We start from the raw sequence: 57,671 nt of genomic DNA, 5'->3' as shown, positions 1-57,671 counted from the left end.
TGCGACTACGTAAGTTCATACTAAGAGCATGAAAGGTGGTGTTCGCACTTTGAACATCGTTCTCAAGCTCTTGTTTAACGGAATCATTGCCATTCCAGGGCTTTGGTGGTCGGGTACGTCCCTTATGTTTGCAGTGCTCGCAAGCGTGATTGTCAGTTTACTGGGTTATGTACTGGATTTGACAATCCTCCCACGTACGAACAATACGTTTGCGAGCTCCGCTGATTTCTTGTTCGTGTATGCCTCCTTGTGGCTTGGCTGTTATTTGTTTGGTCAGACCATATCCTTATCTGGTTTGTTGTTGACGGCATTTGCCATTACGGTGGTCGAATACTTTTTCCATGGTTACCTGCAACGGCACGGTGTCCATCATTCTAAACATCCAGGCTGAAGCATCATTTCTATTTTGGAAGGAGGATCAGGATGAACGTCATTGGTATCATCCAGACCGATCTTAACGAATTCAACGTGCTGTTTGAACAGCAAGGCGGAAAGGAACAAGGGCAGCAATCACAAGACAGCGGACAAAACAACCAACAAGACCAAGACAGTGACTCGATGTTTCTCAGCTTTCTTGATGAGCAACCGAGTTCAAATGAACACAGCGGGCAAGGGAACAGCCAAGGTGGGCAACAGCAAAATGGCGGCGGCCCGCAAGAGCTGACCGTTCGCATTAAAGGAATTCCCGAGGGACAAAAAGCAAACTTCCTGCAAATGTATCAAATTCTTCAAGACGCCCAAGACTCCCAAACACTTGAAAAAGACCTGACTATTGTCGATCACGGAGATCAAGACCAAGGCTCCCAAAAACAAGGGCAGGGTCACAGCTCGGGCAAACAAAACAAAACCACTCATTAATTGAGGCACAAAAACAAAAACCACCTGGAAGCAGATTCCAAGTGGTTTTTGTTTTTGTGCTATCGGCAATTCATTGCATTCATAAACGGCCAAGTCCCCGCTCTGCCGTTGACCTCATGTTTCTATAACCTGCGCTCACACAGGTGGGCGACCCTTCTGCACTTCAGCCTTCCCATGCATCCAAAAAGGAGGTGGGCCTGACATCCATCACAGTTTCCGTCTCCCAAAAAACACGTATAAGGTTAGAAACATTTACGGCCTATCGTACATCGCAGGATCTTGATATCCCTACTTTATCACAGAATGGTCCATTGCTCAACGGATAAAGTTCCCTTTGGACTTTTTCGAACGCAAAATCACCTGTACATGAACGAAGCATTCCACTTCCAAAATAAATCGCTACGTCCGCTTTACCTTCGCTTGTACAAGTGTCTGAAATTCAGGACGTGCGATCAGGGACGGCTGCTGTTGCTTTTCCCAGGTGAGAGCGTATTCTAGACCGTTTGCCTGGCAGCGTCCCAATCCTTCTTTGGTTACAGCATATGCTTGTTTCGGCAGGCAACGTACCGCAGCAACCAATTTTTCAACCTCACTTTCGACTTGACTGGCTTCTACCGCTCGATAAATCAAGCCGATTTCCTCCGCCTTTTTCCCTGTAATCCTTTCTCCCAGCAGTGCGAGCCGCTTCGCCCACGCTGTACCAACAAGTCTCGGCAAAAGGTATGTCCCGCCAAAATCCGTTGTCAGACCGATCTGAACAAAAGGCTCCTGCAACAGCGCATCTTCCGTCGCAATGACAAAATCAGCATGCAACGCCAGATTGAGTCCCGCTCCGACGGCTACTCCCTGGATAACGGCAATCACAGGTTTTGGCATTTGATGCAAATTGGTGATGAAATCATTAATGATCGTCAATGATTGATCAGCGTCACTCTTATCCGTCAGCGCAGTTAACACGCCCAAATCAGCACCGGAGCAAAAGTTCCCTCCTGCTCCTCGCAAAATTAGCACATCGACTTCCTCATCTGTTGATGCTTTTGCAATCGCGTCCTGCAAAAGCGAAAACATTTCTACCGTCATCGCATTGAGGACATGTGGTCTGTTTAGCGTAATCGTGCAGATTCCACCGGCTTTTGTTACGATCACTTGCGTATGATAATCCTGTTCCATCATTTTTCTCTCCTTTCCTATGAAGAAGCGGCAGGAATAATTCCCTGCCTATACAGCCTGCTCAAATCTTCCTCTGTGAGGTTCAGCTTGCGTTTGAGCAGCTCGTGCGTGTAATCGGTGTGCCATGGGGGTGACAACCTCTCTGTCTTGTAACGATGCGCGAAGCCCTCCTCTTGATCGAGCGACTTCTTTTCCAAATAAGGAAGCGTATACGCTATCTCCCTGTTCGCAACATACGGGTTGTCTGCCCATTTTTCCCAATCTTCAACAGCGGTCAGACAGCAATCCACTTCACTTCCCAGCTCACTCCACTCAGCTTGGGTTCTGGACAGAAACAGTGCTTTCATGTCGTCAAACACATCTGGATGCTCTGCAACGCTCGCCAGGTGGTATAGCTCCCAGTCTGCTCTTCCTACCGCGCGGCAAAAATTGAGCCAGAACTTCTCTTCCAGCGCAGCAAGTGCGACATACTGACCGTCTGCTGTCTCAAAAACCTGGTACGCCAACAAATTCCCTTTTCTGGTCTCCCGTCCAATCGAGGAGCTGTATGACATAAACAGTGCATGCAGCCCTGTCCAAGAACTAAACAAGTCAGCCGACGATACATCCAAATATGCTCCTCGTCCTGTCCGCGCACGTTGAACAAGCGCCGCGCATATTTGTTCACTGGCATACAGACCGAGCGCGTAATCAGAAAGCGGAATATCAGCAACGACAGGCTTTCCTTCCAGATCGCGAACCAGCGAGAGAAATCCGCTTACTGCCTGGACATTCAAATCATGCCCCCCTATTTGGTATAGCTCCCCGCTTTGACCATAGCCCGTCACAGAGCAATAAATGACCGCAGGGTGCATCTCCCACAGGCGATCGTAATCAAGTCCCAAATGCCGCATCACACCTGGTCGGTAGCTTTCCACCACGACATCAGCTTGTCTGGCCAGAGCAAACGCGAGCGCTTTTCCCTCATTTGTCCGCAAATTCAAGGAAATGCTTTTATGATTGCGATGTGAACGCAGGTAAAACGCTCCCGTCTCTCTAACTTCAGGTTGAGTAGGCCTGGTTAACATTGAGTGAGCTTTGTCGTGAAACGGTTCCACCTCGATGACCTCTGCCCCTAAATCAGCAAGGCGCATCGTACAAATCGGACCTGGAAGATGGCGAGAAAAATCAACGATCGTCACTCCCGTCAACATGATTTGACTCCCCCTTCACCGACTACACTCTCTTGTAATTCGAGATGAACGAGTGTTCACCCTCTTTTTTAATAGAAAATTCAAACAAATACAAAAAGCCGCCCCAGGCGGAACGACTTTTTCAAGAGCAGTTATTTGATAAACCGGAGAGTGAGCGGGTAACGGAATTCTTTTCCCTCATTCGCTTTCACCGCAGCCATGATAACGAAGATCGCCCAAAAAATAAAAAGGGCTCCCAATAATAGTGCGCCGATAAAAATGATAATCAACAAACTTGAAATTGCCGCATAAATCGTCACCGAGATGCTAAAATTCAGGGCCTCTTTTCCATGCTGATAAAAAAAGGCTCCCTCTTCACGCTTGATCAACCAAACGATTAAAGGTCCTAGTACATTGCCGAACGGAACGACAAAACCAAGGAAGGCAGATAGATGTACAATCATCGCCCACATTCGTTCCTCTTTCCCATTCAGGAATTGCATATCCATACCTCCATTAATCCTTTTCCTTTATTGTACGACAAATTGCGCAAAACTTGCGAAAAAACGAAAAAAGCGCCGTCACGGCGCCTTTCTCTATTAATATTTGCCATCGTGACTTCCACCGTACCCGCCACTAGAGGAACCGTAACCATCATAGCCTCCATAGTGGCCACAATGTCCGTGTCCATAGCTACGACCGTATGGTTTACAATACGTTTTGTAGTGTGGCTTGTAGTAGCAATGCTTTTTGTACACTTTCTTTTCGCAGCATTTATAGCATCTGCGACGAGATCTTCTGCATCCGCAACTCATTAACCTCACCCCCTCCTGTTCGTTACATCTACAAGGTATGTAGGTGAAGACATATCGGCATGGTCATAAGTCTATACACGAGTCAAAATCAGCGGATGTCTCGTAGGCTATTTAAGTAGTAGGAGTGTTCAATCGCTGATTAGATCGCGCTTTTTCCGACTTTCGAACACGATGCGCAAGTATTCAAAACCTATCGTCAATAGAAGGGAGGGCATGAAGCCTGTATACCGGGTCATACTAATTCAGATGACAATTCCTTAGGAAGAAGGTGCCTTCGTGGGAGAACACAGCCGTTTTCGTGAAGGAGAAAAGTCTCCGAAAAATGCCGTATACATGGAGATTGGTGAGTCCGGTGCAAGCGTGCAGAACCCGATGATCATCGAGCTTTCCAGAGGGGAAAAGTTCCCCGCTACACGAAATAAAAATCGCGTATGGACGCAAAAGTAAAGATTGCAAAAACCAACCTGGCACCATGCACAAGGTTGGTTCTCTTTTTTCCTAATTGTCGTCGTCTTCGTCGTCGTTTTCTTCCTCTTCGTCTTCTTCATCGCCGCTCAAGTAAATAATGGTGACACCCAAGCTCTCCAATAACGAAAGGACTTCTTTGTTCAACTCCTGATCCATGAGCAACCCCAAGCTTTCCACGAGCTCGAGCTCTTCCAGTTCGCCCTGTTCAGCATCCTCGATCAGTTCTATGATTTCGGTCATTCGCTTTTTTTCCAATACGGCTACGAGTTCATCTCTTGTCATAAATGGTTTTACACCTCATTTTCTACTCTCTATGCTTTATAATAGTACATAAACGAACCATTGAAAACCAAGCAGTGAGGTGAAGATCACCATGTATCCGCAACCGTATCTGGATTATTTGATCCAGTTTCATGTAGAACGCGATTATTTTGAGTGTCATGAGATTCTTGAAGAGTATTGGAAAAGCGCTCCTCCACATGAACGTCAGCCAGTGTGGGTCGGTTTGATTCAAATCTCCGTCGCTCTTTATCACCAGAGACGCGGGAATCAGTCAGGTGCCATCAAAATGCTTACGAGCGCCATTTCCCTTGTCAAAAAGCATCATCTAGACATCCAAAAGCTTGGGTTGGATAGTGACAGTTTGGCAAGCCTGCTTGAAGAGCGCCTGATGGAAATGCAAAATGGTCAGCCCTATCGAAGCCTTTCCTTGCCCATGTCCGATGCTTTGAAACAGGCGTATCAAGAGGCTTGTACGATGCAAAACTACCCTGAACATCGGGATAGCGATATGCAAGACGCCTATTTGCTGAATAAGCATACCTTAAGGGACCGAAGCGACGTTTTGGCAGAACGCCAGCACCAGCTAAAGATGCGCGAAGCACGTCGAAACAACGAGTCAAACTAATCCGCGTACAACTGCAAATAACTGGCTGGGACAGCATCGCTCAAGCAATAGTGCTCACCCACTCGGTAAAAGCAAATGCCGGCTTCATGGGCTTTCTTTGCATTCACAGTGACGAGGCGCAATGTGTCTGTCGACTCTCCAATATGCTCCGGCCTATCCGCAAGCTGCACATACTCACTGGCAATCGGCAACAGGCCGCCAGTGAGTACTTGTTTTAATAACTTTCGATGTGTCCCGTAATAGAGAACGTCAGGTGGTACGATCTCCATGAGCCTGCTTTTTGCAATCGAGGGCAAAAAGCCGTAGGTAACACGAATGAGTGCTCCTCCGTCCCATTCGATACTCCGCTCCGGATCGAATTCCACGACTTGATGAAGATCTTGCCTGGTTATGTATGCGCACCCTTTTAGCGTATGAAGATATTCCAGCAACGGCTCAACTGGGGTATACCCATACGTGTCATAGTAGAGTTGAAATGCTTCACTGTTTTGCCGAAGTATACTAAGCAATCGCTTGCGAAGTCTCGTTTCTTCATGAATCGCCAGCATCATTTTCGCCCTCCTATCCGGTCAATAAATCCAGAGAACCACAGCTAGTGCGAGACCCAAATCCGCGAACAGATGACTAAACCAGTTTGGATATATCGAAGGAAACATTCCTTTCATCCATCCCCAAATCAGCCCTGCGCCAAAAACCATCGATGTAATGAGCAAGCCGTTTCGAAAACCAAATAGGATCGTAGAGATAATCAGGTGATACAAGGAATAAAAAAAGCTGGAAAGAAAAATGGACATCAATCGGGATAAGGATGCACGCAATCGCTGCAATACGAAGCCTCGCCAGAACAACTCTTCCAGCAACGAGTTAATGAAAACGAGGTAGAAGGAAAAAAGCCAAATCCAGCGGCGCTCAATCCCCCATGCCTCCATGCCTGCTCGAACGGCTTCAGGTCTTCCCGGTTCCTGCAGGAGCAACCATAGTCCAGCCAGCACTCCCGTCAACATCAGAATGCCAAGCGCCAGTCCGTATAAAGTACCCTGCCATTCAAAACTTCCCCACGCGAAACGCCAGTGCCTTCGCAAATCTCCCTCCCACCATCCGTGAATGACGGGGATACAGATGCAAACGAGAACATGAAAAGAAAAGAACGTGATAATGACGCTATGCTTTTCCACCAGTCCGTAAAAGATCGTGAGTGTGGCAGCAAATCCATACACGATCAACAGTAGTAACGTTCGTTTTCGCGCCATTTACGAATAGCTCCTTTTGTGCGTAATGGCCGCAGTATTGGGTTAGTTTGTCCGTTATGAACACGAAGAATACCCACAAAGACAATAAATATACAAGCGGTTGCATGAATGCTATACTAGAGAAATGGCTTTTTATCAAATGAATCGATCGGTTCGAATTTTTACCTATCTAACGAATGTTTGGAGTGGCTCTCATGTTATGGCGTAATCGTACCTTTCTGCTTTTAATGAGCGGAGAGATCGTCGCGGGAGCGGGCATGTGGATTTCGATTATTGCCAATCTTGCGTTTATGCAGAAACTCGTTCCTTCTGACACGGTGAAGGGCTTGATTCTGATGTGTGGATTGGTGGTCAGCATTCTCCTCGCCCCAAAAGCGGGTGTGGTGATTGACATGTACGACAAAGGCAAAATCATGCTGTTTGCCAGTGTGGTCCGAACACTCAGCCCAGTCTTTATGTTCCCAGCTCTTGCAAGCGATTCTCTTCTGTGGATGATCGTATCTTTGATCGTGATGCAATGCTCCGCTGCTTTTTATTTTCCGACCGTGCAGGCTTCCTTGCCAGCCATCCTTTCCCAGGACGAGTTACTCAAGGCGAACAGCGCATATTTGAATATCTCTACCCTCTCGCGCATTGGAGGAACAGCCATCGGTGGTATACTCGTTGCATCCATGGACCTGTCCATGCTGTATGTGTGCTCTATCATCGCGTATGCAGTACTCGCTGTGGTCACTCTCTTTCTCCGTATTCCGCCAGTCACTTCTCGGAAGATTCAGGAAAAAGTGGAGTTTCGCGAAGTACTGACGATCTCGCGACAGGACCCGGCTCTGTTTGTCGGATTGATTAATAATGGATTGATCACCTTGTTCCTTGGCGGTGTGAACCTGATGATCCTGAACTTTAGCGAGCTGCAACAGGAACCTCAGCTCATGGGATGGATCTATGCAGCAGAAGGAATCAGCATTTTGATTGGGGGACTCTTGGCAAAACGTTGGATAGGCCGCAGAAACCTCGTGGCAGCGTCCACCATCATGCTCTTTTTCTTCGCGCTTTCCCAGTTTGGCATGTCATTCGCCGATAACAAATTCATGGTGCTTGCTTCCTTCTCCGTGTTCGGCTTTGTCGTTGCTTTCTTCTTCCCGGTCATCGCAACAATTTTTCAGAAGCGCCTACCTCCACACCAGCAAGGGCGATTCTTTTCTTTCAAAAGCATGCTAGATCGTGGATTTTTCTTGTTGGCTCTCGCGATTACAGGAGTTGGGCTAGACCTTCTCGGTATTAGCGGCTATCTCCTCTTCATCGGCTCGGTGACATTGCTCTTTGGCTTGTTGACTTTCATTTACAGTAAAAAGCATAAGCTGGATGTTCGCTCCCACGATGAAGCAGCTGCCTAGAATCGGTATGGAACGTACCATGACAAACGCTTTCCCCAGGCCATGCTTTGGTGTACACTAGTGAAAGTATGTTGAACACTTATGGAGGCGTTTTTCCATGCAGATACTGTCCTCTCCCGTTTTGGGAATCCTGCTGCCTCTTGTGATGGCTATTGCAGTGATCTTTTTGAGAATGCGTCGGCAAAAAAAGCCGGCTTCTGCAAAAAGCATTATTTTGCCACCATTCTTTATGGCGACAGGGTTTGCGATGTTCTTGTTCCCGGAGGCGCAATTACCGCCCAAGTTTGATATTGCAGCCTTCGTGGTTGGGCTTATCTTTTCTATTCCGTTGATTATGACTTCACGCTTCGAAATTATCGGGGAAGATGTTTATTTGAAACGGTCCCGTGCGTTTTTCTTCATTTTGTCCGGTCTGTTGGTCATCCGGCTGATTATTAAACTGGTGATCAATGATAGCTTTACACCGTTTCAAACAGGTGGACTGTTCTTCTTGCTCGCATTCGGTATGCTCGTGCCTTGGCGTATCGCGATGCTGGTGATGTACCGGAATTTAACCAAAAAGACGTTTGGCACCTAATAGAAAACCACCTCCAATGTGAGGTGGTTTCTTTCATTACTCAGTCATCAAAAAAGAAATCTGCATTCGCTTCACATCTGTTTGATACTCCAGAGCCACTCGGTAATTCGTAAGGCTTCTCTTTCCCGCAAAGATGAATGGAATACCCATCTATCGGAAGTTGATCCCTGGTAATGGTTTTGATTTCTTTCCCCAGGATCACATATTTTTGCCGATACTCGTCAGCATCCTTTATCCGTTCTCCATCGAATCGAAGGGTATATCCTACATATGGCTGTTCCAGAGACAGGTTTCGGACCTGAACCTCATCCAAAACTTCAAAAAATCTCGAAGCCTCAACAAATTCCACATATTCTAACCCTTCCACACCAATTTTCTCAGCGCGGATTGTATAGCGATTTGTGTCAGCAGAAAAATGGATATCATAATAAATAGAGTCCTTTTCTGAAACGCTGACTACATTATAGTACAAGCGATCTAATTGACCATTTTTTTGATAATTCGCCTTAAAATATACCAGCCGTGCATGCTCGTCGATTTTGAGTTGATCCCGTATCGTCATCCAATCGTTCGCGAAATTAATTTGAAACATATTGTCACTGGCCGCAACTACATCTCTTGGACGTTCAAACAGATCCCTCTCCACTGCTGGCAAAATCAAATTCAGGATGAGGAAACATGCTAAACCGAGATAAGCGGAACGTTTTTTTGTTTTCACATTCGTCATTGGACGGAATATCAAAAGAAATAGCAAAAAGCCTAAAGGTAACGGAGTCTCGTTTACCTTAAAAGTAAATGCCCCTAACCAAAAATATCCGACAACTTTCCATCCCAAGTTTGACTCGGTTTCTTCACGTTTTTGGTAAATAAAGACTAACAGACCAATTAGGATTATGGTTAATAAGATACTCATTATGAGCATCCTCTATCACCTCTACTTTCTCTTCTGTCTTGTATTTTATCTTCACTTTAACGTTTTTTCACCCAAATTTCACCATCTCAGGAATTGGTATCTAGCGATCGGAGAACGTAGGACATAAAAAAACAAAAACCCTCTCCGATTGCGAGATGGTTTTTGTTTGAATGCTTCGCCATCACTTTTCATTTTTTAAAATCAACATAAAACGGATGCTCCTCTTCTCGCAAACACAACTCAATCCATTGCCGGAAGTTTTTCCAGATGACCATCTCCAGCGCTTTCTCCTACTCTAAACACTATTCCAGCGCTCTTAGAAAGTAAGAGCCTCCACCAATCTTATACTCGCTATTCTTGCTTGCTCCTGCCAGCCTCGCAAAAAACGGTCTTTGCCCGCGATTTTTCCATGCAGTCTGCGCCAATCCCTCCCCAGTCGGCTGGCAAAGCACTACATTTCCTCCCGGAAGTTCAAATGCTTGGCAGATGGCCCCCAGTTCTTTATCGTGAAATTTTTCGCCCTTCTCCCACCCAAACCAGCTTTGCCAACGTGCTGTTGCTTCTTCCAAATCCGTCACGGCATACCCTACAGACTTGAGATGGGCTGCACCGTTCGGATGTGCGGAAATGATGCCACGATTCGTCAAATCTTCTCTTCTCTCTTCATCCGTTTGCGACCATTCAATGAGAAATGGCGGGAGAAGAGCACTATCTGCATCTTCAAGGAACAACATCCGCCACCGAAGCGTCGTGCCATCATCACGCGTACGACTTCCTGGAACAGGTCCAGTAACCTGCAAGCCTTGGCCTCGCAGGCGCTCTGCCCACGCATCCATCTCGTCGGTCCGAAGCGCAATCTGACCAAAGCCTTCTCCTTTTGCTTCATCCTCGATGCATTGACGTACGAGCGGATTCTCTGACTGTCGGGCAAGCTCCTCGTGTTCAACCGCCAAAAATTCAACATAAGAAAGCCCGAAATAACTAAGGCTATTCCATGTCCCCCAAGACGAATGACGCCCTCCAGCTACTGCATGAAAACCCGCTTGGCAAAATTGTTCCGCTGCTTCCTGAGGAGTCCGATGTACAAAATGAACCAAATGATCAAAAGTTAATCGCACCTTTTTTCGCCCCTTTTTCGTATTACTTATAGGATATCAAACTTCATTTATGTAAGGATAGAAAGACAAGGGGGAAAAATGAACGAGAACAGATCAAGCCGGATACATGCTCGGCGCAAGCGCTCACGCAGAAAATGGGCACGTGTGGGAAAGAGCACGCTCCTATTTAGCGTGTTGGCCATCTTCATCGTCGGAACCTACTACCTATTCCAAACTGCCATAGATGGAAAACATGCCAGCCCGAATACGCAGCCTACTCCTGACAATACCGCGAACCAGAAGACTTCTGTGCAGCTCACCTTTGTCGGTGACATCATGATGTCAGGAAATGTTGAGAAAACCTTACTCGCAAACAGCTTTGACTACCCATACAAACATGTAAGCTCGCTCTTTTTGCAAGATGATATCACCATTGCCAATTTGGAGACGCCGATCACGGCCACAGGTGTTGCCGCTCAAAACAAGGAGTATGTCTACAAATCATCGCCACTTGCTGTTCCTGCCATGAAAACCGCCGGGATTGATGTGGTGAATCTCGCTAATAATCACTCGATGGATCAAGGAGTTCCGGGATTGCTGGATACCTTTGACGCTTTGGACGAAAACCGGATTGAATACGTCGGCGCCGGTAAAGATGCCAGCCGTGCCTATTCACCTGTATTCATAGAAAAAAACGGCATCAAAATCGCGATTCTCGGCTTCAGCAGGGTCATTCCCGAAACGAGCTGGTTTGCAGGAGATTCCCAGCCTGGTATGGCCGCTTCCTATGATCCTACACTGGCAGTGAAAGCGATCCAAGATGCGAACAGCCAAGCGGATCTCGTGGTGGTGATTGCACACTGGGGCAAGGAACGCTCCGATTATCCCGTCGATCATCAAAAAGAGCTGTCCCGTGCCTACATCGATGCTGGTGCAGATTTGATTGTCGGCGGTCATCCCCACGTACTTCAAGGCTTTGAACGATACAACGACAAATGGATTGCGTACAGTCTTGGCAATTTCATTTTCACACGATCAAACGAACCCAAGACTTGGGAAACGATGGTCCTGCAAGCAAACTGCACCAAAAGCGGTGATTGTGAGCTGACGATGCTGCCGTTTCACGCAGAATTGGGACAAGCCGTACCCATGAATGAAAGCAACGGTGCCGCCCTGCTAGAACGAATTGAATCCATTTCTGAGAGTGTTGACATACGAAGTGACGGGCGTGTGCAGCCACGTGCAAAAGCGGCGGAGACTGCCCCCTGACAAAAGAAGCCATACTTACGCAGATTCAAGAATCGGGAAGCAGCGCACTTCTAAGCCAAAATCCTTTTTCAATAAGGACTCGTGCTCTTCACTGATTCCTGTCACGATCAAACCTGCGCGCAAGACGCCACCCAAGTCGAATTGGACCTTTAATTTATGCACGCTCACTCCTGCCTGCTGAAGGAAATGCAAGACACGATCTGGCGTCGCAGTATGACATGAGCCCTCAAGATAACATAGGACGTGTTCTTCCGAGTCCACCGAGACTCCAGCTTTGTCAGCCGTCTTCTCTTTCCAGGTAGGATGCGGCGTGAATGGCTGTGTCAATAAATAGGCCAAATCCTCCACGACTGCACTTGCTGTAGGCAGCTCTCCTGCCCCTCTTCCTGTAAACAACAAGTCTCCCACGATGTTGCCGGATAGCTGGACAGCATTAAACGCGTCGTGGATTTGCGCCAACGGATGGCTCAGCGGAAGCATGGTTGGTTCAACAGATAGGCGAATTCCTTTTTCAGCTTGATTCGCCTGCGCGATCAGCTTGATCCGGTACCCCAGCTCGCTCGCAATCCGAATGTGACCTGCTGACAAATCTGCAATTCCTTTGCGAACAACATCCGCTAAAGGCAGCGATTCTCCGTAAACAAGCTGTGTCAAGATATACAATTTGTACATAGCATCAAAGCCTTCTACATCCGAACGAGGGTCTGCTTCCGCATAGCCCAGCTCCTGCGCTTGCTTGAGCACTTCCTGGTAAGAGAGCTGCTCTGCTTCCATTTTCGTCAAAATGAAGTTCGTTGTTCCGTTGAGAATACCGCGAACGCCTTGGATATCGTTCGTTCGTAGGAACTGCCTCAGCACGCTCAAGATCGGGATGCCCCCTGCCACACTGGCTTCATAGGCAAGATGCACTTGATGCTGATTTGCCAAATCAACTAGCTCTGTTCCTTTTTTCGCCAGGAGTTCTTTATTGGCAGTTACCACATGGCAGCCTTTTTCGATCAAAGCACGGACGTAGTCATAGGTAGGTTCTACACCGCCCATGACCTCCACCACGATATCCACATCGCTCCTTAATACATCTTCAAAGTCTGTTGTCAGTAAAGCTGGGTCGACATGAACCGCCCGCTCTTTTTCCGAGTCACGCACCAATGCCTTGACGATCTCTATTCGTTTTCCCAGACGAGAAGCCAGCTTCTCCTGTTGTGAACGGATTGTCTTGATTACACCTCCACCCACTGTCCCCAATCCCAATAATCCCACGCGTACCACTTCTGCACTCATCCTGACCACCCCATACCCCGAATTTTAGATAAAAAGAAAAGCCATCTTCGATAAGAAGAAGGCTTGTTAGCAGTCATGCTCCCCCTCCTTATCTCCCAGGACGTATATGTCCTGCAGGAATTGGCACCTTGTCACAAAATATGCGTGACGGTTGCCGGGCTTCATCGGGCCAGTCCCTCCACCTCTCTGGATAAAGAAAATATGAAATTAAAAAAACCTTCTTCAATAAGAAGAAGGTTCATCTACTAATGGAGTAACCCGCTTCTTATCTTTCGAGACGAAACGTCTCGCAGGAATTGGCACCTTGTCGCAATATGCAACGGTTGCCGGGCTTCATCGGGCCAGACCCTCCACCTCTCTGGATAAGAACCTTTTATGCTGTTGAGCTTTATTCTAAGAAATTCCAAGGCAAGCGTCAACAAAATTCTTTCTTTTCTGATTGCAAGCTGATTGGGCAAGGCTTTCGGTGAGCTTTCCTATAATCCTTGTGGCGAAGTGGTTGCGCCCTCAGATTTTACCATCCCCCAAATACCGCTCTTTTAAAATGGTAGTGTGGTGAGCTTCATGTCCAGCAATCAAATAGGCCAACGTCCTAGCAGATAGCTTGTTCCCGTTGGCAATTCCTGTACGCACCCATGCTTCTGGAGAGATTCCTCGCACCTGCGCGATGGTGGAAGCACGAACAGCCTTATATTCTTCCAGTAAATCAGACAGGTCTCTTAGCTGAAAACACCCTTGTTCGACAAAAGCATTCTCATCAAAACCGACGAGGGGTGTCTGATCTCCTCTCGCGATTCTCAGCAAGCGATAGCTCATGATGCGTTCTGTATCCATGAGATGACCCAAAACCTCTTTAACCGTCCACTTGCCTGGTGCATACCGATAATCCATTTTCTCGGGCGCAAGTGACGAAAATAACCCGACTTGCCTCTCTCCTTGCTGCGTGAGGATTGTTTGTAGCTCCCCCTCCGGTACAAGACCAATATAATAGTCAAAGTAAGCAGAGTATTCATCGCGCTCTGGTCGTCTGAGCATGTGTTCTCACTCCTCAGCATTCAGTTTCAATAGACAAATTGCTATGTAAGCCTTCAAACAACAGGACCCTTGCCGGGGCTGCATCCGTGCCGATCAGCTTGAGTGGTGCAGCTACCAGAAAGTACTCGCCTGGCGGGACCTCTGCTAGCCGCAAGCCTTCCACGACAATGACTCCTGCTGCAAACAGCTTTTTGTGTGTGGGGTGTCCTTCCTGGCTGCGTTCAATCCCAAGAGCATCGGTGCCAATGCCCCGCACCCCCAGCTCACTTAAATATTCCGCACCTTCCTCTGACAGAAAGATGAATTCAAAAGAGAACGCCTCTTCAAAGGAGTTTTTCGTTTTAAACAGAACAAAATCTCCTCGCACAAGATCGAAGCTCTCCAAGTCGGCGCGAGTGATCCTGTCTTCTACCGCTGTGAGATCGAGAACTTTGCAATTGCCCACTAGCTTCTCCAAGGAGATACTCTCAAATGTATCGCCAGCATTCACCATGTGCAGAGGAGCATCTACATGGGTACCCGTGTGAAGGTCCATGTCGATTCTCGATTCTGTTACATAACCATTGGTAGCCGTACGTATTATCGGTTGCTTTTCCGGCTTGTTTTTATACACCGTCATTCCTTCGTACACCGCGGCGGTAACATCATACATTTTCATCTCAAACGCCTCCCCTTTTCCTACTATTCTTTTCGATCCGCTGGAAAAACAATCCCCATCTGTCTTCTCGCTTCATCCATGACCTGCATGGCCATTTTGGAGATTTCATGCGAATTCGTTGCAGATTGTCTGGCCCCGCTCCTCGCCAAGTGTAGGAACTCTCTTATTTCATAATGCATGGTCTTCGGTGTTTGAGGTCTTGTCACTTGCTCGATTCGCCCGTCCCTGTAACGAATGTCCACTTCTTTAAGATGGTTGATTCGATCGATCACCATCGTAGCGTCCTCCCCTTGAATTTCTGCTGGCTGATAGGAGGTCGTAATTTTCGAGAAGCTAACGATTGCATCCATCTCTCGATACTTCAACAGCATACTGCCTTCTCCGTCCACTCCAGAATCAAGCACAATTCCTTCTGCTTTGATGCCGTCTGGTCTGCCAAAAAGGATGAGTAACGGATAAAGACAATAGATACCGATGTCCATCAAGGCTCCGTTTGAAAAAGCAGGATCAAAAGCACGTAAAACCTTCCCTTCGCGATACGCGTCATAGCGCGAAGAATACTGGCAGTTGCTAGCAATAAAGCGTCGTACTTTTCCCAGCTTGTGCAGGTTGTCTTGTATCGCAAAAAAATTAGGCAACAGCGTTGATTTGACAGCCTCCATGAGCAGCACGTCATTTCTTTTCGCAGCTTCGATCATTTCTTCTACCTCAAACGCATTAGAAGCCAGTGGCTTTTCACACAATACGTGCAGCCCCGCGTCCATGCACTGGATCGCTTGCTCCGCGTGGCAGGAGTTGGGGCTCGCAATATAGACTGCGTCAATATTTTTGCTTGCAGCCATTTCTTCTAGGCTGCTATAGGCGAATGGAGCATGATACTTTTCAGCGATTTCCTTGGCGCGTTCGATGGTACGTGAATAAACAGCCTGAAGAGAAAATCCTTCTACTTCTTGACCAGCCTGGATAAATTCCTCGGTGATCCAGTTCGTTCCGATTACGCCAAATCGCATCTCATCCGCTCCCTTTTCTTTTTTCTACCTTGTTGCAGTGACTGGCACTCGTTCCTCGACCTTATCCAGCCACCACACGAATCCGTCCACAGCAAGCAATTGCTCTGCGGCCGTCGGTCCGAATGAGCCAGCCTCGTACGTAAAGAGCGGCACCAGATTCTCAGCGAAGGCTTCCAAAATCGGTGTCACCCACTCCCACGACAGCCGGACCTCATCCCAATGCGCAAAGTAAGTGGAATCCCCTCGGAGTGCATCGAACAAGAGCAGCTCGTACGCCTCTGGCACGTCTTTTGTCCCTGCACTAAAATCTACCGTCACCGGCTCAATCTTACCGCTATTTGTCGGATTCTTACTATTTACTTGCAGGGCAATACCTTCGGTCGGATTCACGCTGATGATCAATAAATTTGGCGATGTCGTTTCATTTTGCTCCTCATACAGCTTTTCGTGCGGATTTTTGAACTCAATGACGATCCTGGTTGATTTCTCTTGCAGTCTTTTTCCCGTGCGAATATAAAAAGGTACTCCTTGCCAAAACGGGTCATCAATCCACACACGAGTGGCAATATACGTTTCTGTCATGGAAACTGGATCGACACCAGGCTCGTCCCTGTAGCCAGCTACAGGCGTTCCTTGAATATGTCCTGCGCTATACTGACCGCGAATAACGTGGGTGCCGACTTCTTCTTTCTTCATCGGACGCACGGCTGCCATCACCTTGCGCTTTTCTTCGCGGATATGAGCGGATGTGATTCGCTTCGGAAGCTGCATGGCGATAATCATGAGCATTTGCAGCATGTGGTTTTGGAGCATGTCGCGCAGTGCTCCGGCAGGTTCGTAATATCCAGCCCGATCCTCGACGCCGACCGTTTCATTCGCCGTAATTTGCACATTAGCGATGTACTGATTGTTCCAGAGGGCCTGAAAGACTGGGTTCGCGAATTCGAGAGCCTCGAGGTTTTGCACCATCGGTTTTCCCAAGTAATGGTCAATGCGATATATCTCTTCTTCCGAAAATGCTTTCCCCAGCTTTTCATTCAATTCTTCGGCGGATTGCAAATCATGTCCAAATGGCTTTTCAATGATCAGACGCTTCCAGCCTGTCGTTGAACCTAGTCCGCTGGCCTTGACATTCGTTGCAATTCCCTCGAAATATTGCGGAGCCACTGACAAGTAAAACATCCGGTTTTGCGGGATTTGCAGCTCTTGCTCTCTTTGCAGGACCAGATCATGTAACGCTACATAGGCACGCGGTTCCGTGACATCTACTTCCGCATAGCGACAAGCAGACAAGAAAGCGTCTAGCTCGTGGGAATCAATCTGGGCACGACGGGAAAACGCATGAACAGACTGGCGAACAGATTCCTGAAATTCGTCATCAGACCACGCCCTTCTCCCCACGCCAATAATCGAAAAGGCAGCAGGCAACTTTTGATCTACATATAAATTAAAGAGCGCAGGGAAAATTTTGCGTTTGGCTAAATCTCCTGTCGCGCCAAAAAGGACAAAGGTCATCGCTTCCATCTATTTTTTCATTCCCTTCATACGTCCGACGTGATGATGTTTTTTTGTCGTTACACTGTTATTATTCGAGAAAATCACTGCTTTATCAATATGCAGTGTTACGAACGACGCAAGATTGCACGTACCGGACTTCCATCTGCTTCTACCAAAGGCAGGGGCAGTGCGATCAGTTCATAATCACCCGGTTCCACATGATCGAGCAGAAGCCCCTCCAAAATATGAATATCATGCTGGTGAAGCCCATGATGAGCAGCCAGTTCCTTGCTGTCCAGCGGATCGACAGATGGGACATCCACTCCGATCAGCCGAATGCCTTTTTGGGCGAGGAACGCTGGCAAGTCCGCTCGAAGATGACAGATGGTTGGCGGAAACTGCTTGGGGTCGCTCCATGATAATGTTTTGAGCAGCAAGCGCTCCACCCCCTCCAGATCAACCTGGGCAAAATCTTCTGGGCCAATGCTGGGACATCCAGTAAGCTCTACTACTCTTGCCTCTCCAATATACAAGTCTAGAGGCAATTCAGCTATTTTTCGGCCAGCGTCATCGAAATGAAACGGAGCATCCACATGGGTCCCTGTGTGAACACTCATGGTTACTTTACCGACATTGACTGAGCCACTCTCCGCCTTGGGCCAGTTTACGACATAGTGAAAAGGAGTGTCCCCTGGCCAGGTCGGCATACCTGCCATGAACGGACGGGATATATCTATTATTTTCATCATGTATCCTCCACCTCCTAGCAACAGTGCATACCTATACTCAGCGTACAAAAAAGTCTGTATTGAGTCAATATTCTAACATTTTCACCAAAAAAGACCGCAGCTTGACAGCGTGCCGACAGTCTTTTCGTTGATTTCAGATTCTACTGTGAAGAGACAGGTAGTCCCACACTTCATCATAAATTCCGTTGTCATCCACATGCTTCAAATGTTCTTTCAAAGTCCGCAACCACTCAACAGTTGTTGGATACGTAGCTGCAATGGCCTCCCGTAAATCGCTCATTTGAATGGGGCGATCGACCCCTTTTGTTGCGATATCATGCCAGACCTGCTCCGTCGCGAGCTCCACTACATACTCAATGTCTGCCCCCGAATAAAACTCTGTCCATCCTGCTAAATGCTCATAATCGAGCATCTCAGAAGGACGCCCCTCCAGTTTTAAGCGAAAAATATCCTCCCGTGCTTGCCGATCTGGAGGTCCGACAAAAATCCAGTGATCAAAGCCAGCCGCTCGGAGCATGGAAGGCTCCAATTCCCATGGAACGTTGGTTGCCCCCATCAGGACAAATCGTTCGTCGTACTCGCCTACCTCCGCTATCTGCTGAAGCCATTTGGAATCGATTCCCTGTCTATGATAGGAGTTCGCGTGCTCTTCGTAATGGTTGGAAGCGTCCAGTTCATCTAATAAGAACAGAAACGGTTTATTGGCAGGGGCAGTTGCCAGTAAGTCATGGATGTTGAGCTGCCTGTTCGACGGCGTATACATACTTCGACCGCCTGTGATTGCCATGGAGAAAAAATGAGCCTGGCATTCTTCTGCGGTTGCTTTGGCCAGCAAAGATTTTCCGCACCCCGATGGTCCGTAAAGTAAAATCGTACTTTTCTTTTGAGACAACCGTTGCGAAATAGGATGTAGGAGTCTTTGAAAGATTGCCTCTTTTACTCGTCCAAGCCCGCCAACCATTCCAAAGCCGGCTGTTTTCTCAACGAGTTGAACCGGTTTCGCGGTGGTCTTCCCTTTGCCCCCTTCTATGACGCGTATCTTAGGTGAAAACATCGTAGTGTATGTAGAGGAATCCTTCTGATTGATCCCTTTTAACGTCCGCGAATAGGGGGATTCTTTTTGTAGCTTGTTGAGCTCGATCACAATTTTTTCCTTCATCGCTTCATTACCGTAGGCAAGGGCCTGCGTAAACGCCTGTAAAGCCTCCTTACGATCCCCCTGCTCAGCATGCTCTAAGCCTAGCAACAGCCATACTGGTGCATTGCGTTGATCGCTCGTCAGCATGCTTTTCAGTATTTCTATCTTCGTCATCTGCTTCATCCTCTGCGATCGTTCTGCTTCAAGCGATCGTTTAGTATCACGGACATATCCATTATAATGCATACGTCTCGCAAGAAGAATACGAAAAGTAGGAAAAGATGGAAGAAGGGCTGTGACAATCACTCGAAAAAGACGCCTCCTGCTGCACAGCATCGGGCGTCCAAGATACAGTTTCTATCCTCTCGACGGAAAAGCTCCGCCTTCCACACAAATGATGAACGAGAGTCCGAGATAAGGTTGCATATTATTATGAGGCTGAGTCCCGCCTGTGGTTCCAATTGCTTGCGGGCTAAGCTGGGTCCCATCACTCGTGTTGGAGTAAGGAATGATACCTCCCCGGCCACCAGTGGATGACCATTTCGCCCCTGTTGGCGTATCCCCTGTTGGAGTTGAGCACGCATTTGGAACATGAGTATGCGCCGGAATTTCGTTTTGCAGCAGTGTTATAGCGGCAGCGCCACCTGTCTGACCTGCCGTACGCGGTGTCAAGCCAGGTCCTGCCCCCTGGTTCATCGGGGCTGTGCCTCTTAAATTAGGAAGCGCAAATGTGGTCTTGCCATCTCCGCCATACTTTGTTCCCAATATCGAATACAACGCAGGATTGGAAGAGATCGCAATCAATTGTCCATCACAAAAAGCCCAGTCCCTCGGCGGGAAGCTGCCAGCGAAAATACGAATTTCTCCAATATACGGATCCATATGATAGTGCCTCCTCTAGTTTCTTGACGGGTAAACCCCTTGAATCGCGATGCAAAAATTCCCGACCAAATACGGCTGCATATTCGTATGAGGTGCACTGTTTCCTACTGTTTGCAACGCACTCTCACTCATCGTCGTATCAGGGGTTGTCCCATAGGTTGTAGTAGATGCTTGTGCCCAGTAGTTCCCAGCGCTAATTTTTTCACTGGCAGCTGCATTCGAGCCGGTTGCCGTATGGGTATGGGCGGGTAACTCGCTTGTTGTAAGTACATGACTTTCTTCGCCGGCTGACAGACCGCGCGTAATGATGGGGCGATCCTGTTGATTGTTTACATGAACGGGGACACGCCCTCTTAAATCTGGCAAAGCAAACGTGGTTTTCCCATCCCCACCATAAGCAGTTCCTAACAAGGAATACAGTGCCTGGTTTGTATTGATAGGCAACACCGCTCCATTACACAAAGCCCAACCCTTTGGCGCAAATGGAAAGGGAAAAAATCGAATTTCTCCAAGAAATGGTTCCATGTAAAATCCTCCTGTTCGATTGGAATATTAATTTTGTTGAGGATAGGTCCCATACAGGGCAATGATGAAATTAATAACCGTAAACGGCATCAGGTTACTGTGTGGTTGGTTTCCACCTACACTGCTCAAGCTGGACGCGTTCATCAATCCATCAGATGCATTGGTTGAATATAGCTGTGTATTCTTTGCCCATACAGCATTGGCAGGGCTATTTTGCGTTCCTGGCTGCGATGATGCATGGACCGTATGTGTATGCGCGGGCAATTGTGGGACGGTTAAGGTGACTGATTCTACACCATTTTTTTCACCTATCACGTAGGTAGTTCCCGTATTCGGATTTTTGCCTTGATGGAGCGGGATACGTCCCCGTAAATCAGGTAACGCAAAAGTCATTTGTCCATCCCCGCCATATGTGGTTCCAATCAAACTAAACAACGTGTCGTATTCAGAAATGGATAATAGCCGTCCATCGCAGAAAGCCCATCCTACCGGTTCATAATCTCCTCCAAACATCCTGATTTCTCCAAGAAATGGTTCTGCCATGTTGCTTCCTCCTTATGTAAAGTGGTTATTTCCTTTGTCAAACGAACTGTTTGGTCATTTTTGCAGAAGTGGCTGCCATTCCATTTGGATATACAGCCCCGTTGAGTCTGTCACGATAAAATGAAATCGTTCATATAATCGAAAGGCAGGATTCCCTTGTAAAACACGTAAACGGATCGGTAATTGGAAAGCTTCAGCCTCTTTTTGCAGCGCTCCCATAATGCCAGAACCAACACCCTGTCCCCGATAAGCAGGCAGCAAAGAAATATCGACAAGATGCAGTGCATCTCCGCTCGCATCCGTGATCAAACGACCGATAGTCTGCCCGGATCGGAGAATGATTTGATGATTTTGAGCGGGAAACTGCATTTGGTAAGATTTCTGCTGCATGATAAACTGTGACTGTAAAAAAACAAGCTTGTCCGACTCACTCCACCCCCAAATAGCCATTTCTTCGGTTCTCGTAGCACAGTACAATTCCCAAATAAATGCTTCGTCTTGCTCATATTCAAAAGGTCTGGTATGTACCATAATCCTCCTTGCAGCAATCGTTGTACTTTTCTGATATCCTGCCTGATTAAATAATCATATCATTAGCCAAATGCCTTCTAACACTAACTAAAGTTAGCTCTTTTACATGAAAAACGCTTCGTCTTCGAAAAAGAGAAGAAGCGTTTTTATCAGTTACAAAAATAAGGAAGAACCCATATACTTTGGTTCAAATGATTAAGTTTATTAACGGAGTGTGCCATGACGAATCCAACCTGCAATGAAAAAGCGACGCAAATATTTATGGAGTTAAGTCCATACTTCCAAGGCTTGGGTGATCCGATTCGGCAGCAAATCGTAGCTCTTCTCATCGACAAGGAAAGCATGAATGTAACACAAATTGCCGAACATATTCCCATGTCTAGACCTACCGTGTCTCATCACTTGAAAATATTAAGACAAGCGGGCCTGGTAAACGTTCAGAAGAAGGGAACGGAGATGTTTTATCGGCTTGAAATTACAGAAGCGATCCGACTTTTTAAACAGTTGGTCACTTTCGTCGAAGAAGAGTGCAACTGAATAGGACCTCACGATAAGGGACAGTGTGTCCCTGTTTTTCACACCTATCCGTTAATAAACTTAAACGAATAAACATTTAATCAAAGGAGAAAACTTCATGACTCTAACCAAAATTCTAATTGTCGGCGGCTACGGAACAGTTGGGAGCCAAATTGCCAAGATCTTGCACGATCGCCACCCTACTCTTGAATTATTGCTGGGAGGAAGGTCCACCGGAAAGCCTTTGCCTTTTTCGTTCACTAGGCTAAAGCCTTTCCTTCTGGACATTTCCAAATCCGATCCTCTCGCCCATGCTCCAGATGATTTAACCTTGATTATTAGCGCAGTAAATGATCCAGATGACAAACTACTGGGTTGCTGCGGTTCGCCGACAGATCCCTTTGATTGACGTCACGCGTTGGACAGAACGATTTACACGGTCCATCGACCGATTGAAGAATGAGAACATGGGCTCTCCAGTCATTCTCGCTTCAGGGTGGATGGGGGGAACTGTAGCCCTTCTTGCAAGCATACATACCTCTTCCCTGCAAGATGTCCAGATTCATCTTCACGCTCTTTATTCTCTTCAAGACAAAGCAGGTCCAGATTCCACCGACTATATGGATCGTATGACGATCCCTTTTACTGTCACCACTCCCACTGGCGTAAAAGAAGTTACACCCATGTCAGATCCGGTACCGGTGACCTTTCCGAATGGATACCATACGAAATGCTACCGTCTGGACACACCGGATCACATGACGCTCGTGAAAGCACAAAACGTAACTTCTGCTGATTTTCGCATCGCCTTCGACAATAAACTGTCTACTTTTGCCCTCGTTTAATTGGTAAAAAGCCGGATATGGAACCTGCTGGGCAAAAGCACACGTCAAAAAATACTGTACAATCCAGGCGCAGGGTCACCTCACCATATTGTCATCCAAATAAATGGGCGCAATCAGCATGGCATGAACGTGAAACGCCAAGTCGAGATCACTGATCCGAAAGGGCAGACACACCTGACCGCTTTGGGAGCTGCCATCTTTGCACAACCAATCCTTCGGCAAAGCGAGAACGCAACTGTTGCACCACGTATTCTATTTCCAGAGGATATCGGCCATTCCGAAATGACTGCCGACGATATACTCGAGTTCTATCGATCCGAAGGGGTCCAAATTATGGTCCATGACGAAACAAAAAAGAGTAGGACGGTATGAACGCCGCCCTACTCTTTACCATGTATCAGTTCTTATTCAAAAAAAGTACGCGGGGATTTCCGCCATTCACCCAAAACTTTTTCCTGTTCGCTAGTAATAACCCCTTGCTCTGAAGCGACTTCCAAAAGTGCGGTGTAATTCGATATGGTGGAGCAAGGAATGCCTGCTTCCTCAAACAGGGCTTGGGCATCCGGGAATTGGTAGCTGAAAATGGCTACGACCCCCAGTACCTCTCCACCCTCTGCCTGCACAGCTTGCGCTGCTTTCAAGGAGCTGCCGCCTGTGGAAATCAGATCTTCAATCACAACGACCTTTTGACCAGCCGCCAATGCGCCTTCAATCTGATTTTGGCGACCGTGGCCTTTTGCCTTGTCCCGTACATAAATCATCGGCAAATCAAGCAGCTCTGCAACCCATGCAGCGTGTGGAATACCAGCAGTCGCTGTTCCCGCCACGACTTGCGCATCTGGGTACTGCTCTTTGATCAAATCAGCAAATGCTTTCGCAATGGCACGGCGCACATGCGGATAAGACATCGTGATCCGGTTGTCGCAGTAGATCGGGGATTTGATCCCGGACGTCCATGTAAAAGGTTGCTCCGGACGAAGATGAACTGCCCCGATTTCGAGAAGATTCGCTGCAATTTGTTTAGCGGTTGTCATTGTCGTCATTTCTATTAGTCCCTCCAGCTGGCTACTTTACGAACGATCTTTTTCCACTGCTGCGACGATACTTTCCCAAACTCCTACCGGATCTTTTGCACCCGTAATGGCGCGTCCAATCACAATGAAATCACTGCCCAAGCGGAATGCCTGTTCCGGCGTCGTGATACGCGTCTGATCGCCTTGATCTGCTCCCAGTGGACGAATTCCTGGCGTTACGGTTACAAATGCGTCTCCAGCAGCTTTTTTGATCATCGGTACTTCTAGGGGAGAAGCAACGACCCCATCCAAACCAGCTTGCTTGGTCATCATCGCATAGTGCACGACGACATCCTCTACCGCACCTGGAATCGCCAATTCTTCATTCATCGTTTGCAAACCAGTGGATGTCAGCATCGTCACACCGATCAGGAGGGGACGAGCAGCACCTGCCGCTGTCCCTTGCTCCAAACCTTCTCTCGCTGCCGCCATCATGGCCACGCCGCCTGCCGCATGAACGTTTACCATGTCTGCTCCCAGACGGGCCAGGCTTCTCATTGCGCCTTTAGCTGTATTAGGAATATCATGAACCTTCAAGTCGAGGAACACGTTGAGTCCTTTTTCTTTCAGAAAGGAAACGATCGCTGGCCCTTCTGCGTAAGCGAGCTCCATCCCCACTTTTACATAGCGGATATGCCCTTGTAGGGGATCGATGCACTTTTTGACTTCATCCAGTGTGGAAAAGTCGAGCGCTACAATCATGCGTTCGCGAATATCGATTAGTTGTTGTTGCACGCTGCTCTCCCCTTTTTATACGGTTACTGCCACTTTTGCACCAGCACGCTGAGCTGGCATTGCTTCTGTAGAGAATGTGATCGTCTCCAGTACGTGCAGGAGAGCGGAAGCTGTATCCAGAGATGTCAGACATACTGCTCCGTTCTCTACTGCTTCCCGACGGATGCGGAAGCCGTCGCGTTGTGGTGTTTTGCCTTTTGTCAATGTATTGAGTACGATGTTCGCTTCGCCTGTATGGATCACATCCAGCAGGTTTGGCGTGCCTTCGGACAATTTGCTCACGCGTGTGACTTGCAGTCCCGCTTGCTCCAAATAATCGGCTGTTCCTGCGGTCGCCATTAGCTTGAAGCCGAGGTGGCGGAAGCGTTTCACGATATCCAGCGCTTCTTCCTTGTCTTTATCAGCAACAGTCACGAGCAAGGTGCCTTGTGTCGGGATGTTCATGCCTGCTGCGACCAAGCCTTTGTACAACGCTTTTGCCAGCGTGCTCTCGCGTCCCATGACTTCTCCGGTCGACTTCATTTCAGGGCCAAGCGTAATATCGACGCGGCGCAGCTTTGCGAAGGAGAAGACTGGTACTTTGACAGAAACCATCGATTCCTCTGGATGGTAGCCCGGTGTAAAGCCTTGTTCGATGATCGAGTGACCAAGAATCGCTTTCGTCGCGATGTTCGCCATTGGAATCCCCGTTACTTTGGAGAGGAATGGCACCGTACGGGACGAGCGCGGATTGACCTCGATTACGTATGGGCGGTCTTTATAGATGACAAACTGGATGTTGAGCAAGCCTTTGATTTGCAGGGCACGCGCCAGCTTTGTCGTCATGTCGATCAGTTCATCCTTGATCGCTTGGGACAAGGATTGCGGAGGGTATACGGCGATGGAGTCACCGGAGTGCACCCCTGCGCGTTCGATATGCTCCATGATGCCTGGGATTAGGACGTTTTCGCCGTCGCAGATCGCATCGACTTCCGCTTCGACTCCGACCATGTAACGGTCTACCAGTACAGGGTGATCAGGATTTACCTTCACCGCTTTTTCCATGTACTCCAACAGTTCGGACTGGTTGTAGACGATTTCCATCGCACGTCCGCCAAGTACGTAGGATGGGCGAACCAGGACTGGGAAGCCAAGGCCTTCTGCTGCCACTACTGCCTGCTCGACTGACGTAACCGTTTTGCCTGGTGGTTGGGCGATTTCCAGCTCGCGCAGCAGCGCTTCGAACTTCTCGCGGTTTTCCGCTGCGTCGATGTTTTCCAGACTCGTACCCAAGATTTTGATTCCGCGTGCAGCCAGCTTGTCAGCCAGGTTGATCGCGGTTTGTCCGCCGAATTGTACGATGACACCCTCTGGTTTTTCCACATCGAGAATGTTCATGACGTCTTCGATGTACAGCGGCTCGAAGTACAGGCGATCAGAAGTGTTGAAGTCTGTAGAGACGGTCTCCGGGTTGTTGTTGATGATCACTGCCTCATAGCCCGCTTCTCTCAGCGCCCAGACAGCGTGGACAGTCGCATAGTCAAACTCGATTCCTTGACCGATGCGGATTGGTCCGGAGCCCAGCACGACTACGCGCTTCTTGCCAGTCTCGATGCGCTCGTCTTCTACTTCATACGCGGAGTAGTAGTACGGTGTTTGCGCTTCGAATTCTGCCGCGCACGTATCTACCATTTTATATACAGGTACAAAGCCTTTTTCTTTGCGCATTGCGTGTACCGCTTCTTCTGTCTCACCGCACAGCTCGGCAATTTTGCGGTCCGTGAAGCCCATGCGTTTTGCTTCGTACAGCTTCTCGCTCGTCAAGCCTTTTGCCAGTTCCGCTTCAAAGGCAATCATTTTATGGAACTTGTGCAGGAAGAACAGATCGATCTTGGTCAGGTTGTGCAGTTGCTCGATTGTCCAGCCACGGCGCAGTGCTTCTGCCAGCAGGAAGAGGCGTTCGTCATCTGCGTGCACCAGTCGTGCTTTCAAATCTTCCTCGCTGATTTCGCCTGCTCCCTTGATCTCGATGTGATAGCTGCCGATTTCCAAGGAACGGATGGCTTTCATGATCGATTCTTCAAAACTCCGACCGATCGCCATCACTTCTCCGGTCGCTTTCATTTGCGTGCCGAGCTTGCGGTTGGCGGATTGGAACTTGTCGAATGGCCAGCGTGGGATTTTGCTGACAATGTAGTCCAGTGTTGGCTCGAAGCATGCGTATGTTTGGCCTGTCACCGGGTTTTTCAGTTCATCCAACGTGTAGCCGATTGCGATTTTGGCTGCCATCTTTGCGATTGGGTAGCCTGTTGCCTTGGAAGCCAGTGCAGAAGAGCGGCTCACACGCGGGTTCACTTCGATCACGTAGTACTGGAAGCTGTGCGGGTCGAGTGCGTATTGTACGTTGCAGCCACCCTCGATACCGAGAGCCCGGATGATGTTCAGTGCCGATGTGCGCAGCATTTGATACTCGCGGTCAGCCAGTGTTTGGCTCGGTGCCACTACGATAGAGTCACCTGTATGCACGCCGACTGGGTCGATGTTTTCCATGTTGCAGACTACGATGCAGTTGTCATTGGCATCGCGCATCACTTCGTACTCGATTTCTTTCATGCCGGCAATGCTTTTCTCGATCAAGCATTGCGTAATCGGGGAGTATTTCAATCCGCTTGCGACGATCTCGCGGAGTGTTTCTTCATCTTCACAAATTCCGCCGCCTGTACCACCCAAGGTGTAGGCAGGACGAACGATGATGGGATAACCGATTTCGTTTGCAAAATCGACAGCTTCTTCTACCGTGCTCACGATCACTGATTCAGGTACTGGCTCGCCCAGTTCATTCATGAGGGAACGGAACAGGTCGCGGTCTTCTGCTTGCTTGATCGATTCCAGCTTGGTTCCGAGCAGCTTTACATTCTCTTGCTCGAGAACGCCTGCTTCTGATAGGGCAACAGCCATGTTCAAGCCTGTTTGACCCCCAAGTGTAGGCAGGAGTCCATCCGGCTTCTCTTGGCGAATGACACGCGCTACGAATTCAGGTGTGATTGGCTCGATATATACTTTGTCCGCCATGTTTGTATCGGTCATGATGGTCGCAGGGTTGGAGTTGATCAGAACTACCTCCATCCCCTCTTCTTTTAACGCTTCGCATGCTTGCGTGCCTGCATAGTCAAATTCAGCAGCCTGCCCGATGACGATAGGTCCAGAGCCGATTACGAGGATTTTTTTCAGATTATCTTGTTTTGGCATGAGTTTTTTCCTCCTTAGCGGTTTCCATCATGGCAAGAAACTGGTCAAACAGGTAGCCGGAATCATACGGTCCTGGAGCTGCTTCTGGATGGTACTGTACTGAGAATGCATTCTTCGCTGCATGTCGTACGCCTTCGATGGTTCCATCATTGAGTGCGATATGTGTAACTTCCAATTCCGTGCCTGCCAGTGAGTCTTCTTTGACTGCATAGCTGTGGTTCTGGGATGTGATATAGGTGCGTCCGGTTGGCAGCTCTTTTACCGGATGGTTGCCGCCACGGTGTCCGAATTTCATTTTCGTTGTGTCAGCGCCAGATGCCAGCGCAAACAACTGGTGACCGAGGCAAATTCCGAACAGAGGATATTCACCCAAGATTTCGCGAATCATCTCTACGGCTTGCGGTACGTCCTTCGGGTCCCCAGGGCCATTGGACAAGAGTATCCCGTCCGGCTGAATGCGGCGAATCTCTTCTGCTGTCACATTGTAAGGCACGACGACTACGTCGCAGTTGCGCTTGGTCAACTCGCGCAAAATCCCGTGCTTGGCTCCGAAGTCTACCAGCACTACCCGATGACCTGTACCTGGGCAGCTGAAGACGCTTTTCGTAGAAACGCGTGATACTTGGTCTGTCATTAATGTCGTGCCGTTCAGGGAAGCAACCAATTCAGCCAACGGGGCTTCACTGGTTGTAATCATGCCCTTCATCGTGCCGTGGTAACGAATTTTTCTCGTCAGCATCCGGGTGTCGATTCCAGCAATGCCCGGAATGTCATATGTTTTCAGCAGTTCATCGAGTGTGTTCGTATTGCGCCAGTTGCTCGGCGCCTCGCAATGCTCGCGAACAACGAAGCCGTGAATGTATGGACGAACAGCTTCAAAGTCGTCTCGATTGATCCCGTAATTTCCGATCAGTGGGTATGTCATGGTGACAATCTGTCCGCAGTAGGATGGGTCAGACAAAACCTCCTGATAGCCAGTCAGCCCTGTATTGAAAACCACTTCCCCGTAGGACTCCTTTGTCGCTCCAAATGCCGTCCCGATAAATTCTGTTCCGTCTTCCAAGATCAATCTTGCACGCATTTATGCTCCTCCTCCATTGTTGTGTAAAAACTTTTGTCTTGTCTGTCAGTCGTTTTTACACGTTTTGATATACGATCTTCCCATCTACCAGCGTCAGGGTCGGCCAGCCTTTGCATGCCCAACCAGCAAATGGTGTGTTGATTCCTTTACTTGCGAATGTGCTTGGATCAATTGATTTTTCCGTCTCCAGATCAATCACAGTCAGGTCTGCTGGTGCGCCTACTTCCAGACGTCCGTATGGCAGTTTGAATGCTTCTGCTGGCTTCACGGTCAAGAGCTCAACCAGCTTCTTCAAGGTCAGCTCTCCGGTTTGCACGAGATTTGTGTACAACAGAGGGAATGCTGTCTCCAGTCCGACGATTCCGAATGGAGCGCGGCTTATCCCGTTTGCTTTTTCCTCTTGGGTGTGTGGTGCATGGTCTGTGGCGATCATATCAATGGTGCCGTCTTTCAATCCCGCAATCAGTGCAGCGCGATCTTCACGAGAGCGCAGCGGCGGATTCATTTTCCAATTCGTATCCAGATTGTCCGGGATATCCTCGTCGCACAGCAGGAGGTGATGCGGGCTGACTTCACACGTTACATTCACGCCAGCGCGTTTCCCGTCGCGTACCAAACGCACCGACTCTTTCGCGCTGATGTGGCATACGTGGTAGTGAACACCTGTCTGTTCTGCCAGTAAAATATCGCGTCCGACATGGATGGACTCCGATTCAGAAGGAATTCCAGGGAGTCCGTGTCGAGCTGCTACCACCCCGTCATGCAAAGCTGCACCCGGAATCAACAGGTCTTCGTCCTCACAGTGAGCGACGATTGCGATATCGAGCTCCGCTGCTTTTTGCATGGCCTTTTTCATCATCGCAGTTGATTGCACACCCACACCATCATCTGTCAGAGCAAAGATCCCCGCTTCTTTTAACCCAGCAAAATCCGTCAGCTCTTTTCCCAATTGGCGAACGGTAATCGCACCATATGGGATCACGCGCGCCATTCCAGCCTCGCTCGCTTTGTCCAAAATGTAGGTCACGGTCTCGACGCTGTCGATGGATGGTCGTGTGTTCGGCATGCATGCTACTGTTGTAAATCCGCCTTGTACCGCTGCTTTTGCCCCTGTTTCGATCGTTTCTTTATGTTCAAAGCCTGGCTCGCGCAGATGTACGTGGACATCGATAAGACCCGCGCTAATCATGCCGCCATGGCAATCGATCCATTCATGCCCACAGCGATCGAGTGTCTCCCCCATCGCTGTGATTCTTCCCTTTTCCACCAATATTTCCATCGGGGTGAGTTCCCCCGCCTGATTTAGTACGTTGCCGTTGCCAAGGATGATTCCCATGTCATTTCGCTCCCTTTCAAAAGAGTTTCTAGAACTGCCATTCTTGCTGCGACTCCGTTGGTCACTTGGGTTTGAATCAAGGATGTTTCGCATTCTACCAAATCGGTATGAATCTCAACCCCGCGATTGACGGGTGCCGGATGCATGATAACTGCGCCGGACTTCATCATTTTGGCTCTTTCCAGTGTGAGCCCATGTGCCTTGTGATACTCTTCCTTCGATAGATAGAGGGATTCCGCATGGCGCTCGAGCTGAACACGCAGCATCATAACCACATCCGCGGTTTGAACCGCTTCTTCCATTTCCACGATTTTGACACCTTGCGGGATATGTGCCGGCATCATCGTAGCTGGACCTGAGAGCAGCAGATTCACACCGAGCTTCGGCAGCGCATGCAGGTGAGAACCGAGCACGCGGCTGTGGCGCAGATCACCAATGATCGCTACCGTGAGACCAGAGAGCTTGCCAAACTTTCTTTTCATGGTCAAAAGATCGAGCAAGCATTGGGTCGGGTGCTCATTCGTTCCATCTCCCGCATTGATTAGCTTCAGGTCTACACTTTCTGCCAGCTCTTGCAGCAGGCCTTCCTTCTTGGTGCGGATCACAGCTGCTTCCACGCCCATTGCTTCCAAGGTGCGAATCGTGTCATAGACCGTCTCGCCTTTTACAGTAGAGGAGGTTTCCGGAATGAAGTTCAAAACATGTGCGCCCAGTCGCTTTTGAGCTACTTCAAAAGAGAAGCGGGTTCTGGTGCTGGCCTCGAAGAACAGATTCGCGACAAACCGTCCGCGCAGGATATCCGCTTGCTCAGTTGGTCTGGCAGCCCAATACTCTGCTCGCTCAAGGAGCTGGATGATCTGTTCTTTCGATAAGTTTTTGAGGCCAATCAAATGCGCTACATTTTTCATCATGAATCCCTCCGATTCTTTTTGGTCAAAAGGAACGGTCAAGCCCGTTCTTTTGCAGACCGCAAGCGGTCAAATCCTGTTTTATGAAAAACGTCGAGACGTTTTTTACACAGAAAAAGCTTCTTGGCATCGCTTTGCATCTGGAGGCAAGCGAGACAAGAAGCTGGTTGAGTGCCTTTTTTGGGCAGCCAAAACAGCGTTCTTTGCCTTGCCAGCCTCTCTGGACTGGATTTAAAGGATTAGGAACGTTAGGCTATTTATTTTTGTTCTTCAAGGTGCGCTTCTCCCATCGCGGACTCTTTTCCAGGAAGGATCAGGTGCAAAATAATTCCCAGGAAGGTAGAGAGTGCGATGTTATCGATGGTCAGATCGCTCAGGAAAGCGATACCTGTACTTGCAAAACTGATTTTGTATCCGCCGATTCCCGTGACAAGAATGACGGCTGCAAGAATCATGTTACGCTTGTCTGCAAAATTCACTTTGTGCTCGACGTACATCCGCAAGCCTTGTGCCGCGATGATACCGAACAGGATGATGGAGACACCGCCAAGTACCGGCGTTGGAATCGTCATTAAAATCGCGCTGATCTTACCAGCGAAGGCGAACATGATTGCCAGTACAGCAGCCAGACCGATGACCACTCGGCTGTACACCTTAGTCATAGCAAGGACACCAATGTTTTCTCCGTACGTCGTTGCTGGCGGACCTCCGATGATGGCTGCCAGAGAGGTCGCCACCCCGTCCCCAAGCAAGCTGCGGTGCAGGCCCGGATTTTTCATCAGATCGCGATCCATGACCTTGCTCGTTACCAGCAAGTGACCCAAATGCTCTGCCAGCGTGACGAAAGCGACTGGCGCGATGACCAGTGCTGCAATCCATGCAGAGCCGTCACCGATTACGCTCATGACTTCGGTAAATTTGAAGTGCTCCGTAAACATTTTTTGTGGCGTGATGAACCAGTCTGCTTCCACTACTTTTTGAAAGTTTATCAGTTCAGGATGACGCAGCAGTGTGTATACATAACCTGTAACCATACCGATCAAGATGGGGATAAGACCAAGGAATCCGCGCAGCATAACCGCTGCAAGCACTGTTATGACCACGGTTACCAGCGAGATTTCAATCGATGTCAGTGACATTTGCGATTGGCCGTCTACAGTGACTTTCGTTGCCATATCTACTGCTACACCAGCTAGGCTCAGACCGATCACAACGATGACGGATGCGATGACAACTGGTGGCAGTACCCGATCGAGCCATTTGACCCCTGCCTTCTTCACGATTCCGGCGACGATGATGTACACAATCCCGGAGAGGAAGCAGCCTAAGAGTGCGGTCCCTACTCCATGTGATTGACTCACGACGATAATCGGACCGATGAAAGCGAAGGAAGAACCGAGGTAGTTCGGCAGCTTTCCTTTGGTGATCCACAGGAACAACAGGGTTCCAATCCCGCTTGCCATGAGCGCAGTTGCCACATCCAGCCCCGTTAAGATCGGCACCAATACAGTTGAGCCGAACATCGCGAACAAGTGTTGAATACTAAGTGGCAGCAATCGCGAAATATGTGGTGTTTCGTCTACATCGATGTAATTTTTCTGGCTCATGCCTGTATGCCCCCTGTTTTGTTTCTTTCAATCAAAAAGCTTCTTTTATACAAAAAACCTCTTTGTGCGGGCACAAAGAGGCTAGCTTCGCCATAATCATGGGAAGTATCTTGCCTCTTGCCGACCTCACGGGATCGTTTTTAAAGAGGAATCCTATTCTTTTTACAGTAGCTGTCGGATGGAGACAATGTCCATAACGTCCACTTCTGCCAATTGTACATCGACAATTTCCGTTCGAGCAGTAGGGAGGTTTTTTCCGACGAAATCAGGGCGGATTGGCAGCTCGCGATGACCGCGATCAACCAGAACAGCCAGTTGAATCATCCGTGGGCGACCGTTATCGATCAGTGCATCCAATGCGGCACGCACCGTTCTTCCCGTGTAGAGAACATCATCCACCAGAATCACAGTCTTGCCTGTGATTTGATCCGGCAGCTTGGAGCCTTGCAAAATGGCATCTTCGGACTTGTGCTGAAGATCGTCACGATAGAACGTAATGTCCAGCTCACCGACTGGGACTTTCACATTTTCAATCATTTCGATTCTTTCCACAAGGCGTTGCGCGAGGTAGATCCCTCTGGTCTTAATACCCACGATAATGAGATCCTCGACGCCTTTGTTTCGCTCGATAATTTCATGCGCGATTCGCGTGAGCGCGCGGCGGATCGCCGCTTCATCCATAATAACGCTTTTGTTGATCATCTCAATATCCCCCTTTTCGACGGGAACAGTGGACCTTACGAAAAAAAGCTCCTTGTCAGGAGACAAGAAGCCCTCGGACAAACTGACCGGACTATTAAGAGTCCCGCCTGCTTGTCATTCCGTGCCCTTGCCAGCCTCACTGGACTGGATTTAAAGGTTCCATTCGTCATGTAGAATTATGACACGATTCTGGACGGGTGTCAATGCAGCCCGAAAAAGTCTAACTATTCCCAATAGACGCTGACCCACGGTGGCAAGTAGTTCGCATAATAACCAATGTCCCCCGTAATGTCTTTGATCAGCTCGACTTGTTTGTCCGCATCCTCACCAATTCCTTGGATAAACAGGGAGCCGTGCTCCGCTCGATCCAACCGCAAGAAAAGAAGCTGTTTTCCATCTGGAGACGGCGCAGGATAGTAGTCGGCTGTATTCGCTTCCCCTTTTGTCACCTGCTGCTCGGCTCCATCTGCGGATCGCCGCCAGATGCCTTGTTCCGGTACCATGACCTTTTTTGGGTCGTATGAATACTCTGTAGCCAAGCCTCTGGTGAAAAGCAGCGTGTACGGAGCTTTTGGAATCCATATCGGGTAAGTGTCTACCACCACTGGACCAGGGCTGACTGTTTTGACCCTTCCTGCTCGATCTACCAGCTTCAACTGCTTGTTAGTCGTGGCGATCCGGTCAGTGCCATCGACAAAAGCGAGCTGTTCGCTATTTGGTGTCCAGGCAAGCCAATCAGGATAAGCCAATCCTGTGCCGAGCTCTATTGGCTTTTTGGCAGGCTGTGTCAAATCAAACCATTGAATCGGTACGCCATCAGCAGACAAGGAGCCGGAGTTATACCGGACAAAGTAGGCCACAGCCTTCCCATCCGGGGATACTTTTAAGCCTGTCGCTGCCCATGGGTAGATGCCTTCTTCCACTTTTGGCGGTTCTGCAATCGGGTAGGCAGCCAACGTTTTACCTGCTAACGTTCGGAAGGCCAGTGTCATCGGCTTATTTTTTTCAGCAGGTAGTGAGACAAGCATATTTTCTCCATCCGGCATCCAGGCAAAATCTGCGAAATCAGCCTTCGTTGTACTTCGCAAAGCTAACTCTCCGTGCTCTTGGACGTCTTTTACAGTCAGCAATAATCTTGGCGCTTCATTACTGCCGACATTCACGGTGTACGCTAGCTTGTTTACTTTCGGGGACCATTTTGGCGTTTCAAAAACAGCTCGCTCGTCTACCTGCACAGCTTTGCTGCCATCAGCTCTGACGATCCACACATAGCCTGGTGTCGAGTAATTGTCGTTGCCTTTGTATTTCACGAACAAGAGCCACTTGCCGTCTGGCGACCAGCCCACGATCTGTGCATAGCCGTCCTTGGTGATTTGCATTACCTTTCCTGTCGCATCCCGTCCATCTGCCAAAAACAAATGCTGGTTGCTCGTAAATGCAATTTTTGCCGGAACGCTTATTTCCTTGTTCACACGCTCTGGCCCTTGGCTTTGGGCTGCCACCTTTGCTTCTCCGGTTTCTGTGACAAGTACAGCCAAAAGGACAAAAAGGCTGATCAGCTTCCCCCATTTTCCGATCACAGGCATTCACTCCTTACACGCTCTATTAAATGATGAAAAAACGCCAGAAGAAAGTAATAAGCTCTCTACTAGCGTTTTCCAATCCAACTGCCATTATGTAAGTGTCATAGGAAGACTGGCTGCAACAACAAAAAACGATTGCCATGCAGATCCTCGAAAACAACCTCAATGCCATACATCACTTCGTTTGGTTCACTCACAAACTTCACGCCGCGTTGACGCAGTGTTTCGTATGTGGACCAAAAATCATCCGTCTCCCAAACCCACATTGGATTTTTGCCGACTTGACGAAGCATTTCCTGTGCAACGTCTTCCCTATGCCAATGAGTAGGGTCGTGCAATACAATCTCTAGCTCCTGCCCAGGAAGACCGACAGTGAGCCAACGAGAGCCATCATCCATACGAGAATCCATGCGTTTTTCAAACCCGAGTTTTTCCGTGTAAAACCGCAATGCCTCTTCACAGTCGTGAACGTACAGCGTCACATGCGCTAATCTTTTTAGCACGGCTATTCCTCCTGTTCTCTTTACGCTTGTCTGAGAACATCGATGACTTCAAGCATTTCCTTCGGCATTGGCGCTTCGAACTCGAGCTGCTCTCCTGTACGGGGATGGATGAAGCCCAATGTTTTCGCATGCAGAGCTTGTCCATCGAGCTCCAATGTATTTTTCGGACCGTATTTCGGGTCGCCCGCCAGTGGATAGCCAATGTACCTCATGTGTACGCGAATTTGATGGGTGCGTCCTGTTTCGAGTTTCAGTTCCACCAACGTGTACTCTTTGAAGCGCTCCAGAACGATAAAATGCGTAACAGCAGGCTTGCTGTTTTCAAAAACGACCGCCATTTGCTGGCGATTTTTTGGATCGCGCCCGATTGGTGCTTCAATCGTTCCCATTTCATGCGGGATGACACCATGAACAATCGCGACATACTTCCGATTGACCGTATGTGCTTTCAATTGTTCAGCTAAACCCATGTGTGCCTTGTCGTTTTTGGCTACCATCAACAGGCCGGATGTATCCTTGTCAATACGATGGACAATTCCCGGACGCAGAACGCCATTGATTCCGGACAAATCCTTGCAATGTGCCAAAAGCCCATTGACGAGTGTCCCACTGTAATGACCAGGAGCAGGATGCACGACGAGGCCACGTGGTTTATTTACGACCACCACATCGCTATCCTCGTATACAATATCAAGCGACATCTCTTCTGGCTGGATCGCCATTTCTTTTGGGGGCGGAACACGAAGGGTCACTTCGTCCTCTGCCTGTAGCTTGTAGTTGTTTTTGATCGGTTCACCATTTACAGTGACACGGCCTTCCTTTACCCAAGCCTGCACCTGTGAACGGGACCAATCTTCATTTTGCAGCGTGATAAATTTGTCGATACGCTCACTCGTATCCGCTGGGTCTACCGTCCAATCGTAACGTTCAAACAATTGCGTGTCATTCATGTATGTTCTCCACCTATCCGAGCTTTCCCACTATTATTCTCATGACTATCGGTTTTTCTTCCCATCCAGAAAAACATCGAGAAGCAAAATCCCCACACCAATTGTGATGGCCATATCAGCCACGTTAAAGATCGGGAAGTTAATCAACGTAAAATCGAGAAAATCTACGACTTGACCGGACATCGCACGATCAATGAAATTCCCAACGGCTCCACCTAAGACGAATGACAGCGCCAACGATGCACGAGGTTGTTTTTTTCCCAAGCGAATTAAGGAAATGACAATCCCAATGACAACAACAGTGGTTATGACAATAAAAAACCAACGTTGATTTTGCAGGATGCCAAACGCCGCTCCCATGTTTCGATGGGAAGTTAGATGAAATACGTCCGCGATCAAAGGAATGGATTCTCCCAGTTCCATATACTTCACAACCAAATACTTTGTAAACTGATCAAGCGCAATAATAACTGCCGCAATGAGATAGTACAACAATGGAATGTCCTCCTTATTCTGCTTCGACCAGCAACTGTACAAACACAATGTCAAATGATCATTTTACCAGAGACAGCCTACGTGAACAAGCGCCTTCCTTTTTTGTACAGTCGATAGCCTTTGCGTACGACTTCCAGCATCCACAACGGAATTTTCCATCCACGATCCTTGATAAATGGCAGATACACCTTGTAATACGCCTTGCGTAAATCACGCCATTTCGTGTCTGTATCGTTGACATAGTAATCCGATACGTCAATCAGATAACCACGTCCCTGATCCATTAATACGTTTTTCCCATGGACATCATGCGGAAACAAGCCCTTTCTGCGGGCCTCTTCTAGCGCTTCCTCCACGTCTTCAATCACCTGCGGAGGAATCGGAATACCAAAGCGGACACAGTCAAACAGAGGTATGCCATTCATTCGCGAAATGACCAAGTATCCTTCCCCATAATCATAACAGACGGGGAAGGAACGAGTCTCCCCAAGCTTGCGATAGACTTCGATTTCCTGTTCGGCTCCTGGTCTTCCAGGTGCGTACAGCTTGATCACTACCTTTGGATAGTCCGGGTGGGCAAATACGGCAGCATAATTGCCGGTACCGACCAGCTCCCACGGGTACGGCGTGTGGTGTACGACGACTGGATCATCTGGCGACAGACTCTCCACTTGAACTTCCTGTAAAAAAGCTTGCAATATATGCTGATCGATCCGCATCGTTTCTCATCATCTCTCATCAGTTACCGACTTCGAACTACGTTAAAACAAAATTAATGAAGGTTCATCTACTACGATCATTCAGACACTTCCTATTAAGGGGCAAAAAATCCTTTGCACTGGTCGAACCAGGAAGTCCTGTCCGATTCCAATGAAAGGATTGCATATGGACAAGAATACCTCATTTTTTTGATTTGGTAAATGGGTAGCGAATGTCCACCCATCGTACCTGTTTTTATGTAGTGTATAACGAATGATTCTAACTGATTCATTTAGAAAATAGGACTCTTGTAAGTTGCTGTTGTGGTAGGGAGGAAACAGGAGAAAACGCTCAGATTCTAGGGCCACCCCCTGCGGGATTGACTGCCCGGCTCCATGAAAAAAAGCGAAACCCGCGTCCAAAGTCGTCCATTCAGGAGGTGTCTCAGAGGTGGACGCTAAAAGCTTGTTTCTCTTTTTTTCATTGCGCCTCGGGCGGTGTCCCTAAGATCTTCGCTTATTTCTCCTGTTTCCTCTACGAGCTTTCCATGTAATTCGATTTTTAAACGCCTTAAAAGCTTGAAGAACCTCATGAGTTACGACAGAGAAGAATATTTCCAGACGTAGCGACTTGTGGAGTCCTTCCCAGCGGAGAAGGGATTCGCGGGCAAAAGAAACGCAACGTGCCCATACGACGGAGCGGCTACCACTTTTGCGTTTCCCCGCGAATCCCTCCGGAGCGGACAGTCTCAACCCCCAGCGGGACGGAGCCTGGAGCCTAGTCTGGAAATATTCTTCTCTTCACCGCAGCCACATAACAGGAACATACGTAAAAAAAAGAAGAACCTGGCACATCCATGCAGGCTCTCCCTTCTGAATTTACACATTTATCTCCAAAAACCATTCGCGAATCGCATCTTGCAGCTTTTGCAAGGCAGTCGCACTTGTTGCTTCACAATAGATGCGTACCAACGGTTCCGTGCCAGACGGACGGATCAAGACCCAATGTCCTTCCTCGAGCAACAGCTTGACCCCGTCCACTCGTTGAATCTCCAAAACCTGATAAGGACCGATTAGTGCAGGTGGCCTAGCGATCATTTGCTGTACCCATTGATCTTTTTCCGGCAATTTCATATCAATCCGCGTATGGAATAGCTCACCAAACTGTTCGTATATGTCTCGCAGTATTTGATCGATTTCTTTGTTTTCATACGCACACATCTCGGCGAGCAACAAATTGATGAGTACGCCGTCCTTCTCCGGGATGTGACCAAGAATACTCGCCCCGCCACTTTCCTCTCCACCAATAAGCACATCGCCTTTGCGCATTTCCTCACCGACGTACTTGAAACCGACCGGCGTCTCCACCAGCTCAAGACCATAATGCGTAGCCATCCGATCCAATAGATGTGTAGTGGCTACTGTCCTGACAATCCTTCCGGTCAAGCCACGGTTTTTTCGCAAATGATAGGTTAGGAGCACGAGTGCTTCGTTTGGCGTGATGTACTGTCCGAAGCGGTCAACGACTCCGAAGCGATCCGCATCGCCGTCATTGGCAAGACCAAGAGATGCTTGGCGTTCTACGACTTCTTTTTTTAACAAATGCAAATGCTGATCGTTTGGCTCAGGCAAATCTCCTCCAAAAGCCGCATCCGGGATTTCTCGGATTCCGACGTTTTTGACCCCCACCTCTGACAAAAAACCGCTCACATAGCCCATACCAGCACCATGCATGGCATCGACAACAACGGACAAGGAAGAGTTTTGTAAAACGTCCATGTTTATCATCCGTCTCAGATGCGCTTCGTAATGAGGACGCAGAACAATGACTTGCAGCAGCTTGCGGGCCTTTGCTTCCGCGAGGGAAATCGTGCGTACCGATTTAGTCTGGCAGGTTTCGGTGATCCACTCTTCCAGTCTTTGCGTGATCGCAGGCGTTGCAGGTCCGGCGTACTCCGGAATGTATTTGATGCCGTTGTATTCGGGTGGATTGTGACTGGCCGTGATCATGATTGCGCCACTTGCTGCAAAATGCTTTACTCCGAAGGCTACGGCAGGCGTTGGCGCTGCTTCGTTCACCAAATAGGTACGAATGTCATTTGCGGTCAGGACAGCTGCAACCTCCTCTGCAAAGCGTCTGCCTAGAAACCGCGTGTCGTGTCCGACCAAAACAGGTTGCTCCTGTTGTCCGATTTCTTTGGTATAGCTGGCGATGGCTTGTGCGACAATGCGGACATTCTCGACAGTAAAACCATCTGCGATTATGTCGCGCCAACCGTCCGTACCGAAACGGATTGTTGTCATCTCCTCATCTCTCCCCTCGTTACCGCAACTCATTCACCTTCTCCAAATAACGTAAAACAGTGGCAACATAAGTAGAATGCGACCACGTCAGGGGTGCAACGGATACGGGAGCACCTGTATACGGATCGAGCTGTTCGGATAGCACGCCGCTTTGCAGGGCATGCCGTACGACCCAGGCCAGTCTGTTCTTTGGCTCTTGGAGTTCATCGAGCGATTTTGCCTTGGCAATTTCCCAATCAGCCACCCACAAGGTGCAAATGATCCATGGATTTCCCGGCACCTTCACCGTGTCATGTGATTTTTTGAAATAGTAATCCCCTTGATAGCGAGCAATTCCACCGATCGCCGTGTCTACCCGCAAACTCTTTTTGACACCTTCCATTGTCCGCGCAACTCTTGGATCATCTACGGAAAACACATCAAGTGCAAACAAAGCGAACAAGCTGCTCTCCACCGTGAAATCTTTTTCGACACTCCCATCTGCTCTTACATAAATCCCACGCAGAAAACGCCCGATTTCAGGGTCGTACAGATGTTTTTCCATCGCTCCACGAATGCGCTCTGCCCCTTCTGCATAGTGTTTGTAGCGCCTATCATCCCCGAACAGCTGGGCGAAACGAGCCGCAGCCATCAAGCCAGCGAAAACCGCAGCACTGGTAAACGTAAAAATTCCCCGTCGCTCTTCCCATAAGTCGTAGCTTGGTTTTGGGAGTTGCAGCTCTGGATGGACATACTCCAGCAAAAAGCGGGCTGCCGGACGAACCAGCGTGGGATAGAGCGCTTGGCAGTCTTCAATTTGCTTGCCGCTCTTGTATTGCTCCCAGAGCGCGTACAGCACGAGCGCCGTCTCATCCTCCTGAATCGGAAGCTGAATTTCTCCGTCAACAATATACGGATGCCAACTGGAGCCGACAGACCCATCTGGATTGTACTTGTGCAGCAAATAGCCGTCTTTATTCAATGCATCCGCGCAAAATCGAAAAAATGGTGCAACCACTCCCGTGTAGCCCGCTTTCGCCATCGCACTCGCAATCAAGGCCCCGTCTCTTGGCCACATGTAGCTGTAATGGTCGCGATTGAATTGAAGAATATCCGAGTCATTCGCAGCGAGAATCGCCCCGTTTTGATCGATTTGCGTGCGCACGAGAAGCAAGCTGGTCTTGTACAGATTGACAACCTCTGCCGGAAGATCAGCAAAGTCCCTCTCTTCCTTATTGACCCACCGCTGCCAGTACACCGCGATCCGACTGAGCAAACGTTCCGGATCACTTTCGAGTACATACTGGTTCAATCCTTTGACATCCTCATACGATTCACCAATGCACATCCAGTAAAAGAGCGCCTTCTCTTCTTGAGGCTGCAGGATGAGGGAAAAAGAGATCGTGCTATCTACGGAGCCTTGCGCAATCGGATTGCCTGACAAAAGACCATCCTCCGCGTCCCTCCAGGTCCCCTCCGCATAGTTGAACCGCTTGATCCCTACGCTATATTGATCGATCCCACCTGTATCCGTCTTTCCATTCGCCATGATATACACATTGCGTTTGTAGTGATAAATCGTGCGCAGGATGGGATCATAAACAGCGGTATCTCCTACCTCCGTCTCATTCAAGCTGAAATCATGATTAAAAAACAGCCTGACCTCCCGCACCTCGCTCGTCAAATTCCAAACGCACACCTTTTTCAAATAAATCGGGTCACGCTGATGCACCCCATCTGCGATTTGCAAGGAGATGCCCAGATGTTCATGATGCGCATGAACATCTGTCACCAAAGACTCCTGTCCGTATCCGAGCTTCCGCGTCCAGCCGTCTTCATCCAGCCAGGAAAAGCGACCTTGCACCCATATCCCCAGCTTGCTAAAGTGTCCCCCGACATGATTCAGCTGACCGACATACGGAAAATAGAGATCTCGCATGTGCAGCTTGTCATCAAAATTAATCAGCAGTTTTCCATTCCCGACGACGAGCGGTCTCGGCATGCCTTCACGTCCTTTTCGTTATAGGCTGTCGATCTCTCTCTTTTCGTGAAACTGATATTCGGCAATTCGCCTCGCGTAGGAAGAAGCAAGCGTAGCCGCGGTCTCTGCCGTCGCCCCTTGCGAAATCACTTTTACGTGCGAATCCTCTGAATCGGGTAAAATCAGCACCCAGCCATTCGAATCGTATACCTTGATTCCATCGACGAGCTCCAGCAGCTTGCCTTTGTTTTCTTCCATCACTCTGCGCATGACCTTCCCTTTTGCTGCCCATGGGCAAAAGACAGTCTTTTTCTCCATGTGGCACGCTGGCAACAGCTCCAACAAGACGCTTAGAGGTTTTTCCTCAGAAGCGAGATAAGAAAGAATTCTCATGAGGCTGTATACGGCATCAAACATCGGATGAAAGTGCTGTTCGCTCGATACCTCCATCATGGATCGCGGAGAGACCTTGGTGCGTACAACCTCCATTTGCAACAGCTGAGCCATATGCTCCAATTCAATCGGCGCACTCACAGGAAGGCCGATACGCCGGTGTTGACCACTGCAAGACAGCAGTTGCAGAGCCGTGATTTGTTCGTTTGCGAGCTTCTCTCCATGCTCGGTAAACAAGACAAATTGCTCGCCATTTTTATCGAGACAAATCCCTAAATCCGCACCCTTTTTACGAATACCTTCTTGTATGGAGCTGTAATCGGCAGTAACTCCCAGTGCATGCAAGAGTGGCGCAAGAAAAGTCGGAAAAAAACGCTGTTCACAATCGATCAGCAGGTGGAAGCGCTGACGCTGGATGGACGATACATTCAACTGTTGGACCAAAGCGTGAAGATAAGCTTCTTGTACTTGATACTCGACTTGCAGTGCTCCCAACCGATTTAGGTTGCGAACATAAGTCTCTTGCCAGTAAGCATTCTCAATTTTGCGCTCCATCTCACGGGAAATCGGTAAGCCGGCATGATCGATAAATTGGATGACGATCTCTTTATCATCCACTGGCTCTGCCATATAAATATGAATGCCGCCTTTGCAAGCCAGAGAGCGCACGCCGTACCGGATCAAGGGAGAATTCCCAATCCCGAGATCGACCGTATCAATTCCGGAAGAGCACAAACTCGTCATGATACTATGCTTCAAAATCTGAGAAAATGGGTGTGAGCATGCCGAGAGCGCAATTTTATCCCCCGGTTGGAGTAAATACGCATAGGCAGCAGCAAGTCTTGTAACAAATTCGGGCGTGATGTCAACATTGCCAATGCCCTTGATTCCAGGCGTCCCAAACAAATTTTTAGTTTGCTTGGCACCATAGATGAGCGAGGTAGTGACCGTCGCATTTTCCCCGACTTCCTTATCCGGCCAAATTTTGATCCCTGCCTTTATCACTGACTTCGCCCCAATGAGGCACTGGTCTCCAATAACCGCCCCTTCCCCGATCTGTACGCAATCTGCAATTCGGGTGTTGCGGCAGATGGTCGTTCCTGTGATCTCTGTTTTTTTCCCAATGACACTGTTTTCCCATATGATCGTCCTGGATAGTTTCGTACCGGAAGAAATCACGGTATTTTTCCCCAGAATGGAATAAGCACCGACGGCAACTCCGGCTTGCAAGTGTACATTTTCACCGATATAGACAGGGCCTTCCAAGCGGACCGATGAATCGATGCGAACATCATTTTCCAAGAAAATGCGCGGCGCGATTTCCTGTGCTTTTATCTCGAGATGTACGCGTCCATCCAGCAAATCAAACTGGGCTTGCTGATAAACCTCCAAAGAGCCAATATCAGACCAATAACCGCTTGCCTCATATCCGTATAGAGGCTTTGCTGCTTGTAAAAAGGCCGGGAAAATTTCCTTGCTGAAATCCACTTCCCGCTCTTCTTCTATATAAGACAAGACCTCTGGCTCGCAGACATATATCCCGGTATTCACCGTATCGCTAAAAACTTCTGCCCAGCTCGGCTTTTCTAAAAAACGGGTAATGCGCCCGGCTTCATCTGTCATGACAACCCCGAATTCCAACGGTGTTTCTACGCGCGTCAAAATCAACGTAGCCAGTGCGTTATTTTGCTCATGAAAGCGTATGGCTGCCGACAAGTCGATGTCTGTCAACGTATCTCCACTGATCACGACAAAGCGCTCATCGAGAAAATCCGCGCAGTTTTTCACGCTGCCTGCCGTGCCCAAAGGAATTGTTTCTTCAAAATAAACAAGCGAAACACCGTAGCGAGATCCATCGCCAAACGTATCGCGGATGACATCAGGCAGATACTGGAGTGTCACTGCTATCTCAGTAATCCCATGCTTTTTCAATAGATCAATCGTGTACTCCATGCAAGGCCGGTTTAAGAGTGGCACCATTGGTTTTGGCGTGTGGCAAGTTAATGGACGTAGTCGTGTACCTTTTCCCCCAGCCATGATTACTGCCTTCATCTTCTCTTCTTCCTCCTTCATCGTTGCAATCTATGTTGTCATGCCGATTTCCGCGGGATCGCCAAGTGAACGGTATAAGTCGATGGTTTGACTAGCCAGAATTGTCCAGTTATAAAACTGTTTAACATCTTGCATTGCCGTCTGGGCCAGTTGATGCCGCTGATCAGGGTCGCGCAGTAACCAACGGAGTTGATTCGTCAAGGATTCGGGGTCGCCTGTGTACATCATGGCGCCGTTTTCGCCGTGGCGAACGATCTCTCGCAGCCCTCCCGTATCCGCAACCAGAACAGGGGTACCCAAAGCCATCGCTTCCAGCGCAACAATTCCAAATGGCTCATACAAGCTCGGGAATACCGCCACGTCAGCCAAGGCGAACAGCTCATTTCGCCTTCCATCGTCTACGAAGCCCAAGAAGCGGACTTGCTCAGAAAGTCCCATCAGATGAACCAACTGCTTCCACTCGTCTTGCATCGGTCCTCTGCCAGCAATTAGCAACCTCGCATGCGGAAACTCATCACACAGCCTTGCCATGGCTTCCAGCAATAGGTGAACACCTTTTTCCTGAACCAAGCGGCCTACAAAAAAGAGAACAGGACCATCCCCTATCGCCAACTCCTGCCGAAGCTGCTCACGATTTACATCCGGTAGGGGAATGAGATCGACTCCATTGTGAATGACACGCAATTGGAATGATGGTGTTCCGAACAGGCGCATGACTTCCGACTCCATATACTTGCTGCAAACGATCATCGAGTCAGAACTTTGTGTTAGTGTACGTTCACTCTCATGAATCCTTTGCTGCAATGGTGTATGAATGCCTTGATGCCGGCCATGTTCCAAAGCATGAATCGTGCTGACGAGCGGAAGAGAGTATTTCTGTTTCAGTTCGATCGCAGCCCAGCTGACAAGCCAATCGTGAGCGTGGATGATATCTGGTCGCACCCCAAGCGACCAGAGCTGGAAGGCAGCATCGACCATTGCCAAATTCAGTTGAAACACCCATGCCAAAAAGTCAGCTTGTTCAGAAGGAAGGTACGTAGGCAAACGGTGTACGTGAACCCCTTCCATCGTTTCATTTACGGAGCATGAATCTGTCGAACGTGTCAGCACATGCACCACGATTCCTTGCTGGACAAGATGCCTGGCGAGATCGTATACTGCTCGACCAAGCCCCCCTACCACATGAGGGGGAAATTCCCATGCAAGCATCAAAACTGTTTTTGTCGAAGACTGATCTTGCGTTGCCGCTACCAATTGACGCGATACGCTCACTCTATGCGTTTGTTTAGGCAAATAGAACATGATATCCAAGTCAGGAAAGATCGGAAAGTCAGTTTCTGCTTGTGTAATTGCCTCTTCATCCAGTTGATGCTCTCGATACATCGCCAAGAGAGCCTGCATGCGAACCAAATGGTCATGAACGCGTTGCACCGCATACCGGGTGACCGTTTGACCATCTAAAATAAACGCCCAATCACTGCTTTGGGCGAGCATCAATTCACGTGCCGCCTGCTTGAGGCATCGTAAGGCAAGTTGATCACCTTTTTTTTTATAAAACGTAGTAATCGCTCCGATCAGTTCCCGCTCTGCTTGATGCAGATGCCTGTATATCCAGCCATTGTTTTCGTTCAGCCAGACTTCTCCGTAGCCATTTCTTCCCCACGTTGACATCGGCAAATGACCGCGATCCTGTTCTGGATACTCCTCCAAATATTCTGATGGTGTCATTAATTTCACTTCTTTTGAATCACAAACCGTTTTTCGTATGAGGTCATCCAAAAACTGCGGACCCTCGAACCACCAATGACCAAACAGCTCCGCATCATAAGTGGCGACGACCAACGGCTTGCGATCCATCCAGTGACTGGCTTCCTCCACTTGACGCTCTCGGTGATACAAGAAGTGTCCCGCATGAGACGCTGCTTTTTCGCGCGCCCAGCTTGGCTCATACAAGTCTTTATCCCCTTCTTTTCCGGTGATCCGATAGTATTTCAAACCGGTATGCACGCGAATGCCGTCAGGATGGATGTAAGGCTCGATGTAGCTCATCTCCCTGTCAAATCCGATATCCCGGTAGTATTCACGGTAGTCATAGTCCCCCGGATAACCATCGATCGAGCTCCATACCTGGCGGGAAGCCACTTCATCTCGGGCAAAAGCGGCCACATCATGCGGCGTGAACAAAGGAGCCAGCACCCCTCTGCGTGGTAAAGGCGTCGCATGCTCTATCGTGTGACTGTCCACAAAGAAATACCGAAGCCCTGCCTCTTTCAGCAAACGATCCAGTCCAGGTGTATACCCGCACTCCGGCAGCCAAATTCCCTTCGGACGTCTTCCCAGAATCCGCTCGTGTGTATGGACGCCTACCTGAAGCTGAGCCCGAATCGCCTCTTCTGTTTCCACGTAGGGCAAAAAGGAGTGCGTGGCTGCGCAAGTGATGAGTTCGAGGCATCCACTGTCCGCGATATGCCTAAAGGCCTTGATCAGTTGAAAGTCCCACTTGCGGCAATAGGCAATGATGGCTCGAAAACGCTCCACATACATTTTGGCGATACGATTTTCTTGGGGCTGACCTGCTGTTCGTTTGACTTCCTTCCCAGCCAATTCAACGGTCTTCGCTAGATGTGTGCGAAAGCGTGTCACGATCAGTTCATCATCCAGCATGGAAAGTAATGTCGGAGAAATAGCAAGGGTCATGCGAAAAGCGATGCCGTCTGAGAGGAGCTTGTCGAATACCATGAGCAAGGGAAGATAGCATTCCAGCATGGCTTCATACACCCACCGCTCTTCCAAGCGATCGTCCCGATCCCCGTGTCGTACATAAGGCAGATGGGCATGCAACACGAGGGAGAGATAACCTTTGTGCACAAATGACACCTCACTTATTTGATGTTTTGGTATACAACGAGTAGGAGGAAAAGTTCTCAAACCAGGAAGGTGTAGCTGGATCGTGGACGGGCTCAACTAGCGGTTCCCCCCAGCTAGCTTTTGAATTGCGTGGAGTAACTACCGTTTCCGAGCGTAATATCGGACAAAACCGATTGTGTTCATATAAACCAAAATCAACAACGTATGTACGTCCTGGCTCTACATCTTTCACGTACCAGGAATGAGCCTCTTCATGCACGAACACATCTCGGACGGAATGCGCATTTGTTCCGTCAAATAAGCGTTCGGTCACATCATACAGACGCAAGCCCTTCTGGATGTGACGATAATCGGCTTGCAGGTACGATGCGACCATTCTCATGCGCGGCCAAGTGATTTCCCAATAAACGAATAACACAGTCGGTCCTTGTGCCATGACTTTGACGATGTCCCGACCATAAAACGCAGGCAATTGCCATTCCAATTCCGTTCTAGCGGGAAGTGGTGCCTCTGGCTTCGCACGGTCTTTTTGCAGGCGATACTTAACTTGGCCGATCGTTAAGCCGCACTCTTTGGCAATTTGTGCAATGGACATGGATCGTGAACGCAGTTCGAGAATTTTTTCCAGCATCTTCTAGCACTCTCCTCCGCCAACTTCGCCTTTCTGTGATTTCCCAATGTCAATCATAGCTAATGCTTCTAACAAAGACTGTCGAATGCTGAATGCACATCCCTTCTTCTTTTGTCGATCAACAATCATGTTTTCGTCACAGGCAAACAAAAGTCGCTCTCCTTCCATACTTACATAGCTACTTCTCTAGACATTCTTTTCTTTTTGCCAAATAGGAAGAAGGAGCTATATTCCATCATCTTTTGTTTTATTTGTAAGTATTTTCATGTTGGATACCGATACTATAAAATATTCACTTCTACTTCCAAAATGAATGAAAAAGGAGTCATTGAAAGCTATGAATCGTTCATGGATTAGCATGGTAACAGCAGGATCAATTGCAATTACAACGGTAGCGGCAGGCTTGCCACTAGCGGCTCAAGCCAAAAGTACACCGCCAAGCCCATCCCAAGAGCCTATTGATTCGCAGATTGGTCATACACCCGTTCAGGAAAACATGTCGAAGAGTCAGTTACGCCAAGCAGCCAAACAGGAAAAGTACAGCATCTCGCATCTGAAAACATTGGACAATTCAGAGCTTGTTGAATTGCTGAAGGAAATCAGTTGGACACAAATCCCTGAGCTGTTTACTTACAACGACGACACCCAGGAATTTTATGAGGATCGGGAGCGGGTTCAGGCCATCATCGATGCCTTGCAAGAGAGTGGCAAGAACTTCACCAAGGATGACGAGCAGGGCATACATACATATGTAGAGGTTTTGCGTTCAGGGTATTACTTGGGGTACTACCATGATGAATTAAAGTATTTGATGGAGCCAAAGTATAAGCAAAAGATTATTCCAGCACTTCAAGCTATCACTACCAATCAAAATTTCGCCTTAGGTACAAAGACTCAAAATGAAATCATCAGTTCTACGGGAAAATTAATTAGCAACACGACTGTTGATTCAGAGACAATCGATCTTCTGTCAAAAGTAATGGAGGACTTTAACGACAATCGGGATAAATGGTCAGATGATCGCGAAGCAAGCGAAGCTTTTTACAGCGTCCTTCAAGGTGTTGGCTATGTTCTGATTTGGGGAGCAGATGATTCAGAAAAAGATGAGCTGAAAGGCAGCATCGACGCATTTCTCGACCCCATTTTTGACATGGCCGAAAATGGGGAAACTTCCGCTGATCACGTATGGTTGACGAACAATGCCCTGTATTACACAGGGAAATTAGGAAGCTACTACAGTGATCCAGACAAAGCCAATGACATATTGACGAAAGCGATGAAAACGTATAAAAAGTGGAGCGAGCCATACTTCACCGCCGCGCAACAAATCACGGAAGCATATGGCGAGGATGCCAATGGCAAAAAAATCGACCTCGATGAAATGGTGAAGGAAGGCAAAAAACATTATCTCCCGCAGCAGTTCACTTTTGATGACGGAGCGTTTGTGTTCAAAACGGGAGATAAACTAACGGAAGAACAGGTTGAGCGCTTGTATTGGGCATCCAAGGAAGTGAAGGCACAATTTCATCGAGTCATCGGCAATGACAAGGAGCTTGAGAGCGGCAATCCGGATGATGTACTGACTATTGTCATCTACAATACGCCTGATGAGTATAAAATGAATCGCTTCTTGTACGGATACGACACAGATAATGGCGGTATCTACATCGAGGGTACCGGGACTTTCTTCACCTACGATCGGACAAAAGAACAAAGCATCTACAGTCTGGAAGAGCTGTTCCGCCATGAATTCGTCCACTATTTGCAAGGCAGATATGAAGTGCCAGGCATGTGGGGACAGGGAAAGATTTATGAAAACAGTCGCTTGCCTTGGTATGAAGAAGGCGGAGCTGAGTTTTTCGCAGGCGCTACCCGAACAGAAGGAATCAAGCCTCGCCAGTCAGTTGTAGGCAATATTCGAAATGCAGCGCCTTATCTCGATTACACTGCGGCCGATATGATGCGTGCCAAATACGGAACCCTGGCATTCTACGACTACTCATTCGCGCTTCAGTACCATCTGTTCAAGAATGATTTTGCTCGTCTGGATAAAATCAACGATACAATCCGTTCCAATGATGTAGCTGCTTATGATGACATGATCGAAGAATTCAGCCGTGATCGCGCTCTTGAACGTGGCTACCAAGAAACGTTAGAGGATTTGATCGACCAGTATGAAGAATTGGATGTTCCTCTCGTTTCAGATGATTATCTACAAAAAGTGGACGTGACGAGCAAAGAAGAGGTTTATCGTAAAATCACAGAGGTTGCCTCTCTGACCAATGTGACAACAGATGAAAAAGACTCTGGAGATTTCCGTAGCTTCACGTTGCGTGGGGTCTATACGGGTGGAGCTTCCCAAGGGGAATATCAGGATTGGCGAGAAATGAACCGCTCTACAGATGGATTCCTCAAGGAGTTGTCGACTCTTTCCTGGAATGGCTATGACACGGTTACGAGCTACTTCACCAATTATCGTACGACAAAAGATGGACGCTTTGCCTATGATGTCGTGTTCCACGGGAAGCTGGCTCAAGAAGATGGCTCCGAAACGGAACAGCCAAATCCGAATCCAAACCCTGAGGAATCGTCAATTTCATTAGGCAAGCCAATAACTGGTATCATCCATCCTCAAAAAACGAGTCAGGAGTTCCGTCTCGACGTGAAATCAGCCCAACAGCTTCAAGTAGAGATGGAAACGAAGCAAGGAGATGGAGTGGCGTGGCTTGTATTCCACGAGTCTGATAGAGAGAACTATATCTCCTATCCCACCAAGCGTGAAGGCAACAAGCTAATCGGATCATTCGATGCCAAACCAGGGACTTACTATGTAACTGCTTATACGTATCGTACAGGGCAAGAGGACCAACCGTTTACTTTATTGGTTACGGGTGAAGATAGTCCGCGAGAGCAACTCTATCAAGAAAGCGAGAACAATGATTCTACCGAGCAAGCAAATGGTCCATTGCCTATAGGCACGACTGTTTCAGGGGACATGAAAGGAAACGATTGGCAAGATATCTTTGCTTTCCAAGTAGATAAACCAGAAGAAATACGTATTTCTTTAACCCCTCAAGAGGGACAAGGTGTGACTTGGATGCTATTCCACGAGGCAAATCTGGATCAGCCTGTAACATACCCGCAAGAGCTGGAGGGAAATCTGCAAAGTGCCCATTATCAAGTAAAGCCAGGCCGTTACTTCTTGCATGTGTACAAATATCAAAATGAAGACATTGTGTATACGGTAGAGACCAAGCAGCGCTAATCAGCAAAACAAAAACACCTCCAAACGAGCTACAAAAATCGTTTGGGGGTGTTCGTTTCTTTCCTGTTTGTTACACTTATCGGCGTTTTGTAATCCGCCCAGATCCCCCTACCTTCGTTCGTGGGGGCGATTTGCTTTTCGGCGGGGAAAAGCTCGAACGTTTGGATGAGAAAGATCCACTCGACTTCGACGATTGACTGCTGGAAGACCGAATAATTTTGCCTGAACTGCCGCTAGAAGATGATTCCGCCTGCTTCTTGAAAAGGCTGCCGTCAGAACCTACCGTACCATCCGCGTTCTTCGCATTACCCCGTTTGAAAATACTTCCCGTACCCTCTTTAGTAATCGGCGGCGCTGCTTTTTTGTCCTCGGTTGTAGGCACGCGATACGTTCCGGAAGGCTTGTATATGTCCTTGCTAGAGTAGCCACGATAGCTGCCCTTTGTGCTTTTCTTAAGCCCGTCGAACAAATCATCCAGTACGCTGGCTACGATATATCCCTGTAAAAATGAAGAATCGTAGTTTTGCCGGACGTACTCTTTGCTGTCGACCTCGATCAACGTATCCGTCGGCTTGGCAGCGTCTTGCTGCAAATGGTATATCTCGTTCGAATAAATGAGGAACATATGCTGCGGATCTTCTTTGGAGATTTCATCTGGCGTATTCTGCTCCGCCAGCTCCAAGGCTACTTCCGGTACGGTCTTGTTTTCCGCACGATAGATGCGTGACGACTGTCCATTGTCCTTGGTAGAGACAGATTCAAGTGGATATGTCTCGCCAACCGCAGGACTGCCACAACCCGCTAGCGTAAGGAGGAACAACGCCGGAATCAGCAGGAGCTTGATTGATTTCATCCATGGATTTGGCATGTACTTGTCCCTCCTCTCTATGTGCCGCGCAATACCTGTACGTCCGCCGGCAGAACACTTTCTCCCTCATAGAGCATGAAACGGCCATCCTGCCACTCGATCCGCAGCAACTGGCGTTGATCCGATTGGAATTGCCAGATATACTGCTCCCCTGACGTATGAAAAGGGGCTTTCCCCGCAACCTGAACGGAGCCATTATATTGCTCCTCCAAATGGTAGGTGGCATCGTCCATCTCGATTGTGGTCGGTACTTCGTCTATTGAATCCAGTCGTCCATCAATGACGCTATACAGATGATAGACGGTCTTCTCCCGTTCTTCGATATATAGGTAGCGAATGGTCGTTCCATCCTGCAACGTAAGCATCGTGGCTTTGCGACTCGCATTGCTTGCCTTCCCGATTACTTGATAGGTAACAAGAGATACATCGACTACATCACCCGGTCCCACCGTCAGGATGCTCTTCTCCGGTGCAGGAGGCTCATGCTTGGCAAAAATGTTTTGGATTCGCTTCATCAAACTCATGCTGTACTCCCTTCCCTTTCACGTCTTACAGACATGCAGCCAAAATCAAGGCACCCACGAGATGGAATGAACCAGCCATCATGGCATGTGCCACTTTTCCTTCCTGCGTCCCTTTTTCCAAGTCCAGTCCGGCTACTTTCTTTAACAGCCATTCCACGATTCTCTCCAAAAGGAACAGAATGATAAATGAGAGCACAGAAACGAGCAGTGCTGTCCACAATAAGTTGGAGGTAATAATGGATTGCGATAAGATATATCCTTGCGCAAACAGCTTCATGACGAAACGCGTCGTAACCGCGATATTTCCGTTTTTGATTTCCGTGATGTCCTTGTATTTCGTAAACAACGAATCGATCCACATCAAAACAAAAAGCAAAATGCCGCCGGCTCCTGTCCAAACCAGCATCCCTACTATTTCTGTCCATGTCAAAGCGAATCACTCCACTTTCGTCAAGGTGTTTAAGGTCTGAAAAAAAGGGAAACCGCCTGAAGCGGTTTACCCCTCATATTTTTTCATCAGAGCAGCCAGTTCGTCCTCGACGGCTTGATCCTTATTCAGCTTCGCAATTTCATCATCTAAAGAGCTCTGTTTTTTGTAAATCTCGCCGCTGGCTTCTGCTTCTGCTTCCATTTGCAGCGCTTTTTCTTCCATGCGTTTCAAGCCAGCCATAGCCGAGTTCGTGTCGAAACCACCCATCGCCTGATTGATTGTCTTTTGCGCTTTTGCTGCATTAACGCGGGCAACCAATGTCTCGCGCTTGTTTTTCAGTTCGGTAATCTGTTTTTTCATTTCAGCCAGCTTCTCGCGCAATCCATCGGCTGCCAGCTTGTTTTTCTCGTAGCTGTCCTTGTATTCGTTCATTTTTTGCTCGGCAGCTTTCTTTTCTTCCAGAGCCCGTCGAGCCAAATCAATGTTCTGTGCTTGTGCTGCGATGTGAGCTTGCTCATCACGCTTTTTCACCAAGGCTTCTTGTTCTTCATACAGCACCTTGAATTTCTTTTCCAAAGCAATTTGAGCAGCAACCGCTTTTTCTGCTTCATTCAAGTCTTCTTGCATATCACGCAAATACTGGTCTGTCATTTTGATTGGATCTTCTGCTTTCTCGATCAAAGCGTACAAATTGGACATGGTCAAATCACGCAGTCTTTTAAAAATGGACATGGATTATTCCTCCTTAGGTACGTGCTAGGTAGTTCGGCCTAAATTAGCCGTCCCCGTTATACATGTATTTACGAAAGTTACGCAAGTAAGTTTCAACAATTTATTTTTTTATTGGCTGACTTTACTACTCGAAAGTAAGTTCGCCCGATTCTACACTCTTCAATATAAGTTTTGCTTGAAATTGTGTTCCATCCTGACGTTCAAGCTTCATTTTACCCGTTTTGCCTTTTTCAATAAGTGCTTTAATCTGTGTATCCGTCAGCATACGCCCGTAATTCTCTTTCCATATGACGAATTTACAGCCCACGTTGTAATTCGAACAACCGTAACCTTTGCGTCCCATGAAAATGGAGCCTCCGCAACCCGGCCGTGGACATTTGGCGATGATACTCGAAGTTGTAGTAGCGGTCTTTGCTGCCGTTCGAGTTGAAGCCTTTGTAGTAGCAGTCCTGCCACCTGATCTGCCTGTACTTCGCCCGCCAGCTCGTCCTCTCGTTTTCGAAGATCCTTTCTGAGTGGTACTCTCACTCTCAAACAAGGTCTTCTCAGCTCGAGATTGTACACGAACCTTTTCTACGATCATCGTAGCGAATTTCTTCACATTCTCCATAAATTGCCCGTCGGAGGCAGTCCCTCGGGAGATCTCATTTAAGCGGCGCTCCCAATGCCCCGTCATTTCAGGAGAGGTTAATAATTCGATACCTGCTCCCCTAATCAATTCGATAACCGTACGGCCTTTTAGCGTAAGTTGAACCTTTTTTCCCTGCATCTCCACGTACCCGACTTTTTTCAGTCGTTCGATGGTAGCGGCACGAGTTGCCGGAGTTCCCAGACCAGATTCTTTCATCGCATCACGCAGTTCCTCGTCCTCGATTTGCTTGCCTGCGCTTTCCATGGCCTTTAGAAGCGTTCCTTCCGTATAATGCTTGGGCGGCTGTGTTTCTTTCTCCTTTACCACAGCATCCGAGCATACTACACTGGCATCAGGTAAAATGATAAAAGGCTCGTTAACCTCAATCTCTTCTTTATCCTCTTCTTCTTTGGCCGCACCTTTTACATTCTTTGGCTTTTCCTTCTGCTGATCGGCATAAATAATCTTCCAACCGAGACTTTTCCGTTCTTTCACCGACGTTTTGAACATTTCACTTTCCACATCGGTTATGACCGTATGCATCTTATATTCAGCCGGTGGATAGAACTGTGAAAGAAAGCGGCGAACGATCAAATCGTATAGCTTCTGCTCATCTGGCGTAAGTCCTGAAGCCTTACGATTTGTCGGCAGGATAGCATGGTGGTCGTCTACTTTTGCTGGATTACATATAAATTTATTGCCTTTATGAACCAAGCTGCGGTTTGCACCCTTTACCAGATCGTCATATCCAGTGCCTTGCAAGGACGACAAGGTGTTGTGCATTTCAGGAATATTTTGCTCTGTCACATAGTTGGAATTCGTCCTCGGATAAGAAATCACTTTGTGTTTTTCATAGAGTGCCTGTGCTAAATCCAAGGTTTTCTTGGCGGAAAAACCGTATTTGCCATTGGCCTCACGTTGCAGCAATGTCAGGTCATACAGCTTGAATGGATACTCCTTGGTATCCTTGACTTCGTAGGATGCGATCCGCCCTTGTTTTCCTTTCACTTTCCGAGCCAGCATTTCCGCTTTAGATGGATCGGTTAAGCGATCACCTTGCCAAAGACCCTTGTACGTTCTCTCCCCCTGCGAAAAATGCCCTTCCACTTGAAAAAACGTAACCGATGAGAAAGCCTCAATCTGTTTCTGCCGATCATAAATGAGAGCAAGGACAGGGGTCTGTACTCGTCCGACAGAAAGGAGCACGTTATGTTTGGTTGTAAATGCACGTGAGCCATTCATCCCGATTAGCCAATCGGCTTCACTGCGAGCTTTTGCTGCCCTCGTTAAGTTTTCATAGGCTGCGGCATCCTTCATCTCCGCAAATCCTTTCCTGATTGTTTCAGGGGTCAAGTCCGATATCCACAGTCTTTTAACGGGGTGGCTCAATTTTAAATGTCGCTGAATGAGTGAAAATATGTGTTGACCTTCCCGCCCGGCATCGCATGCATTAATCAGCAGATTGCTTCGTTTGGCCAACTGCCCGATTATTTTTAGCTGATCGATTGTCTTCCGATTCGGCACTAGCTTAAATGAATCGGGAATGATAGGAAGATCATTTATGTTCCACTTTTTATATTTTGGGTCGTATGCCTCCGGTTCCGCCAGTTCAATTAAGTGCCCGATCGCCCACGTAATAATGTATTTTTCACCTTCTAAATAGGTGCGGTGATTTTTCGCTTTAGGATCTATTGCGGCAGCAATATTTCGTCCCATGTCAGGTTTCTCCGCAATAATTAATATCTTCAAATGGTTATCGCTCCTTCTAAAACTCTCTAAGCCTGTCGAGGTTCAGTCTAACGTTTTGGATTCCTCTCTATTTTACTACAAGTTAGCCAAGTATTCTCGTTCTGGCTACGACAGCCCATTCGATTTTTGCCAACGCCTGGCAATACGCTTCACTCATCTCCACTGCATTTGCTGTCTCCTCCGTACGAGTCAGCATACGCCATACATCACTCTTCTTTTTGTACCAATCTAACTCCTTTGGCGGCTCATGATGGATAGGTCTCCAAACTTGACGCAGCGTTGGGGAAAACAGCCGCTTTGTCCCTTGGCGCAGCTGACAGTTCAATAGCTTTGCCTGATAAGACTTGCCAGGAGCTGTATCGTTCACATCGTGAAAAAGATGGGGCCAATAATCTTTTCGCGAACCTGTGTGTGGCTGTTCCAATGCCCAAGCGTACGCCGCCTCCTGCCTGTTCATTGCCCCAAACAGCAGACTGTACAGCCTTTTTCCCAAGCTGATTCTCTCTGGTAAAGAGGCAAAATGAAACACTCGCTCACCCGCGAGCTGCAAGGAGCTTCCCTGCTCATCAGCCACTTTCCGATGTGGAAGCAAGATCACATTCAGTTGCAAAAGCTCCTGAAGGGCAAACGGGATTGTGCGGACAACTGAATTTTGATAAGCCGTGTCCTTCATCACCTGTTCTTCCAAGTAGTTTTGTTCATTGATGATCAAACCAATGGCGAGCAGCTCTTTATCCGTCGTCTTCCAAAAATGATTCCAGATTGCCTGCATGAAAGTTGAGACCCCCAGATGAGGCAGTAAATAAAAAAGGTTGGTCTGTCGCCTGACACTCTCTTCATACAGTAACAATTGAGGGTACGCATCGTGAAAAATCAGCCAGTTTCCCCGCTCCAAAAACGAAAAATAATCCTGCTGCTCTTTTGCTCGAAGCAAGCGAGGCAATAATTCTCCCCGCAAATCGGTCATACTCCATCCTGCATTGCGCGATACGAGATGGGCCAATAACGCCCAATGAATTTGAGGATGTTTTTGATAAAACGACAAATAGGCGCGCGTTCTGTCTATGTTGTCACGGTTGTGGGCAAACGTCTCCTGTTTAATCCGCTCTACGGTCTTTTGTTCTTGTGCTGGCAATGGCGCTGTCGCCGTACGGACTTTCCCCAGATTCATGGCAAGCGGCAGACGTGATGCGTATTGGTACCACGACAAACCCATCGATGCTCTTCCCCCTCTCTCCTCAGGCGCCGTATTTTATCGGGAGGTG

54 protein-coding genes, 1 other RNA gene, 1 pseudogene and 2 riboswitches (1 of these 58 cut by a window edge) are annotated in these 57,671 nt (G+C 48.3%); of the genes and pseudogenes, 12 read left to right on the top strand and 44 right to left on the bottom strand.

The features are described 5' to 3' along the window. The 3 genes in view from C7R91_RS01850 to C7R91_RS01840 are tightly spaced (at most 36 nt apart) and all read left to right on the top strand, a layout consistent with a single transcriptional unit that may run on beyond the window. Positions 1-13, top strand: the 3' end of a protein-coding gene (locus C7R91_RS01850; RefSeq protein WP_047068203.1) for an Rqc2 family fibronectin-binding protein. The gene continues 1,727 nt to the left of window position 1, outside the view; 13 of the gene's 1,740 nt are visible here — the last part of the coding sequence; its start codon lies beyond the left edge, outside the window; its stop codon occupies positions 11-13. Between the two features lie 36 nt (positions 14-49). Beyond that, complete coding sequence (locus C7R91_RS01845; protein ID WP_047068205.1) at positions 50-391, top strand: DUF2512 family protein; 342 nt, start codon at positions 50-52, stop codon at positions 389-391. Positions 392-423: 32 nt separating this feature from the next. After that, positions 424-858 (top strand): hypothetical protein, encoded by a 435-nt coding sequence (locus C7R91_RS01840; protein WP_047068207.1) that lies wholly within the window; start codon positions 424-426, stop codon positions 856-858. A 90-nt stretch (positions 859-948) separates the two neighbouring features. On the opposite strand, the gene ssrS is transcribed toward C7R91_RS01840, so the two are convergent. The 4 genes from ssrS to C7R91_RS01820 form a co-directional block, all read right to left on the bottom strand. Next, a non-coding RNA gene (gene ssrS, locus C7R91_RS01835) (6S RNA) lies at positions 949-1,139 on the bottom strand. Between the two features lie 118 nt (positions 1,140-1,257). After that, positions 1,258-2,028, bottom strand: coding sequence for an enoyl-CoA hydratase/isomerase family protein (locus C7R91_RS01830; protein WP_047068209.1), 771 nt, complete (start codon positions 2,026-2,028; stop codon positions 1,258-1,260). A 17-nt stretch (positions 2,029-2,045) separates the two neighbouring features. Beyond that, a complete protein-coding gene (locus C7R91_RS01825; protein WP_047068211.1) occupies positions 2,046-3,221 on the bottom strand; it encodes a CaiB/BaiF CoA transferase family protein in 1,176 nt (391 codons plus the stop codon). 131 nt (positions 3,222-3,352) lie between these two features. Then, positions 3,353-3,703: a DUF4870 domain-containing protein gene (locus C7R91_RS01820; RefSeq protein ID WP_047068213.1), complete on the bottom strand. Its 351-nt coding sequence runs from the start codon at positions 3,701-3,703 to the stop codon at positions 3,353-3,355. A 588-nt stretch (positions 3,704-4,291) separates the two neighbouring features. Between C7R91_RS01820 and C7R91_RS01815 the strand changes: the two genes are divergently transcribed. Continuing rightward, positions 4,292-4,462, top strand: coding sequence for a YjzC family protein (locus tag C7R91_RS01815; RefSeq protein ID WP_017249478.1), 171 nt, complete (start codon positions 4,292-4,294; stop codon positions 4,460-4,462). Positions 4,463-4,513: 51 nt separating this feature from the next. Here the strand turns inward: C7R91_RS01815 and C7R91_RS01810 are convergent, their stop codons facing one another. After that, positions 4,514-4,765 (bottom strand): hypothetical protein, encoded by a 252-nt coding sequence (locus C7R91_RS01810; protein ID WP_047068215.1) that lies wholly within the window; start codon positions 4,763-4,765, stop codon positions 4,514-4,516. Between the two features lie 91 nt (positions 4,766-4,856). Here C7R91_RS01810 and C7R91_RS01805 point away from each other — a divergent pair, with 91 nt between their 5' ends. Then, complete coding sequence (locus C7R91_RS01805; protein WP_047068217.1) at positions 4,857-5,390, top strand: DUF309 domain-containing protein; 534 nt, start codon at positions 4,857-4,859, stop codon at positions 5,388-5,390. Here the strand turns inward: C7R91_RS01805 and C7R91_RS01800 are convergent. Together C7R91_RS01800 and C7R91_RS01795 are read right to left on the bottom strand one after the other, a co-directional pair. After that, the gene (locus tag C7R91_RS01800; protein WP_236697800.1) at positions 5,387-5,941 is read right to left on the bottom strand and encodes an RNA 2'-phosphotransferase; all 555 of its coding nucleotides are present in this window, start codon (positions 5,939-5,941) and stop codon (positions 5,387-5,389) included. The two genes, C7R91_RS01805 and C7R91_RS01800, sit on opposite strands and share 4 nt — an antisense overlap. 18 nt (positions 5,942-5,959) lie before the next feature. Continuing rightward, the gene (locus tag C7R91_RS01795) at positions 5,960-6,640 is read right to left on the bottom strand and encodes a CPBP family intramembrane glutamic endopeptidase (RefSeq protein WP_047068221.1); all 681 of its coding nucleotides are present in this window, start codon (positions 6,638-6,640) and stop codon (positions 5,960-5,962) included. A 194-nt stretch (positions 6,641-6,834) separates the two neighbouring features. Between C7R91_RS01795 and C7R91_RS01790 the strand changes: the two genes are divergently transcribed. Further along, positions 6,835-8,034 carry an MFS transporter gene (locus C7R91_RS01790; RefSeq protein ID WP_047068223.1) on the top strand — a complete coding sequence of 400 codons (1,200 nt, stop codon included), beginning with the start codon at positions 6,835-6,837 and terminating at the stop codon, positions 8,032-8,034. Positions 8,035-8,131: 97 nt separating this feature from the next. After that, entirely contained in the window at positions 8,132-8,611 is a 480-nt protein-coding gene (locus tag C7R91_RS01785; RefSeq protein WP_047068225.1) for a CcdC family protein, read from the top strand. Between the two features lie 40 nt (positions 8,612-8,651). Here C7R91_RS01785 and C7R91_RS01780 read toward each other — a convergent pair whose 3' ends face one another. Further along, positions 8,652-9,524, bottom strand: coding sequence for a hypothetical protein (locus tag C7R91_RS01780; RefSeq protein ID WP_236697801.1), 873 nt, complete (start codon positions 9,522-9,524; stop codon positions 8,652-8,654). Positions 9,525-9,826: 302 nt separating this feature from the next. Then, on the bottom strand, positions 9,827-10,642 hold the full coding sequence (locus C7R91_RS01770; RefSeq protein ID WP_047068230.1) for a VOC family protein: 816 nt from the start codon (positions 10,640-10,642) through the stop codon (positions 9,827-9,829). Between the two features lie 78 nt (positions 10,643-10,720). On the opposite strand from C7R91_RS01770, the gene C7R91_RS01765 reads away from it, so the two are divergent. Next, positions 10,721-11,890 (top strand): CapA family protein, encoded by a 1,170-nt coding sequence (locus C7R91_RS01765; protein WP_047068232.1) that lies wholly within the window; start codon positions 10,721-10,723, stop codon positions 11,888-11,890. A gap of 15 nt (positions 11,891-11,905) precedes the next feature. On the opposite strand, the gene C7R91_RS01760 is transcribed toward C7R91_RS01765, so the two are convergent. The 11 genes from C7R91_RS01760 to C7R91_RS01710 form a co-directional block, all read right to left on the bottom strand. Continuing rightward, positions 11,906-13,171: a homoserine dehydrogenase gene (locus C7R91_RS01760; RefSeq protein WP_047068234.1), complete on the bottom strand. Its 1,266-nt coding sequence runs from the start codon at positions 13,169-13,171 to the stop codon at positions 11,906-11,908. Positions 13,172-13,256: 85 nt separating this feature from the next. Next, positions 13,257-13,368: riboswitch (SAM riboswitch) on the bottom strand. Between the two features lie 65 nt (positions 13,369-13,433). Next, positions 13,434-13,540: riboswitch (SAM riboswitch) on the bottom strand. 138 nt (positions 13,541-13,678) lie between these two features. After that, positions 13,679-14,206 (bottom strand): DinB family protein, encoded by a 528-nt coding sequence (locus C7R91_RS01755; protein ID WP_047068236.1) that lies wholly within the window; start codon positions 14,204-14,206, stop codon positions 13,679-13,681. Positions 14,207-14,219: 13 nt separating this feature from the next. Then, a complete protein-coding gene (locus tag C7R91_RS01750; protein ID WP_047068237.1) occupies positions 14,220-14,864 on the bottom strand; it encodes a cyclase family protein in 645 nt (214 codons plus the stop codon). A gap of 23 nt (positions 14,865-14,887) precedes the next feature. After that, the gene (locus tag C7R91_RS01745; protein ID WP_047068239.1) at positions 14,888-15,874 is read right to left on the bottom strand and encodes a Gfo/Idh/MocA family protein; all 987 of its coding nucleotides are present in this window, start codon (positions 15,872-15,874) and stop codon (positions 14,888-14,890) included. Between the two features lie 24 nt (positions 15,875-15,898). Then, entirely contained in the window at positions 15,899-17,398 is a 1,500-nt protein-coding gene (zwf, locus tag C7R91_RS01740; protein ID WP_047068240.1) for a glucose-6-phosphate dehydrogenase, read from the bottom strand. Between the two features lie 98 nt (positions 17,399-17,496). Then, on the bottom strand, positions 17,497-18,117 hold the full coding sequence (kynB, locus tag C7R91_RS01735; protein WP_047068621.1) for an arylformamidase: 621 nt from the start codon (positions 18,115-18,117) through the stop codon (positions 17,497-17,499). Between the two features lie 136 nt (positions 18,118-18,253). After that, positions 18,254-19,432 (bottom strand): ATP-binding protein, encoded by a 1,179-nt coding sequence (locus C7R91_RS01730; RefSeq protein WP_047068242.1) that lies wholly within the window; start codon positions 19,430-19,432, stop codon positions 18,254-18,256. A gap of 183 nt (positions 19,433-19,615) precedes the next feature. Beyond that, a complete protein-coding gene (locus C7R91_RS01725; protein ID WP_047068244.1) occupies positions 19,616-20,140 on the bottom strand; it encodes a phage tail protein in 525 nt (174 codons plus the stop codon). A 15-nt stretch (positions 20,141-20,155) separates the two neighbouring features. After that, on the bottom strand, positions 20,156-20,665 hold the full coding sequence (locus C7R91_RS01720) for a phage tail protein (RefSeq protein WP_047068246.1): 510 nt from the start codon (positions 20,663-20,665) through the stop codon (positions 20,156-20,158). 27 nt (positions 20,666-20,692) lie between these two features. Then, positions 20,693-21,208: a phage tail protein gene (locus C7R91_RS01715; protein WP_047068248.1), complete on the bottom strand. Its 516-nt coding sequence runs from the start codon at positions 21,206-21,208 to the stop codon at positions 20,693-20,695. Positions 21,209-21,262: 54 nt separating this feature from the next. Further along, positions 21,263-21,739, bottom strand: a complete 477-nt coding sequence (locus C7R91_RS01710; RefSeq protein ID WP_047068250.1) for a GNAT family N-acetyltransferase — start codon at positions 21,737-21,739, stop codon at positions 21,263-21,265. A 219-nt stretch (positions 21,740-21,958) separates the two neighbouring features. Here C7R91_RS01710 and C7R91_RS01705 point away from each other — a divergent pair, with 219 nt between their 5' ends. Together C7R91_RS01705 and C7R91_RS01700 are read left to right on the top strand one after the other, a co-directional pair. Next, a complete protein-coding gene (locus tag C7R91_RS01705) occupies positions 21,959-22,276 on the top strand; it encodes an ArsR/SmtB family transcription factor (protein ID WP_047068252.1) in 318 nt (105 codons plus the stop codon). Between the two features lie 97 nt (positions 22,277-22,373). After that, positions 22,374-23,472 (top strand): annotated as a pseudogene (locus C7R91_RS01700) (saccharopine dehydrogenase family protein). Between the two features lie 32 nt (positions 23,473-23,504). On the opposite strand, the gene pyrE reads toward C7R91_RS01700, so the two are convergent. From pyrE to C7R91_RS01670, 6 genes are read right to left on the bottom strand one after another with little or no spacing between them, the layout of a single operon-like run. After that, on the bottom strand, positions 23,505-24,143 hold the full coding sequence (pyrE, locus tag C7R91_RS01695) for an orotate phosphoribosyltransferase (RefSeq protein ID WP_047068254.1): 639 nt from the start codon (positions 24,141-24,143) through the stop codon (positions 23,505-23,507). A gap of 27 nt (positions 24,144-24,170) precedes the next feature. Beyond that, a complete protein-coding gene (gene pyrF / locus C7R91_RS01690; RefSeq protein ID WP_047068256.1) occupies positions 24,171-24,908 on the bottom strand; it encodes an orotidine-5'-phosphate decarboxylase in 738 nt (245 codons plus the stop codon). 15 nt (positions 24,909-24,923) lie between these two features. Further along, a complete protein-coding gene (gene carB, locus C7R91_RS01685) occupies positions 24,924-28,136 on the bottom strand; it encodes a carbamoyl-phosphate synthase large subunit (protein WP_047068258.1) in 3,213 nt (1,070 codons plus the stop codon). Further along, positions 28,120-29,217: a carbamoyl phosphate synthase small subunit gene (locus tag C7R91_RS01680; RefSeq protein WP_047068260.1), complete on the bottom strand. Its 1,098-nt coding sequence runs from the start codon at positions 29,215-29,217 to the stop codon at positions 28,120-28,122. Before C7R91_RS01680 ends, carB begins: the two co-directional genes overlap by 17 nt. A 55-nt stretch (positions 29,218-29,272) precedes the next feature. Further along, positions 29,273-30,553: a dihydroorotase gene (gene pyrC, locus C7R91_RS01675; protein WP_047068262.1), complete on the bottom strand. Its 1,281-nt coding sequence runs from the start codon at positions 30,551-30,553 to the stop codon at positions 29,273-29,275. Then, positions 30,520-31,461: an aspartate carbamoyltransferase catalytic subunit gene (locus tag C7R91_RS01670; RefSeq protein ID WP_047068264.1), complete on the bottom strand. Its 942-nt coding sequence runs from the start codon at positions 31,459-31,461 to the stop codon at positions 30,520-30,522. The genes pyrC and C7R91_RS01670 overlap by 34 nt, the downstream gene beginning before the upstream one ends. A gap of 1 nt (position 31,462) precedes the next feature. Between C7R91_RS01670 and C7R91_RS29215 the strand changes: the two genes are divergently transcribed. Then, positions 31,463-31,696 carry a hypothetical protein gene (locus C7R91_RS29215; protein ID WP_047068266.1) on the top strand — a complete coding sequence of 78 codons (234 nt, stop codon included), beginning with the start codon at positions 31,463-31,465 and terminating at the stop codon, positions 31,694-31,696. 22 nt (positions 31,697-31,718) lie between these two features. Here the strand turns inward: C7R91_RS29215 and C7R91_RS01665 are convergent, their stop codons facing one another. The 12 genes from C7R91_RS01665 to C7R91_RS01610 form a co-directional block, all read right to left on the bottom strand. Next, a complete protein-coding gene (locus C7R91_RS01665; protein WP_047068268.1) occupies positions 31,719-33,068 on the bottom strand; it encodes a solute carrier family 23 protein in 1,350 nt (449 codons plus the stop codon). Positions 33,069-33,230: 162 nt separating this feature from the next. Then, positions 33,231-33,770 (bottom strand): bifunctional pyr operon transcriptional regulator/uracil phosphoribosyltransferase PyrR, encoded by a 540-nt coding sequence (pyrR, locus tag C7R91_RS01660; RefSeq protein WP_007728461.1) that lies wholly within the window; start codon positions 33,768-33,770, stop codon positions 33,231-33,233. 224 nt (positions 33,771-33,994) lie between these two features. After that, positions 33,995-35,356, bottom strand: coding sequence for a PD40 domain-containing protein (locus C7R91_RS01655; RefSeq protein ID WP_047068271.1), 1,362 nt, complete (start codon positions 35,354-35,356; stop codon positions 33,995-33,997). A 98-nt stretch (positions 35,357-35,454) separates the two neighbouring features. Continuing rightward, entirely contained in the window at positions 35,455-35,856 is a 402-nt protein-coding gene (locus tag C7R91_RS01650; protein ID WP_047068273.1) for a VOC family protein, read from the bottom strand. A 20-nt stretch (positions 35,857-35,876) separates the two neighbouring features. Further along, entirely contained in the window at positions 35,877-36,806 is a 930-nt protein-coding gene (locus tag C7R91_RS01645) for an RluA family pseudouridine synthase (RefSeq protein ID WP_047068274.1), read from the bottom strand. Positions 36,807-36,851: 45 nt separating this feature from the next. Further along, on the bottom strand, positions 36,852-37,301 hold the full coding sequence (lspA, locus tag C7R91_RS01640) for a signal peptidase II (protein ID WP_047068276.1): 450 nt from the start codon (positions 37,299-37,301) through the stop codon (positions 36,852-36,854). 77 nt (positions 37,302-37,378) lie between these two features. Next, positions 37,379-38,020 (bottom strand): serine/threonine-protein kinase, encoded by a 642-nt coding sequence (locus C7R91_RS01635; RefSeq protein WP_047068278.1) that lies wholly within the window; start codon positions 38,018-38,020, stop codon positions 37,379-37,381. A gap of 858 nt (positions 38,021-38,878) precedes the next feature. Beyond that, positions 38,879-40,303 carry a phosphoglucomutase/phosphomannomutase family protein gene (locus tag C7R91_RS01630; RefSeq protein ID WP_047068281.1) on the bottom strand — a complete coding sequence of 475 codons (1,425 nt, stop codon included), beginning with the start codon at positions 40,301-40,303 and terminating at the stop codon, positions 38,879-38,881. A 19-nt stretch (positions 40,304-40,322) separates the two neighbouring features. Continuing rightward, on the bottom strand, positions 40,323-42,284 hold the full coding sequence (locus C7R91_RS01625) for a glycoside hydrolase family 15 protein (RefSeq protein WP_047068284.1): 1,962 nt from the start codon (positions 42,282-42,284) through the stop codon (positions 40,323-40,325). Between the two features lie 18 nt (positions 42,285-42,302). Next, positions 42,303-44,708, bottom strand: coding sequence for a sugar phosphate nucleotidyltransferase (locus tag C7R91_RS01620; protein ID WP_047068285.1), 2,406 nt, complete (start codon positions 44,706-44,708; stop codon positions 42,303-42,305). 30 nt (positions 44,709-44,738) lie between these two features. After that, positions 44,739-47,576 carry a 1,4-alpha-glucan branching protein domain-containing protein gene (locus C7R91_RS01615; RefSeq protein ID WP_047068290.1) on the bottom strand — a complete coding sequence of 946 codons (2,838 nt, stop codon included), beginning with the start codon at positions 47,574-47,576 and terminating at the stop codon, positions 44,739-44,741. 10 nt (positions 47,577-47,586) lie between these two features. Beyond that, positions 47,587-48,207 (bottom strand): DUF4912 domain-containing protein, encoded by a 621-nt coding sequence (locus tag C7R91_RS01610; protein ID WP_047068292.1) that lies wholly within the window; start codon positions 48,205-48,207, stop codon positions 47,587-47,589. 337 nt (positions 48,208-48,544) lie between these two features. Here C7R91_RS01610 and C7R91_RS01605 point away from each other — a divergent pair, with 337 nt between their 5' ends. Then, complete coding sequence (locus C7R91_RS01605; RefSeq protein WP_047068294.1) at positions 48,545-51,472, top strand: collagenase; 2,928 nt, start codon at positions 48,545-48,547, stop codon at positions 51,470-51,472. Between the two features lie 76 nt (positions 51,473-51,548). Here the strand turns inward: C7R91_RS01605 and C7R91_RS01600 are convergent, their stop codons facing one another. The 6 genes from C7R91_RS01600 to C7R91_RS01575 form a co-directional block, all read right to left on the bottom strand. Beyond that, entirely contained in the window at positions 51,549-52,340 is a 792-nt protein-coding gene (locus tag C7R91_RS01600; RefSeq protein WP_047068296.1) for a DUF4247 domain-containing protein, read from the bottom strand. Positions 52,341-52,357: 17 nt separating this feature from the next. Further along, the gene (locus tag C7R91_RS01595; protein WP_047068298.1) at positions 52,358-52,864 is read right to left on the bottom strand and encodes a DUF4178 domain-containing protein; all 507 of its coding nucleotides are present in this window, start codon (positions 52,862-52,864) and stop codon (positions 52,358-52,360) included. A 25-nt stretch (positions 52,865-52,889) separates the two neighbouring features. Then, a complete protein-coding gene (locus C7R91_RS01590; protein ID WP_047068300.1) occupies positions 52,890-53,294 on the bottom strand; it encodes a DUF350 domain-containing protein in 405 nt (134 codons plus the stop codon). A gap of 66 nt (positions 53,295-53,360) precedes the next feature. Beyond that, positions 53,361-54,026, bottom strand: a complete 666-nt coding sequence (locus tag C7R91_RS01585; protein WP_047068302.1) for a PspA/IM30 family protein — start codon at positions 54,024-54,026, stop codon at positions 53,361-53,363. 124 nt (positions 54,027-54,150) lie between these two features. Beyond that, a complete protein-coding gene (locus C7R91_RS01580; RefSeq protein WP_047068304.1) occupies positions 54,151-56,406 on the bottom strand; it encodes a type IA DNA topoisomerase in 2,256 nt (751 codons plus the stop codon). Between the two features lie 82 nt (positions 56,407-56,488). Continuing rightward, a complete protein-coding gene (locus C7R91_RS01575) occupies positions 56,489-57,622 on the bottom strand; it encodes a DUF2515 domain-containing protein (RefSeq protein WP_047068306.1) in 1,134 nt (377 codons plus the stop codon). Between the last annotated feature and the right edge of the window lie 49 nt (positions 57,623-57,671).

Source organism: Brevibacillus formosus (genome assembly GCF_003013405.1).
In the GTDB taxonomy this organism is placed as follows: Bacteria; Bacillota; Bacilli; order Brevibacillales; family Brevibacillaceae; genus Brevibacillus; species Brevibacillus formosus.
Note: the sequence above shows the minus strand (reverse complement) of the source record. Positions and strands in the feature narration are given on the sequence as shown.

Coding starts and splice junctions, on each gene's coding strand:
- C7R91_RS01840 (WP_047068207.1), top strand. CDS start 424: ATGAACGTCATTGGTATCATCCAGACCGATCTTAACGAATTCAACGTG.
- C7R91_RS01830 (WP_047068209.1), bottom strand. CDS start 2,028: ATGGAACAGGATTATCATACGCAAGTGATCGTAACAAAAGCCGGTGGA.
- C7R91_RS01825 (WP_047068211.1), bottom strand. CDS start 3,221: ATGTTGACGGGAGTGACGATCGTTGATTTTTCTCGCCATCTTCCAGGT.
- C7R91_RS01820 (WP_047068213.1), bottom strand. CDS start 3,703: ATGCAATTCCTGAATGGGAAAGAGGAACGAATGTGGGCGATGATTGTA.
- C7R91_RS01810 (WP_047068215.1), bottom strand. CDS start 4,765: ATGACAAGAGATGAACTCGTAGCCGTATTGGAAAAAAAGCGAATGACC.
- C7R91_RS01805 (WP_047068217.1), top strand. CDS start 4,857: ATGTATCCGCAACCGTATCTGGATTATTTGATCCAGTTTCATGTAGAA.
- C7R91_RS01800 (WP_236697800.1), bottom strand. CDS start 5,941: ATGATGCTGGCGATTCATGAAGAAACGAGACTTCGCAAGCGATTGCTT.
- C7R91_RS01795 (WP_047068221.1), bottom strand. CDS start 6,640: ATGGCGCGAAAACGAACGTTACTACTGTTGATCGTGTATGGATTTGCT.
- C7R91_RS01790 (WP_047068223.1), top strand. CDS start 6,835: ATGTTATGGCGTAATCGTACCTTTCTGCTTTTAATGAGCGGAGAGATC.
- C7R91_RS01785 (WP_047068225.1), top strand. CDS start 8,132: ATGCAGATACTGTCCTCTCCCGTTTTGGGAATCCTGCTGCCTCTTGTG.
- C7R91_RS01780 (WP_236697801.1), bottom strand. CDS start 9,524: ATGAGTATCTTATTAACCATAATCCTAATTGGTCTGTTAGTCTTTATT.
- C7R91_RS01765 (WP_047068232.1), top strand. CDS start 10,721: ATGAACGAGAACAGATCAAGCCGGATACATGCTCGGCGCAAGCGCTCA.
- C7R91_RS01760 (WP_047068234.1), bottom strand. CDS start 13,171: ATGAGTGCAGAAGTGGTACGCGTGGGATTATTGGGATTGGGGACAGTG.
- C7R91_RS01755 (WP_047068236.1), bottom strand. CDS start 14,206: ATGCTCAGACGACCAGAGCGCGATGAATACTCTGCTTACTTTGACTAT.
- C7R91_RS01750 (WP_047068237.1), bottom strand. CDS start 14,864: ATGAAAATGTATGATGTTACCGCCGCGGTGTACGAAGGAATGACGGTG.
- C7R91_RS01745 (WP_047068239.1), bottom strand. CDS start 15,874: ATGCGATTTGGCGTAATCGGAACGAACTGGATCACCGAGGAATTTATC.
- zwf (WP_047068240.1), bottom strand. CDS start 17,398: ATGGAAGCGATGACCTTTGTCCTTTTTGGCGCGACAGGAGATTTAGCC.
- kynB (WP_047068621.1), bottom strand. CDS start 18,117: ATGAAAATAATAGATATATCCCGTCCGTTCATGGCAGGTATGCCGACC.
- C7R91_RS01730 (WP_047068242.1), bottom strand. CDS start 19,432: ATGACGAAGATAGAAATACTGAAAAGCATGCTGACGAGCGATCAACGC.
- C7R91_RS01725 (WP_047068244.1), bottom strand. CDS start 20,140: ATGGATCCGTATATTGGAGAAATTCGTATTTTCGCTGGCAGCTTCCCG.
- C7R91_RS01720 (WP_047068246.1), bottom strand. CDS start 20,665: ATGGAACCATTTCTTGGAGAAATTCGATTTTTTCCCTTTCCATTTGCG.
- C7R91_RS01715 (WP_047068248.1), bottom strand. CDS start 21,208: ATGGCAGAACCATTTCTTGGAGAAATCAGGATGTTTGGAGGAGATTAT.
- C7R91_RS01710 (WP_047068250.1), bottom strand. CDS start 21,739: ATGGTACATACCAGACCTTTTGAATATGAGCAAGACGAAGCATTTATT.
- C7R91_RS01705 (WP_047068252.1), top strand. CDS start 21,959: ATGACGAATCCAACCTGCAATGAAAAAGCGACGCAAATATTTATGGAG.
- pyrE (WP_047068254.1), bottom strand. CDS start 24,143: ATGACGACAATGACAACCGCTAAACAAATTGCAGCGAATCTTCTCGAA.
- carB (WP_047068258.1), bottom strand. CDS start 28,136: ATGCCAAAACAAGATAATCTGAAAAAAATCCTCGTAATCGGCTCTGGA.
- C7R91_RS01680 (WP_047068260.1), bottom strand. CDS start 29,217: ATGCGTGCAAGATTGATCTTGGAAGACGGAACAGAATTTATCGGGACG.
- pyrC (WP_047068262.1), bottom strand. CDS start 30,553: ATGGGAATCATCCTTGGCAACGGCAACGTACTAAATCAGGCGGGGGAA.
- C7R91_RS01670 (WP_047068264.1), bottom strand. CDS start 31,461: ATGAAAAATGTAGCGCATTTGATTGGCCTCAAAAACTTATCGAAAGAA.
- C7R91_RS29215 (WP_047068266.1), top strand. CDS start 31,463: ATGAATCCCTCCGATTCTTTTTGGTCAAAAGGAACGGTCAAGCCCGTT.
- C7R91_RS01665 (WP_047068268.1), bottom strand. CDS start 33,068: ATGAGCCAGAAAAATTACATCGATGTAGACGAAACACCACATATTTCG.
- pyrR (WP_007728461.1), bottom strand. CDS start 33,770: ATGATCAACAAAAGCGTTATTATGGATGAAGCGGCGATCCGCCGCGCG.
- C7R91_RS01655 (WP_047068271.1), bottom strand. CDS start 35,356: ATGCCTGTGATCGGAAAATGGGGGAAGCTGATCAGCCTTTTTGTCCTT.
- C7R91_RS01645 (WP_047068274.1), bottom strand. CDS start 36,806: ATGAATGACACGCAATTGTTTGAACGTTACGATTGGACGGTAGACCCA.
- C7R91_RS01635 (WP_047068278.1), bottom strand. CDS start 38,020: ATGCGGATCGATCAGCATATATTGCAAGCTTTTTTACAGGAAGTTCAA.
- C7R91_RS01630 (WP_047068281.1), bottom strand. CDS start 40,303: ATGACAACAATCCGTTTCGGTACGGACGGTTGGCGCGACATAATCGCA.
- C7R91_RS01625 (WP_047068284.1), bottom strand. CDS start 42,284: ATGCCGAGACCGCTCGTCGTCGGGAATGGAAAACTGCTGATTAATTTT.
- C7R91_RS01620 (WP_047068285.1), bottom strand. CDS start 44,708: ATGAAGGCAGTAATCATGGCTGGGGGAAAAGGTACACGACTACGTCCA.
- C7R91_RS01610 (WP_047068292.1), bottom strand. CDS start 48,207: ATGCTGGAAAAAATTCTCGAACTGCGTTCACGATCCATGTCCATTGCA.
- C7R91_RS01605 (WP_047068294.1), top strand. CDS start 48,545: ATGAATCGTTCATGGATTAGCATGGTAACAGCAGGATCAATTGCAATT.
- C7R91_RS01600 (WP_047068296.1), bottom strand. CDS start 52,340: ATGCCAAATCCATGGATGAAATCAATCAAGCTCCTGCTGATTCCGGCG.
- C7R91_RS01595 (WP_047068298.1), bottom strand. CDS start 52,864: ATGAGTTTGATGAAGCGAATCCAAAACATTTTTGCCAAGCATGAGCCT.
- C7R91_RS01585 (WP_047068302.1), bottom strand. CDS start 54,026: ATGTCCATTTTTAAAAGACTGCGTGATTTGACCATGTCCAATTTGTAC.
- C7R91_RS01575 (WP_047068306.1), bottom strand. CDS start 57,622: ATGGGTTTGTCGTGGTACCAATACGCATCACGTCTGCCGCTTGCCATG.